The sequence below is a fragment of the Stenotrophomonas sp. 2619 genome (genome assembly GCF_040548725.1).
Taxonomy (GTDB): Bacteria; Pseudomonadota; Gammaproteobacteria; order Xanthomonadales; family Xanthomonadaceae; genus Stenotrophomonas; species Stenotrophomonas maltophilia_AP.
The window spans coordinates 1-55,812 of record NZ_JBEPSF010000014.1; the positions used below are offsets into that span (position 1 = coordinate 1).

General features: G+C 67.3%; 54 protein-coding genes (1 of these 54 only partly in view). 25 read left to right on the plus strand and 29 right to left on the minus strand.

All coding sequences use genetic code 11. The features are described from left to right. Window positions 1-390 precede the first annotated feature (390 nt). A complete protein-coding gene (locus tag ABIA71_RS14355) occupies window positions 391-876 on the minus strand; it encodes a glutathione peroxidase (protein WP_354286032.1) in 486 nt (161 codons plus the stop codon). A 402-nt stretch (window positions 877-1,278) separates the two neighbouring features. Here ABIA71_RS14355 and ABIA71_RS14360 point away from each other — a divergent pair, with 402 nt between their 5' ends. Continuing rightward, window positions 1,279-3,450: a M3 family metallopeptidase gene (locus tag ABIA71_RS14360; RefSeq protein WP_354286034.1), complete on the plus strand. Its 2,172-nt coding sequence runs from the start codon at window positions 1,279-1,281 to the stop codon at window positions 3,448-3,450. A 96-nt stretch (window positions 3,451-3,546) separates the two neighbouring features. On the opposite strand, the gene ABIA71_RS14365 is transcribed toward ABIA71_RS14360, so the two are convergent. The 5 genes from ABIA71_RS14365 to ABIA71_RS14385 form a co-directional block, all read right to left on the minus strand. Further along, window positions 3,547-3,942 carry a tetratricopeptide repeat protein gene (locus ABIA71_RS14365; protein WP_354286035.1) on the minus strand — a complete coding sequence of 132 codons (396 nt, stop codon included), beginning with the start codon at window positions 3,940-3,942 and terminating at the stop codon, window positions 3,547-3,549. Window positions 3,943-4,034: 92 nt separating this feature from the next. Further along, window positions 4,035-4,508, minus strand: coding sequence for a hypothetical protein (locus tag ABIA71_RS14370; protein WP_354286037.1), 474 nt, complete (start codon window positions 4,506-4,508; stop codon window positions 4,035-4,037). A gap of 326 nt (window positions 4,509-4,834) precedes the next feature. After that, window positions 4,835-5,953, minus strand: coding sequence for a cyclopropane fatty acyl phospholipid synthase (gene cfa, locus ABIA71_RS14375; protein ID WP_354286039.1), 1,119 nt, complete (start codon window positions 5,951-5,953; stop codon window positions 4,835-4,837). A 14-nt stretch (window positions 5,954-5,967) separates the two neighbouring features. Beyond that, complete coding sequence (locus ABIA71_RS14380; RefSeq protein WP_502961249.1) at window positions 5,968-6,858, minus strand: DUF3298 and DUF4163 domain-containing protein; 891 nt, start codon at window positions 6,856-6,858, stop codon at window positions 5,968-5,970. 36 nt (window positions 6,859-6,894) lie between these two features. Then, window positions 6,895-7,209, minus strand: a complete 315-nt coding sequence (locus tag ABIA71_RS14385; protein WP_128097880.1) for a GNAT family N-acetyltransferase — start codon at window positions 7,207-7,209, stop codon at window positions 6,895-6,897. Window positions 7,210-7,422: 213 nt separating this feature from the next. Here ABIA71_RS14385 and ABIA71_RS14390 point away from each other — a divergent pair, with 213 nt between their 5' ends. Further along, on the plus strand, window positions 7,423-7,599 hold the full coding sequence (locus ABIA71_RS14390) for a hypothetical protein (RefSeq protein WP_354286043.1): 177 nt from the start codon (window positions 7,423-7,425) through the stop codon (window positions 7,597-7,599). A gap of 160 nt (window positions 7,600-7,759) precedes the next feature. Here ABIA71_RS14390 and ABIA71_RS14395 read toward each other — a convergent pair whose 3' ends face one another. Both ABIA71_RS14395 and ABIA71_RS14400 read right to left on the minus strand, forming a co-directional pair. Beyond that, window positions 7,760-8,374, minus strand: coding sequence for a rhomboid family intramembrane serine protease (locus ABIA71_RS14395; protein ID WP_354286044.1), 615 nt, complete (start codon window positions 8,372-8,374; stop codon window positions 7,760-7,762). A gap of 8 nt (window positions 8,375-8,382) precedes the next feature. Next, window positions 8,383-9,945, minus strand: coding sequence for a POT-type proton-dependent oligopeptide transporter (locus ABIA71_RS14400; RefSeq protein WP_354286046.1), 1,563 nt, complete (start codon window positions 9,943-9,945; stop codon window positions 8,383-8,385). A gap of 173 nt (window positions 9,946-10,118) precedes the next feature. On the opposite strand from ABIA71_RS14400, the gene ABIA71_RS14405 reads away from it, so the two are divergent. Continuing rightward, complete coding sequence (locus tag ABIA71_RS14405) at window positions 10,119-10,970, plus strand: endonuclease/exonuclease/phosphatase family protein (protein ID WP_502961250.1); 852 nt, start codon at window positions 10,119-10,121, stop codon at window positions 10,968-10,970. Between the two features lie 78 nt (window positions 10,971-11,048). On the opposite strand, the gene ABIA71_RS14410 is transcribed toward ABIA71_RS14405, so the two are convergent. After that, a complete protein-coding gene (locus tag ABIA71_RS14410; protein WP_038692027.1) occupies window positions 11,049-11,660 on the minus strand; it encodes a superoxide dismutase in 612 nt (203 codons plus the stop codon). Window positions 11,661-11,907: 247 nt separating this feature from the next. Here ABIA71_RS14410 and ABIA71_RS14415 point away from each other — a divergent pair, with 247 nt between their 5' ends. Next, window positions 11,908-12,366 carry a guanyl-specific ribonuclease gene (locus ABIA71_RS14415; protein ID WP_354286048.1) on the plus strand — a complete coding sequence of 153 codons (459 nt, stop codon included), beginning with the start codon at window positions 11,908-11,910 and terminating at the stop codon, window positions 12,364-12,366. Continuing rightward, complete coding sequence (locus tag ABIA71_RS14420) at window positions 12,363-12,812, plus strand: barstar family protein (protein WP_354286050.1); 450 nt, start codon at window positions 12,363-12,365, stop codon at window positions 12,810-12,812. Before ABIA71_RS14415 ends, ABIA71_RS14420 begins: the two co-directional genes overlap by 4 nt. 147 nt (window positions 12,813-12,959) lie before the next feature. On the opposite strand, the gene ABIA71_RS14425 is transcribed toward ABIA71_RS14420, so the two are convergent. Together ABIA71_RS14425 and ABIA71_RS14430 are read right to left on the minus strand one after the other, a co-directional pair. Further along, entirely contained in the window at window positions 12,960-14,708 is a 1,749-nt protein-coding gene (locus ABIA71_RS14425; protein WP_354286052.1) for a hypothetical protein, read from the minus strand. Between the two features lie 9 nt (window positions 14,709-14,717). Beyond that, entirely contained in the window at window positions 14,718-15,317 is a 600-nt protein-coding gene (locus ABIA71_RS14430) for an NfuA family Fe-S biogenesis protein (RefSeq protein ID WP_038687513.1), read from the minus strand. Between the two features lie 102 nt (window positions 15,318-15,419). On the opposite strand from ABIA71_RS14430, the gene ABIA71_RS14435 reads away from it, so the two are divergent. The 3 genes from ABIA71_RS14435 (at window position 15,420) to zupT (ending at window position 17,092) form a co-directional block, all read left to right on the plus strand. Continuing rightward, window positions 15,420-15,761, plus strand: coding sequence for a 4a-hydroxytetrahydrobiopterin dehydratase (locus ABIA71_RS14435; protein WP_128097041.1), 342 nt, complete (start codon window positions 15,420-15,422; stop codon window positions 15,759-15,761). A gap of 4 nt (window positions 15,762-15,765) precedes the next feature. After that, window positions 15,766-16,182 carry an energy transducer TonB gene (locus ABIA71_RS14440; protein WP_354286054.1) on the plus strand — a complete coding sequence of 139 codons (417 nt, stop codon included), beginning with the start codon at window positions 15,766-15,768 and terminating at the stop codon, window positions 16,180-16,182. 100 nt (window positions 16,183-16,282) lie between these two features. Next, the gene (zupT, locus tag ABIA71_RS14445) at window positions 16,283-17,092 is read left to right on the plus strand and encodes a zinc transporter ZupT (RefSeq protein ID WP_354286056.1); all 810 of its coding nucleotides are present in this window, start codon (window positions 16,283-16,285) and stop codon (window positions 17,090-17,092) included. Between the two features lie 138 nt (window positions 17,093-17,230). On the opposite strand, the gene ABIA71_RS14450 is transcribed toward zupT, so the two are convergent. Then, complete coding sequence (locus tag ABIA71_RS14450) at window positions 17,231-18,208, minus strand: RluA family pseudouridine synthase (RefSeq protein ID WP_502961251.1); 978 nt, start codon at window positions 18,206-18,208, stop codon at window positions 17,231-17,233. A gap of 406 nt (window positions 18,209-18,614) precedes the next feature. On the opposite strand from ABIA71_RS14450, the gene ABIA71_RS14455 reads away from it, so the two are divergent. Both ABIA71_RS14455 and ABIA71_RS14460 read left to right on the plus strand, forming a co-directional pair. Next, a complete protein-coding gene (locus ABIA71_RS14455; RefSeq protein ID WP_354286059.1) occupies window positions 18,615-22,196 on the plus strand; it encodes an Rne/Rng family ribonuclease in 3,582 nt (1,193 codons plus the stop codon). A gap of 91 nt (window positions 22,197-22,287) precedes the next feature. Next, window positions 22,288-22,710, plus strand: a complete 423-nt coding sequence (locus ABIA71_RS14460) for a hypothetical protein (RefSeq protein ID WP_354286061.1) — start codon at window positions 22,288-22,290, stop codon at window positions 22,708-22,710. Between the two features lie 75 nt (window positions 22,711-22,785). Here ABIA71_RS14460 and ABIA71_RS14465 read toward each other — a convergent pair whose 3' ends face one another. The 10 genes from ABIA71_RS14465 to ABIA71_RS14510 all read right to left on the minus strand — a co-directional run bounded on the left by ABIA71_RS14465 (window position 22,786) and on the right by ABIA71_RS14510 (window position 36,729). Further along, window positions 22,786-23,667, minus strand: a complete 882-nt coding sequence (locus ABIA71_RS14465) for an endonuclease/exonuclease/phosphatase family protein (protein WP_502961252.1) — start codon at window positions 23,665-23,667, stop codon at window positions 22,786-22,788. A 38-nt stretch (window positions 23,668-23,705) separates the two neighbouring features. Continuing rightward, window positions 23,706-26,840: a discoidin domain-containing protein gene (locus ABIA71_RS14470; RefSeq protein WP_354286225.1), complete on the minus strand. Its 3,135-nt coding sequence runs from the start codon at window positions 26,838-26,840 to the stop codon at window positions 23,706-23,708. 47 nt (window positions 26,841-26,887) lie between these two features. After that, complete coding sequence (locus ABIA71_RS14475) at window positions 26,888-27,724, minus strand: carbohydrate ABC transporter permease (protein WP_038687499.1); 837 nt, start codon at window positions 27,722-27,724, stop codon at window positions 26,888-26,890. Then, window positions 27,721-28,602: a carbohydrate ABC transporter permease gene (locus tag ABIA71_RS14480; protein ID WP_038687498.1), complete on the minus strand. Its 882-nt coding sequence runs from the start codon at window positions 28,600-28,602 to the stop codon at window positions 27,721-27,723. Before ABIA71_RS14480 ends, ABIA71_RS14475 begins: the two co-directional genes overlap by 4 nt. Then, window positions 28,599-29,912, minus strand: coding sequence for a sugar ABC transporter substrate-binding protein (locus ABIA71_RS14485; protein ID WP_354286065.1), 1,314 nt, complete (start codon window positions 29,910-29,912; stop codon window positions 28,599-28,601). Before ABIA71_RS14485 ends, ABIA71_RS14480 begins: the two co-directional genes overlap by 4 nt. A 33-nt stretch (window positions 29,913-29,945) precedes the next feature. Continuing rightward, a complete protein-coding gene (locus ABIA71_RS14490; RefSeq protein ID WP_354286067.1) occupies window positions 29,946-31,559 on the minus strand; it encodes a glucoamylase family protein in 1,614 nt (537 codons plus the stop codon). 252 nt (window positions 31,560-31,811) lie between these two features. Continuing rightward, a complete protein-coding gene (locus ABIA71_RS14495) occupies window positions 31,812-34,871 on the minus strand; it encodes a TonB-dependent receptor (protein ID WP_354286069.1) in 3,060 nt (1,019 codons plus the stop codon). A 90-nt stretch (window positions 34,872-34,961) separates the two neighbouring features. Continuing rightward, window positions 34,962-36,014 (minus strand): LacI family DNA-binding transcriptional regulator, encoded by a 1,053-nt coding sequence (locus tag ABIA71_RS14500; RefSeq protein WP_128097743.1) that lies wholly within the window; start codon window positions 36,012-36,014, stop codon window positions 34,962-34,964. Window positions 36,015-36,163: 149 nt separating this feature from the next. Continuing rightward, window positions 36,164-36,433, minus strand: coding sequence for a BolA family protein (locus tag ABIA71_RS14505; protein ID WP_038687490.1), 270 nt, complete (start codon window positions 36,431-36,433; stop codon window positions 36,164-36,166). Then, the gene (locus tag ABIA71_RS14510) at window positions 36,430-36,729 is read right to left on the minus strand and encodes a YciI family protein (RefSeq protein WP_128097741.1); all 300 of its coding nucleotides are present in this window, start codon (window positions 36,727-36,729) and stop codon (window positions 36,430-36,432) included. The genes ABIA71_RS14505 and ABIA71_RS14510 overlap by 4 nt, the downstream gene beginning before the upstream one ends. Before the next feature lie 345 nt (window positions 36,730-37,074). Between ABIA71_RS14510 and ABIA71_RS14515 the strand changes: the two genes are divergently transcribed. Genes ABIA71_RS14515 through ABIA71_RS14525 form a run of 3 tightly spaced genes read left to right on the plus strand, consistent with a single transcriptional unit; the run spans window position 37,075 to window position 40,753 of the window. Continuing rightward, on the plus strand, window positions 37,075-37,980 hold the full coding sequence (locus ABIA71_RS14515) for a segregation and condensation protein A (protein WP_354286071.1): 906 nt from the start codon (window positions 37,075-37,077) through the stop codon (window positions 37,978-37,980). Window positions 37,981-37,995: 15 nt separating this feature from the next. Next, complete coding sequence (gene scpB, locus ABIA71_RS14520; RefSeq protein ID WP_354286073.1) at window positions 37,996-38,931, plus strand: SMC-Scp complex subunit ScpB; 936 nt, start codon at window positions 37,996-37,998, stop codon at window positions 38,929-38,931. After that, window positions 38,924-40,753: a pseudouridine synthase gene (locus ABIA71_RS14525; protein WP_354286075.1), complete on the plus strand. Its 1,830-nt coding sequence runs from the start codon at window positions 38,924-38,926 to the stop codon at window positions 40,751-40,753. Before scpB ends, ABIA71_RS14525 begins: the two co-directional genes overlap by 8 nt. A gap of 295 nt (window positions 40,754-41,048) precedes the next feature. On the opposite strand, the gene ABIA71_RS14530 is transcribed toward ABIA71_RS14525, so the two are convergent. From ABIA71_RS14530 to ABIA71_RS14540, 3 genes are all read right to left on the minus strand, one after another. Then, window positions 41,049-41,483 carry a hypothetical protein gene (locus tag ABIA71_RS14530; protein WP_320489107.1) on the minus strand — a complete coding sequence of 145 codons (435 nt, stop codon included), beginning with the start codon at window positions 41,481-41,483 and terminating at the stop codon, window positions 41,049-41,051. A gap of 92 nt (window positions 41,484-41,575) precedes the next feature. After that, the gene (locus ABIA71_RS14535; protein ID WP_354286077.1) at window positions 41,576-42,409 is read right to left on the minus strand and encodes an amidohydrolase; all 834 of its coding nucleotides are present in this window, start codon (window positions 42,407-42,409) and stop codon (window positions 41,576-41,578) included. Continuing rightward, on the minus strand, window positions 42,409-43,557 hold the full coding sequence (locus ABIA71_RS14540) for a pyridoxal phosphate-dependent aminotransferase (protein ID WP_354286079.1): 1,149 nt from the start codon (window positions 43,555-43,557) through the stop codon (window positions 42,409-42,411). The genes ABIA71_RS14535 and ABIA71_RS14540 overlap by 1 nt, the downstream gene beginning before the upstream one ends. An 86-nt stretch (window positions 43,558-43,643) precedes the next feature. Between ABIA71_RS14540 and ccmA the strand changes: the two genes are divergently transcribed. From ccmA to ABIA71_RS14595, 11 genes are all read left to right on the plus strand, one after another. After that, a complete protein-coding gene (gene ccmA / locus ABIA71_RS14545; protein ID WP_354286081.1) occupies window positions 43,644-44,324 on the plus strand; it encodes a heme ABC exporter ATP-binding protein CcmA in 681 nt (226 codons plus the stop codon). Next, complete coding sequence (ccmB, locus tag ABIA71_RS14550; protein ID WP_128097735.1) at window positions 44,321-45,016, plus strand: heme exporter protein CcmB; 696 nt, start codon at window positions 44,321-44,323, stop codon at window positions 45,014-45,016. The genes ccmA and ccmB overlap by 4 nt, the downstream gene beginning before the upstream one ends. A gap of 96 nt (window positions 45,017-45,112) precedes the next feature. Continuing rightward, entirely contained in the window at window positions 45,113-45,889 is a 777-nt protein-coding gene (gene ccmC / locus ABIA71_RS14555) for a heme ABC transporter permease CcmC (RefSeq protein WP_354286083.1), read from the plus strand. Beyond that, window positions 45,886-46,071 (plus strand): heme exporter protein CcmD, encoded by a 186-nt coding sequence (ccmD, locus tag ABIA71_RS14560; protein ID WP_354286085.1) that lies wholly within the window; start codon window positions 45,886-45,888, stop codon window positions 46,069-46,071. The genes ccmC and ccmD overlap by 4 nt, the downstream gene beginning before the upstream one ends. Beyond that, on the plus strand, window positions 46,068-46,529 hold the full coding sequence (ccmE, locus tag ABIA71_RS14565) for a cytochrome c maturation protein CcmE (RefSeq protein ID WP_354286086.1): 462 nt from the start codon (window positions 46,068-46,070) through the stop codon (window positions 46,527-46,529). The genes ccmD and ccmE overlap by 4 nt, the downstream gene beginning before the upstream one ends. Continuing rightward, window positions 46,530-48,443 (plus strand): heme lyase CcmF/NrfE family subunit, encoded by a 1,914-nt coding sequence (locus ABIA71_RS14570; RefSeq protein ID WP_354286088.1) that lies wholly within the window; start codon window positions 46,530-46,532, stop codon window positions 48,441-48,443. It abuts the gene before it with no gap. A 46-nt stretch (window positions 48,444-48,489) separates the two neighbouring features. Then, entirely contained in the window at window positions 48,490-49,071 is a 582-nt protein-coding gene (locus tag ABIA71_RS14575) for a DsbE family thiol:disulfide interchange protein (protein ID WP_463272621.1), read from the plus strand. Beyond that, entirely contained in the window at window positions 49,040-49,519 is a 480-nt protein-coding gene (locus ABIA71_RS14580; protein ID WP_502961258.1) for a cytochrome c-type biogenesis protein, read from the plus strand. Before ABIA71_RS14575 ends, ABIA71_RS14580 begins: the two co-directional genes overlap by 32 nt. 29 nt (window positions 49,520-49,548) lie before the next feature. Continuing rightward, on the plus strand, window positions 49,549-50,538 hold the full coding sequence (locus ABIA71_RS14585) for a tetratricopeptide repeat protein (RefSeq protein WP_502961253.1): 990 nt from the start codon (window positions 49,549-49,551) through the stop codon (window positions 50,536-50,538). 70 nt (window positions 50,539-50,608) lie between these two features. Then, window positions 50,609-51,721 (plus strand): homoserine O-acetyltransferase MetX, encoded by a 1,113-nt coding sequence (gene metX / locus ABIA71_RS14590; RefSeq protein ID WP_354286094.1) that lies wholly within the window; start codon window positions 50,609-50,611, stop codon window positions 51,719-51,721. A gap of 8 nt (window positions 51,722-51,729) precedes the next feature. Further along, complete coding sequence (locus ABIA71_RS14595; RefSeq protein ID WP_354286096.1) at window positions 51,730-52,332, plus strand: DUF1294 domain-containing protein; 603 nt, start codon at window positions 51,730-51,732, stop codon at window positions 52,330-52,332. 81 nt (window positions 52,333-52,413) lie between these two features. Here ABIA71_RS14595 and ABIA71_RS14600 read toward each other — a convergent pair whose 3' ends face one another. The 4 genes from ABIA71_RS14600 to ABIA71_RS14615 form a co-directional block, all read right to left on the minus strand. Then, window positions 52,414-52,638, minus strand: a complete 225-nt coding sequence (locus tag ABIA71_RS14600; RefSeq protein ID WP_354286098.1) for a hypothetical protein — start codon at window positions 52,636-52,638, stop codon at window positions 52,414-52,416. Further along, window positions 52,635-52,976 carry a SymE family type I addiction module toxin gene (locus ABIA71_RS14605; RefSeq protein ID WP_354286100.1) on the minus strand — a complete coding sequence of 114 codons (342 nt, stop codon included), beginning with the start codon at window positions 52,974-52,976 and terminating at the stop codon, window positions 52,635-52,637. Before ABIA71_RS14605 ends, ABIA71_RS14600 begins: the two co-directional genes overlap by 4 nt. 416 nt (window positions 52,977-53,392) lie before the next feature. Then, entirely contained in the window at window positions 53,393-54,385 is a 993-nt protein-coding gene (locus tag ABIA71_RS14610; RefSeq protein WP_354286102.1) for an aldo/keto reductase, read from the minus strand. A 10-nt stretch (window positions 54,386-54,395) separates the two neighbouring features. Next, entirely contained in the window at window positions 54,396-54,992 is a 597-nt protein-coding gene (locus tag ABIA71_RS14615; RefSeq protein ID WP_354286103.1) for a flavodoxin, read from the minus strand. 74 nt (window positions 54,993-55,066) lie between these two features. Here ABIA71_RS14615 and ABIA71_RS14620 point away from each other — a divergent pair, with 74 nt between their 5' ends. Further along, window positions 55,067-55,812 carry the 5' portion of a LysR family transcriptional regulator gene (locus ABIA71_RS14620; RefSeq protein ID WP_070426756.1) on the plus strand. Its footprint extends 148 nt past the window's final position, so only the first 746 of its 894 coding nucleotides appear in the window; the start codon lies at window positions 55,067-55,069; the stop codon falls past the right edge of the window.

Genomic DNA, 55,812 nt, shown 5'->3' on the forward strand with positions numbered 1-55,812 from the left:
CGGTAGAGCCACGCCATGCGTGGCTGGGACATGTGGCCATCGCGTAATGCGAGGAGCCGGCCAGCGGCCGGCACTACCGGGACGCATTGCCGGCCGGCATCAGCCGGCCAGTGCGGCTTCGATTCGGACGATCCGGGCACACAAGCCGGTAGAGCCACGCCATGCGTGGCTGGGACATGTGGCCATCGCGTAATGCGAGGAGCCGGCCAGCGGCCGGCACTACCGGGACGCATTGCCGGCCCGTATCAGCCGGCCAGTGCGGCTTCGATTCGGACGATCCGAGCACAGAAGCCGGTAGAGCCACGCCATGCGTGGCTGGGAAATGTGGCCATCCGATAATGCGAGGAGCCGGCCAGCGGCCGGCACTACCGGGACGCATTCCGGCCGGTATCAGCCAGCCAGTGCGGCTTCGATGTCGCCGCGCAGCGATTCGGGCTTGTCGGTCGGCGCATAGCGCTGCAGCACCTGGCCGTCTCGACCGACCAGAAACTTGCTGAAATTCCACTTGATCCCGCGCGTGCCCAGCACCCCGGACTTCTCCGCCTTCAACCACTGCCACAGCGGATGCGCACCCTCGCCGTTGACCTCGACCTTGTCCGACAGTGGGAAATCCACTTCGTAAGTCAACGAACAAAAACTGCGGATCTCCTCGGCGTTGCCCGGCTCCTGGTGCCCGAACTGGTCGCACGGGAACCCGATCACCACCAACCCACGCGCCGCGTAGTCCCGCCAGAGCGCCTCCAGCCCTTCGTACTGCGGGGTAAACCCGCACTTGCTGGCCACATTCACCAGCAGCAGCACCTTGCCCCGGAACTGCTCCAGCGCCTGCGGCTGCCCGGTGAGGTCCACGAACGAGAAATCGAATGCGGTGGTCATGGCGGCCGAGCTCCTGCGCAAAAAACCATCTTAGCGCCGTGCGGGGGATGAACGTGCAGCGGGCAGACGGCGTTGGGGTGGTGCTGGCGCGGTGGGGGTCCATGGGGAGCCGGCGAGCGGCCGGCACTACCCTGCCGCCGGTCGAGCGGCTTGTGCCTTCAGTGAGGCGCCGACCCGATGTCCAGCGGGAGGCGGGTGGGGGTTTGCGAGGCCGTTGGGCGGCATGGATGCCGACCACGAGCCCCCAGGGATGGGTTCACGGCGCGCCTCGCAAACCCCCATCCGCCTCTCGCCCCGCGAACAGCGCGCCGCCGCTCCGCGCCTTCAACATGCCTTTCGACACAAGCCCCACCCCGCCCCCCCGGGTTACCCTCGGGCACTTGTCTGACCGGAGAATTCCCCTTGACCACCCGCCTTGCCCTTGCCGTCGCCGTGACCCTCGGCCTTGCCCTGCCCGCCTATTCCGCCGTCGCCGCCGCCCCCGCCGCCGCGAACGCCCAGCAGGCCAACCCGTTCTTCGCCGACAGCCCGCTGCCGCTGCATTACCCGCAGTTCGACAAGATCAAGGACAGCGACTTCGCCCCCGCCTTCGACGCCGGCATGGCCCAGCAGCTCAAGGAAGTGGAGGCCATCGCCAACAACAAGGCCAAGCCCACCTTCGACAACACCCTCATCGCCCTGGAAAAGAGCGGTGACACCCTGGATCGCGCCACGACCGTCTTCTTCAGCCTGGTCGGCGCCGACACCAACGACACCCGCAAAAAACTCCAGGCCGACTACTCCGCCAAGTTTGCCGCCCACAGCGACGCCATCGCGCTCAACGGCAAGCTGTTCGCCCGCATCCAGACCCTGTACGACACCCGCGCCCAGCTCGGCCTCGACGCAGAAGGCGTCCGCCTGGTCGAAAAGTATTACGAAAGCTACGTCCGCGCCGGCGCCAAGCTCAACGATGCCGACAAGACCAAGCTCAAGGCCATGAACGCCGAACTGGCCAACCTCGGCACCACCTTCAGCCAGAACGTCCAGAACGAAGTGAACGCCTCGGCCGTCGTCGTCGACGACGTCGAGCAACTCGATGGCCTGTCGGCCGAGCAGATCGCCGCCGCTGCTGAAGCCGCCAAGGCCCGCAAGCTCGACGGCAAGTACGTCATCGCCCTGCTCAACACCACCGGCCAGCCGCCGCTGACCAACCTGCGCAACCGCGACCTGCGCCAGAAGATCTACGAAGCCTCGATCACCCGCGGCAGCCGCGGCGGCCAGTACGACAACACCGCCCTGGTCTCGCGCATCATGCAGCTGCGCGCCGACAAGGCCAAGCTGATGGGCTTTGCCAACTTCGCCGCCTACAACCTCACCAACCAGACCGCCAAGACCCCCGAAGCGGTCAACGCCATGCTCGGCCAGCTCGCCCCGGCCGCCGTCGCCAACGCCAAGCGCGAAGCGGCCGACCTGCAGGCCATGATCGACCAGGAACAGAAGGCTGCCGGCAAGCCCACCTTCAAGCTCGAAGCCTGGGACTGGGCGTTCTACAGCGAGAAGGTCCGCCAGGCCAAGTACAACTTCGACGAATCCCAGCTCAAGCCGTACTTCGAGCTGAAGAACGTGCTGGAAAACGGCGTGTTCTTCGCCGCCAACCAGGAATACGGCCTGACCTTCAAGCAGCGCACCGACCTGCCGGTCTACCACGACGACGTCACCGTCTATGACGTGTTCGACGCCGACGGCAGCCAGCTGGCGATCTTCATCTTCGACCCCTACGCACGCGCCTCCAAGCGCGGTGGCGCCTGGATGAACTCGTACGTGTCCCAGTCCGCGCTGACCGGCTTCAAGCCGGTGGTGGCCAACCACCTCAACATTCCCAAGCCGCCGGCCGGCCAGCAGACCCTGCTGACCTGGGATGAAGTGACCACCACCTTCCACGAGTTCGGCCACGCCCTGCACGGCATGTTCTCCAACGTGAAGTATCCCTACTTCTCCGGTACCGCCGTGCCGCGCGACTTCGTCGAGTTCCCCTCGCAGGTCAACGAAATGTGGTCGGACAACCCGGCCATCCTGAAGAACTACGCCAAGCACTACCAGAACGGCTCGGCCATGCCGCAGGCGCTGCTGGACAAGGTGATTGCCGCGGCCAAGTTCAACCAGGGCTTTGCCACCACCGAATACCTGGGCGCCGCCATGCTTGACCAGCGCTGGCACCAGATCGGCCCGGACCAGGTGCCGGCCGCCAAGGACGTGATGGCCTTCGAGCGCGCCGCGCTGGAGAAGGACGGCATCTACTACGCGCCGGTTCCGCCGCGCTACAAGACCCCGTACTTCAGCCACATCATGGGCGGCTACTCGGCCGGCTACTACGCCTACATCTGGTCCGAAGTGCTCGACGCCAACACCCAGAAGTGGTTCCGCGAAAACGGCGGCCTGAGCCGCAAGAATGGCGACCACTTCCGCAAGGCGCTGCTGTCCAAGGGCGGCAGCGTGGATGCGATGCAGCTGTTCCAGGATTTTGCCGGGCACGCCCCGCAGATCGAGCCGCTGCTGGAAAAGCGTGGCCTGACCTCGGGTAACAGCACGAAGTAAGCGTCCGCTCCATCGACGTGAACCAAAAAGAACGCCCGGTCATGCCGGGCGTTCTTTTTGGGGCGTCCTGTCTTCCTGTCCTGCCCGGCGCGGCTCTCAATGCGCCTGCGGGTCGAACCAGGCTTCCCACGTGGACGGTGAGGCGGTCATCGCACGGGCTTGTTCGAACGCCGCCTTCGCCTGCGCGGTGCGCCCAGTATTGAGCAACGCCACGCCCAGGCTGAACGCGGCATGCCGGTCGTCGCTGCCCAGCGCCAACGCCCGCTGCAACACCTCACGGGCGTTCGCGTACTGCGCGCGGTCGCAAGCCACGGCGCCGAGCGCGGTCAACAGCAGCGGATCTTCGCCGTGGGCCGCCAACGCGGCGTCCAGCGTGGCGGCAGCCGTGGCAAGCGCAGTGTCGGCATCGCGCGTGCCGGCGAACGCGGCCTGCACCTCGCTGCGGGCGCTCAGCAACGCGTGGACCACGGCGGAAGGAATCGCGTCATGCATGCGGAGCAATGCTAACGGGAAACATACCGGCCCGGCACGGCCGAGCGGGATCAACGCGGCCGCCAGCGCTGTGCCGGCGGTCGCAACCACGCTCAGTTGGAGGCGGTGGTGTAGGCGTAACCGAGCGGCGACCCTGCCTGGTCAACCTTGGCCTTCACCTTGAAGTGGAACGCCGGCAGGTTGGAACCGCTCATCCGGCAGTTCTCGGTCTCGGTCACCTTGCACGTGTACGCCTGCTCGGTAGGCGCAAAGCCCATGCCGATGTACATCTCCAGGTCCGGGTTGGTGCGCAGCATGGTGGTGGTGTAGCGGTTCGCCTTCGGCTTGATCACACCGGAGATGGTCTCACCTTCCATCAGCGTCACATTCAAGCCCGCCGTACGCGAGCCGCCCGGAGCAGTCTGCAGGTTCCAGGACAGGCACACCATGTCGGCCGGGTCGGTGCAGGCCACTTCTTCCACGTCGTAGGCCTTGCGCGCCGCATGGGCCTGGCTGGCGAGGGTGCACGCGAGGAGCACGGCCATGGTGGTGGTGATCGGCGTGCGCTTCCGGGTCATCATCTGCATCTCAACGTCTCGTGTGGGGGGACGCCGCGACTGGCGGCGGCAGACCTGCCGTCACGCCCCGCGACCGACGCAGTTGGCCACGCTGCGGACACCCGGGACCTGGTGCCATGTCACACAAAAAATTCCCGCTTTCAGCAGGCACCCACGCAGGCCCGCCGACGCCCTGTTCGCGTCACATCGTGATGCTTTCGGCCCATCGCGCCTGAACAAACGGCGACTGCGGTCAACGCATTGGACAGGATCTTCGCGACACGCGGACCGATGACGACAGCAGCCAGGCCAACGGCGTCATTGCCGGCCGTGTGCCGGGTGACCCGCCGTCGCCGTCAACGCGGCGCCAGATATCCGCCGGGCACGCCCTGCGGCGACAGCACCAGCTGCCACAACTGCGCATGCCGGCAGCGGAAGCTGGCCATGGATGCGGCCAAGTAGAAGCGCCACATGCGCTTGAAGCGTTCGTCGTAGCGCTGCGGGTCCAGCTGCGGCCACGCGTTCTCCACGTTCAACCGCCAGGCCTGCAGCGTGCGATCGTAGTCGGTGCCGAAATTGTGCCAGTCCTCCAGCACGAACAGCCCCTCGAACGCGGCGGTGACCTGGGCCGCCGAGGGCAGCATCGAGTTGGGGAAGATGTAGCGCGCAATCCAGGGATCGGTGCGGTGGCGCGACAGGTTGCCGCCGATGGTGTGCAACAGGAACAGCCCATGCGGATGCAGACAGCGCCGCGCCATCTCCATGTACCCGCGGTAGTTCTTGTCGCCCACGTGTTCGAACATGCCCACCGAAAAGATCGCGTCGAAGGTCTCCTCGACCTCGTGGTAGTCCTGCAGGCGGATCTCGATCGGCAGCCCGGCGCACAGCTGGCGTGCGTAGTCGGCCTGCTCCTGCGAAATGGTGATGCCCACGCCGGACACGCCGTAGCGCTCGGCGGCGAACTTCAGCGCCTCGCCCCAACCACAGCCGATATCCAGCACGTGCTGGCCGGGGCGCAGCCCGAGTTTGCGGCAGATCAGGTCGAGCTTGGCTTCCTGCGCCCCATCCAGATCCTGCGCGTCGCGCCAGTAGCCGCAGCTGTAAACCAGACGCTGGCCGAGCATGGCCTCATACAGGTCGTTGCCCAGGTCATAGTGGCGCTTGCCGACTTCGAAGCTGCCACTGCCCGCCTGCAGGTTGAACAGGCGCGCCTTGAGCGCATCGGCCACTTCGCGCCAGCCGTGCACGCGCTCGTCCAGGTGGGCCTGCATCAAGTGATACAGGAACCCGTCCAGCGAGGCGGCGTCCCACTGGCCGTCCATGTAACTCTCGCCCAGGCCGAGCGAGCCCTGGGCCATGACCCGCGTATAGAACTGCGGGTCATGCACGTGGATGTCGTGCGGCTGGTCACCGCCAACGGTGACCCCCGCCTCGTGCAGCAACAGCGTCACTCGTCGTTGCAGTCCCGCGTCCACGTCGCCTCCGTCGGTCAACCCCGGGCAAACAACCCCGCGTAGGCGGTGCCGACGTGCGGCGCCAGCACGCTGGCCGGAACATCCACGGTCTGCGTGCCATCCGAATACGGCCCCACCTGGTACGGCGGGAATACAAAGCGTACCGCGCTGATCTTGCCATCGGTACCGGTCAGCGGCTGGAACTGGCTGAAGTTCTCGGCGCTGGGTTCGGTGCCGTCGGCGATCATGCGACTGGCGCTGCGCAGCGACTCCTGCAGCTGGCCCGGGTCCATGTCTTCGCTGCTCAGCCGGGTGGCCACGCGCTCGCGCAGCTGGTCACCGATGTAGTCACTGACCGCCTTCCATCCCTTGGTATCGGCCACCAGCTTGTCGGCGGTGAGCATCTGCTGCTGCTCGGGCAACCACACAAAGCGCGCCACCAGCGGCTCGCCATGCGCACCCCCGGTGTAGCGGCTGCCATCGGCACTGACCACCACCAGCTGCGGGGTTTCCAGCACCTTCTCGAAACTCAGCGACAGCTCGTAGGGCATGGTCGGCTTGTCGTTGCCGAGGCCGTCCACGGCCTGCTGCAGCTCGCCGCGCGCCGCGCTGGCATAGTCGGACAATGCCTTGGCCAGGCCCGGGTACCGCGCGATGTCGGTCGGGTAACTGATGCCCACCACGGCCTGCGGCGTGTTTTCGATCACGTCGCGCAGTTCCACCGGCGCCGCCACATCCGTCGGTGTCTCGATGTTGGCCGGCTGCGCCGCCGTGCTGCCATCGGCCGGTGGCGCCGCGGTATCGGCGGCGTCACGCTTGCAGCCGGCCACCAGCACCAGGCCCACGGCCAGGGCCAACGCGCTGGCGCGCAGCGCGCGACGGTTTACTACGATGTTCATTGCAATCCCCTTGTTGAAACCCAGCATGATGATCGGTCGTCCCTGCGAACCCCCCTGCCGCCGTCAGCCGGCCAGCAGGTCGTCGTATTCCTCATGGCGTTGCATGAAGGCTTCGGCATAGGCACACGCCGGCACCACCTTGTATTTGTGTTCGCGTGCATAGCGGAGCGCCACCTTGGTCAACTCCCCTGCGATGCCGCGACCCTCGATGGGTTCGGGCACCTCGGTATGGGTGATGACCATGCGCTTCTGTCGTTTCAGCGACTTGATCTGGTAGTCCAGCAGCGCCAGATGCCCTTGCACCCGGGCCTGGAACCGGTGGTGGGCCAGATCGTGCTCCACCTCGTATGCCAATCCGGGCGGGGTGACCGAAGCCATGGGCGGTGTCTCCTGCGGCAACTGACGCGATAGTGCGCAGCGTAGCGCCATGATCGCGTGAAGTCTGAACAGGGGCAAGCAACGACGTGGAGCGTCACATACCGCCCTAAAGGTCCGTCGATTCAAGCCGATATCGGTAACGGACAGGGCGTGAAAGCTGGCACGAGTTTTGCGACACCTGCCTACCCGATCGTGCTCCACAAGGAGGTCCACATGGACAACGCACCTATCTCCCCCGCACCTGGCGATGCCGACAGCTCGCTGCTGGAAGGCCTGTTCCAGCTGGCCGTGAATGGCCAGACCCAGAGCTGGGAATTCGACCAGATCGACAACGAGGTGTATGCCCGCCTGCTCAGCGCCTACGGTGCGGAAGGCAAGAAGGCCGCGTAAGCGGCCTGTGTCACGACCAGCGGTCGTGACCTACCCCGGTGACGGCGCGCCGCCCGGGTCCTCGCGTTTCGATCCACGGCCGTGACCTGCCGCCGGCTGCCGGTGACCCCGGTCCCGGCAGGTACCGACCGTGGGTCGGTACCCCAGGCGTAGGCTCAGCCTAGCGGAAGCTGGGGTTGCTCAGCGCGTGCAGGAACTGCCCGAAGATCGCCGGGTGCATCGCCAGCAGGAAGATCACCCCGAACGCGGCACCGGCCAGGTGCGCGCTGTGGTTGATGCGGTCGCCCCCGCGCTTGTCCATCCAGATGCTGTAGCCCACGTAGAACACCGCGTAGACGATCGCCGGCGCCGGGATGAAGAACACGTAGATCACGCTCCACGGGCTGACCAGGACGAAGGCGAACAGCACCGCCGACACCGCGCCCGACGCGCCCAGGCTGAGGTAGTTCGGGTTCTTCTGGTTCTTCAGGTAGCTGGGCAGGATCGACACCACCAGCGCCCCCAGATAGAACGCCGGGTAGGTCAGGTAGCTGCCGGTCAGGGTGACCATCAACGACTCGATCTGGCCGCCGAAGAAGAACAGCGTGATCATGTTGAACGCCAGGTGCGCCAGATCCGCATGGATGAACCCGTAGGTCACCAGGCGGTCGTACTGGCGATGGCGGTCCACCGCGGGCGGCCACAGAATCAGGCGGTCGCCGAGTGCACGGTTGTTGAAGGCCATCCACGACACGATGACGGTGATGGCGATCAACAGCAGATTGACGGGGGTCATGTCAGGGCTCAGGTCGTACGGTAGTTGTCGACCATACGATAGCGCCTGGCATACCAACCAAAGGCCAACGCCGCCAGGAACGCGAAACCGGCGAAGAAGAACATCAGGAAGGCCGCTTCGCTCAAGCCGGTACTGGCGATCTGATGGGTGACCGTGTCATTGCGCACCGCCGCGTTGGACAGCAGCACCCACAGGTTGCCGATGGTGGTGGTGAGATTCCAGAAGCTCATCACCACGCCCTTCATCGCCTGCGGGGCCTGGCTGTAGGCAAATTCCAGGCCAGTGGCCGAGACCAGCACTTCGCCGAAGGTCAGCAGGGCATACGGCAGCATCTGCCAGAAGATGGACATGACGTTGCCGCCATCCATCATCACCTGGATGCCGCCCACCACGATCCAGGCCAGGCCGCTGAAGGCGATACCGGCGGTCATGCGGCGCAGCGCGGTTGGCTCGAAGCCGAAGTGGCGCAGCGTCGGGTACAGCACCAGGTTGTTGAACGGAATCAGGATCATCACCAGCAGCGGGTTCAGCGCCTGCATCTGCGAGGCGGTGAACCACGACGGCATGGCCATCTGCTGGCCCTGCAGCACCCAGGTGGACGCCTTCTGGTCGAACAGGGAGAAGAACGGCGTGGTCAAGGCAAAGATCACCAGCACGCGCAGTACCGAACGCACGCCCTCCACGGCCTCGGCCGGGTGCACCGCCCGGGCGCGGTCCAGCTGGATCCAGGTGCCACCGCCGATACCGGCCAGCAGCAGGACCAGCGCGATGCACAGGCAGATCACGATGCCCAGGCTGCCCACCAGCCCCATCGAGGCCACGGCCAGCACCGCGCCCAGGATGGCCAGGGTACGGCCCGGCCGCCCCTTGCCCGGCGCGTGCGCCGAGAGCGCCGTACGCACTACGTTGCCGAACGAATGCGGGTCCTTCGGCGGCAGCGGCACCAGCACATAGCGCTTGCGGCCGAGCCAGAACACGAAGGTGGCCACGAACATCAGGATGCCCGGAATGCCGAACGCCCACTGCGGGCCCAGGTTCTTGAGGGCCAGCGGAATCAGCAGCGAGGCGAACAGCGAGCCGAAGTTGATGATCCAGTAGAAGGCATCGAACACGATCTTGGCCAGGTGCTTGTTGCTCTGGTCGAACTGGTCGCCCATGAACGAGGCCACCAGCGGCTTGATCCCGCCAGCACCCAGCGCGATCAGCCCCAGGCCGACGAAGAAGCCCTGCCGGCTGTCTTCAAACACCGCCAGGCAGGCGTGGCCGGCGCAGTAGATCAGGCTGAACCAGAGGATGGTGTGGTACTTGCCGAAGAACTTGTCGGCCAGCCAGCCACCGAGCAGCGGGAAGAAATACACGCCGATCATGAAGCTGTGCATGATGTCCTTGGCCTCACCCGCGCGGCCTTCGGCGGTGATCTCCTGCAGCAGCAGCGAGGTGATCAGGAACTGCACCAGGATGTTGCGCATCCCGTAGAAACTGAACCGTTCGCAGGCCTCGTTGCCAATGATGTACGGAATCTGGCGCGGCATTCTTCCCTTGCCTGCGCTGGCGGCTGCGATCGTGCTCATCCTATGGGGCTGTCCTGCGAATACGAAAGGGCGCGAGCTTACCGGAACCCCTACCACCACGCACGCTGCGCCCCTACATGACAGCACGCCACGGACATGGCAGGCGAACGCGCCAAATCGCGGCGGAAGTCACGAAGCGTCGACGGACAAAGCGTAAACTTATCGTTATGCGCATGATCTCCACTGCTGTCGCGGGACGTTGGCCGGGCTGGTTGCTGCTCATGCTCTGGGCCGCCTCGGCAGCGCAGGTGCAGGCGCGCCAGGCCGACCCCGGCCCGCGCCTGCTCAAGGTGGCCACGCTGGAGCTGCCCACCCTGGACGAAGGGCAATGGGAACAACGCCGCGACCAGGTGCTGCAGATGCTGGAAACGCTGCAGCCGGACGTGATCGCGGTCCAGCGCGTCATGCAGGCGCAGGGCCGCAACCCGGCCTGCTGGCTGGCCACCCGGCTGCGCTACAGCTGCGACTTCGTCACCGCCGATCCGCCCAGCCAGGCCTTGCGCCATGGCAGCGCCATGCTGACCCGGCTGCCGGTCAGCGAAGACGGCGTCACCCTGCTGCACCCTCCAGGCCAGTTCAGCGCTGCCGGCATGTTGCGGGTGAAGCTGCAGGAAGAGCTGATCAACATCTATGTGGCACGCCTGCGCCCGGACCCGGACGAACCCGAGGTGCGCCGTCACCAGAGCAGTGACCTGATGACCTGGATCGGCGCCACCGCCGAAGGGCTGCCGTCGTTGATCGCGGGCGACTTCTCGGCCGACACCGCCGAACTGGTGCGCAGCGCCCCTGGTTTCCAACCTGCGCGGCGCAATCCCGGTGAGCGGGTCGATCCGCCCTCGGTGGCCGGCAGCGCGCGCGGTCATGGGCTGGACGTGCTGTTCCAGGTCAAGCATTTCGAGGGGATCGGGCAACAGGCCTTGAAGCTGCCGGCCGCCGACGGCGCCGTTCCCGACAAGGGCGCACTGCGGCTGGGGGTGATGGCCACGTTGCGGCTGCAGTCGCCGGTGCCCGCCAGCGCGCCCTGATTCGACAGACAGGGCGACCCAAACGAAAACGGCCAGGCATCGCTGCCTGGCCGTTTTGTCATGCTACCGGGACATCGCTCAGGCGATTGCGGCCTGGTAACGACGCTCGACTTCGTTCCAGTCGACCACGTTGAAGAACGCGCCGATGTATTCCGGGCGACGGTTCTGATACTTCAGGTAGTAGGCGTGTTCCCAGACGTCCAGCGCCAGGATCGGCGTGTTGCCGTCCATCAGCGGGCTGTCCTGGTTGGCGCTGCTTTCCACCACCACCTTCTTGTCGGGGGTGACGCTCAGCCACGCCCAGCCACTGCCGAAGCGGGTCAGCGCGGCCTTGGTGAAGGCTTCCTTGAACTTCTCGAAGCCGCCCAGTTGCGACTCGATGGCCTTGCCCACGTCGCCCACCGGTGCGCCGCCGCCGTTGGGCGACATCACGGTCCAGAACAGGCTGTGGTTGGCGTGGCCGCCACCGTTGTTGCGCACCGGACCCTGCAGGTTTTCCGGCAGCGACTTGGTCTTCTTGACCAGCTCTTCGATCGGCAGGTCGGCGAACTCGGTGCCTTCCAGGGCGGCGTTGACGTTGTTGATGTAGGTCTGGTGGTGCTTGGTGTGATGGATTTCCATCGTGGCCGCGTCGATGTTCGGCTCAAGTGCGTCGTAGGCGTAGGACAGCTTGGGGAGGGTATAGGCCATGTGGTTCTCCTGGTAGCTCACTCACCCGGCGAAGACCGGGCGTTGCGCTGACGATGATGGGGATGGCCGACAAGCTTACCAAGGTCCATGTAAAGGAAACTTGGTCCTGCGCATGCCGCTTCTACACACGGTGTTACGCACCGGTGACGGGAGCGCGCGGTGCGGCGGCGCTGTTCGGCTGCGCCTCATCGCCGGATGCGCGCTTGGCGGTACAGTAGCGGCTCTCTTCCCTGGCCCGCCCTGCCCCATGCGCAAGCCCCTTCTGTTGCTGGTTGCCGTCGTGCTGCTGATCGGCGGCCTGGCTGCGGTCAAACTGATGCAGCGCCCGCCGCCGCCGCAGTTTGCCCCCTCGTTGTCGCAACCGATCGAGGCCGCGCCGGCGGCTGCGGCGGCGCGCACGCCTGCGGGCGACCCGCTGCCCCCGTTCCTGCCGGCCGAGGCACGCGCCACCATCGCGCTGATCCAGCGCGGCGGCCCGTTCCCGCACCGCCAGGACGGCAGCGTGTTCGGCAACCGCGAGCAGCGCCTGCCGCAACGCCCACGTGGCTACTACCACGAGTACACCGTCGACACCCCCGGTGCCGGCAATCGCGGTGCGCGTCGCATCGTCACCGGCGGCACCCCGCCCACCGGCTGGTTCTACACCGACGACCACTACGAAACATTCCGCAGTTTTGATGTACCACCGGCCGGGAGCTGGCAATGAACCACGACGCATTCGAATTGGGCCTGCACGACATCAACAACGCCGGCGTGTACGCCATCGGCAACGGCGATCTGGGCCCGCTGTCGGCGGCGATGCGCGATGCCGGCCTGCGCGTGGTCCAGATCGACCTGGACGGCTGCCAGGACAAGCGCACGCTGCTGATGCGGCTGGCCGCGCGCCTGGATTTCCCGACCGGCTTCGGCGGCAACTGGGATGCGCTGACCGACAACCTGCGCGACCTGGCCTGGCTGCCGGCCAACGGCTATGCGCTGTTCTTCAATGACGCCGACGCCTTGCGCGCGCAGGCCGGCGCCGACTTCGACACGCTGCTGGAGGTGCTGGACGAAGCCAGCCGTTTCTGGAGCGAAAGCAACGTACCGTTCTGGGCCTTCGTGGCGCTGCAGGATGCAGACGTGGAGATGGACCAGGACGCCGCGACGCCGTAACCCCGCATCCGGGGTAGAGCCACGCCATGCGTGGCTGTGACGCGCCGTCACGCCGGACCCGGCGGCAGCCACCCATGGGGTGGCTCTACCCGCCGATGAAAGGGGTAGCCACCCATGGGGTGGCTCTACCGCCGATGAGGCGCAGCCTCATCGGCTGCCGTTGTTGTCCTGCAGCTCTTTCTTGAACGGAATATCCGGCGGCGGTCGCGCCACGGCCGGCTGGTCCTGCATGTTCGGATCGCTCAGGCCACAGCCGCCGCCGAACTGCAGAATGGACACCACGCACGAGATCGACGAACTGGTGCCCGGGATCGGGATCTCCACCGACTTGATGCCCTTGCGCACCCACTCGGCCAGCAACGATTCGTTGGGCGCCCAGTATTTCTCGAACGAGGTCGGCGTGTAGTCGTACGGCGGCCGCTTGAGCCACGTGCCGGACTGGGCGATGCGCTCCTTGGTCCAGCCGTCCTTGTCGCCCCCGGGCGCGCCCCGCTCGGCCGCGCCCTTTCCGTCCTGGCCGGCCACGCGCACGCCGCCGTCGGCATTGAACAGGCTGCCGCCACTGACACCGGTCGCGCTTACCGCGCGGCCGTTGAGATCGCGGTCCTGCGGGTGGTTGGCGGCCGCCCAGTCATCGCCGCGCCGCGACGCGGACCAGTCGCCCGGATCCGCAGCCGGCTTGGCCGGCGACGGGCTCGGCGCGGCCGGTGCCGTGCGCGCGGCGCTGTTGTCGCTGGGCGCGGTGCTGGAATTCGGCGCGGTCGCCGTGGATGCGCTGGCCGGGGCGGTCGTGGGGGTCGGCGGCGCCGGGCGCGGAGTGGCGTTGGGCACCGCCCGTTCGCGCACCGCCACCTGGGCCGGCGACGGTGCCGGGACACTCAGCTCGCGCTGCGGCACACGCGCCACCGCCACCGGCGGGGTCAGCAACGGCTGCACCTGGCGCTCGCGCACCTGCACCTCACGCTGCGGCAGCGGCACCTCCACGCGCGGGCCCGGCACCACCATGGTCGGGGCCGGCGCCTGGACCACGCTGACCTCGCGCTCGCGCACCGTCAGCTCGGGAGTGCGCACCTGCGGTTCGGTGGGGCGCGGCATCGCCACGCTCGCACGTGGCGAGGGGGCCTCCACCGTGGCCACCGTGCGCTCGCGCACCGTGATGTCCTGCGGATCGCGCGGCACCACGCGCACCTCGGTGCGCACCGCGCTGGGCGGCGGCACCACGAAATCGGTGGTAGCCTGCGCCACTTCGGTGGCCTGCAGCGGCTGTTCCGGGGTGGGCGTGGCGGGGCGGGGCGGCGCCGGCTGCGGCTCGCTGGCCGGGGGCGGGTCGGCACGCGGCTGCGGCGCGGATGCCGTGGCCGCCGCCGTGGGTTCGACCTGCGTCGGAGGGGGCGGCGGCGCGGTGTCCGGCGTCGCCTCGACCGGTGTCGGTGCGGCGGCCTGGCCACCGTCATCCTGCTGTGGCGTGCCACGGCCCACCAGCGACACCTGCACGCGGCCACTTTCGCCGCCCTGCTCCGGCACTACCGGCGGTCGAATCAGGGCCACCCACAGCAGCAGCGCGGCAAACAGCATATGCAGCAGCAGGCTGATCGTGGCCGAGCTCCAGCGCATCCAGCGCTGGTCGCGCGGGGCCGGCTCCCAGCCCTGCCACAGCAGGCGCCGCAGCGATTGCGCGAACCCCAACTGCGGCAGCCGCCCGGCGGACACCGGCAACGGGCGCCCGATCAGGGCGGCGATGACCTCGCTGGAACGAAAGGGGCGCGGCAACGGCGTCAGCGCGCGCAGCCACAGGCCCCACCCGTAGGGAAGGCCCGTGGTTTTCTCAAGGATGCGGTTGTCCGGCTGGCGTGCCAGCAGCCAATCGAGGATCTCGTCAGCCCGGCGCAGTGGCACGCAGCGCGATCAGGCGGCCGTGCCGCGCGGGATGTACGGCGCGTCGCCACTGTCGTGGTCGGTCGCGTCGCGTACCGCGGTGATCCCGGGCACCCGGCCCATCAGGGTTTTTTCGATGCCCTGCTTGAGGGTCACATCGGCCATGCCGCAGCCCTGGCAGCCACCACCGAAGCGCAGCAGCACCACGCCGTCGGCCGACACTTCCTGCACGGCCACCTTGCCGCCGTGGGAGGCCAGCTGCGGATTCACTTCGTTCTCCACCACCCAGCGCACGCGTTCGACCAGCGAGTTCGCCTCGCCCGGGGCTTCGCCCTTGATCTTGGGGGCCTTGATGGTCAGCTGCTGGCTGCCGGTGGCATTGCTGACGATGTCGATCTCGGCACCGTCGAGCCAGCCCACGCTGGGCGCATCCACGAACAGGGTGAAGCCATCGCAGTCCACCGCCCATTCGTCGCCGAGCAGTTGGGCAGGCTCGGCAAACTCGAGCCGGGCATCGGCGCGGGGGGTGCCCGCATCGACGGCGCTCAGGCGCACGCCCATGCCGGGCACGGCCTCACGCTCGATCAGCTTGCGGAAATAGGTTTGGGCGGTGTCGGATATCTGGATCATCAGGCTATTCTAGCGGCTTACATGTTATGCGCTCATTCGGTTTATACATTGGCCGGCGCATCGTTCAGTCATCTTGCTAGAACACTGGGAGTGGAGGATTTCATGGCCGACCTGATTCCGCTGGCGCGGGCGCACTGCGTGCCGCGCAAGGGCAGCGACCACAAGCTGGGCGAGGCCCGGGTGGCCGAACTGCTGGCCCAGGTGCCCGGCTGGGAGCTGGCCGAACACGGCCAGGCGCTCACCCGCACCTTCCGCTTCGACGACTACCACCGGACCATGGCGTTCGTGAACGCCCTGGCCTGGGTGGCCCACCGCGAAGACCACCATCCCGACCTGGGCGTGCATTACGACCGGGCGGTGGTGCGCTTTTCCACCCACGACGTGGGCGGCCTGAGCGAAAACGACTTCATCTGCGCAGCGAAGGCTTCGGCCCTGACGGAGTGACCCCATGAAACTGCAGTCCCTCGTATTGTCCAGCGTCGCCCTTGCCGCCCTCGCCGGCTGCAACAAGCCGGCCGAGCCCGCCACCCCGGTGGCCGCGCCGACTGAAGTGGCCGCCGTGAAGACCCCGCCGCCGCAGTACCCGATCGAACTGGCCTGCCAGGGCATCGGCGGCACCAGCACCTTCAAGGTGGTGATTGCCGCCAACGGCAAGCCCAGCCAGGTGGCGCAGGTGACCAGCAGCGGCAACGCCCAGCTCGACGCGCAGGCGAAGACGGCGGTGGAAGGCTGGGAGTTCAAGGCGGCCACCCGCGCCGGCCAGACGGTGTCCACCACCATCCAGGTACCGGTGAGCTTCAACCCGCCGCAGCCCAAGCCGGATGAGTGCTTCGCGGTGGAAGAGCGGCTTCGCCGGGGCGGTTGAGTCCGTTCTGATCCGAGGTCAGCCAGCGCCAGCCTCCCCTTACCGCGCCCCGGTGGACCCTGCCGGGGCGCGTTGCACGTTTCCAAGGACGCTGTAGCGCATGCTCGAAATTTCTGCTGAAAATGTCTGGGTCGCGCTTGGCGTGACCCTGGCCGCCGGCCTGGCAACGGGCCTGGGCAGCCTGATGGTGCTGTTCTCGCGCCGCCCCAACCCGCGGCTGCTGGCCTTCGGGCTGGCCTTTGCCGGCGGGGCGATGGTGTTCGTGTCGCTCACCGAGATCCTGAACAAGGCGATCGATTCGTTCACCCAGGCCTACGATGCCCGGCTGGGCTTCGCCTACGGCACGGCAGCGTTCCTGGCCGGGGTACTGCTGATCGTGGTGATCGACCACCTGATCCCCAACCCGCACGAAAGCCTGGACAAGCAGGACCCGCTGTTCCGCGACAACAACAAGGCCTACATCAAGCGGGTGGGCCTGCTGACCGCGATCGCGATCACCGCGCACAACTTTCCCGAAGGCCTGGCCACGTTCTTTGCCACGCTGGAAAGCCCGTCAGTGGGCATGCCGCTGGCGTTCGCCATTGCCATCCACAACATTCCCGAAGGCATCGCCATTGCGGTACCGGTGTATTTCGCCACCCAGAACAAGTGGTACGCCTTCGGCGCGAGCCTGCTGTCGGGCCTGGCCGAACCGGTTGGCGCGGCCATCGGCTACTTCGCGCTGTCGGGCATGCTCAACCACGCCACGTTCGGCTGGGTGTTCGGCCTGATTTCCGGGGTGATGGTGTTCCTGGCCCTGGACGAACTGCTGCCGGCGGCCAAGCGCTACGCCAAGGGCCACGAAACCGTGTACGGCCTGGTGGCCGGCATGGGCAGCCTGGCGGTCAGCCTGGTGTTGTTCAAGTGGTGAGGCCGGCGGCCATACCCCGATAACGCGGCCCGGTAGTGCCGGCCGCTGGCCGGCTCTTCCACATGTCGATCAAGACGGTGCAGAGCCGGCCAGCGGCCGGCACTACCCTCCGTTCGGCACGGCTTTATCCGCCAGCCCTCACTTCAATCGGTTCAGCACCTCGGTCAGCTCGTCGGCCAGCGGCGCGTTGAGCAGGTACGGGGTCTTGCCGGCGTCCAGTGCGAACTCCAGCGAGGCGGCGTGCAGGAACAGGCGTTTCAGCCCGATCTGCTCACGAAGCCGCTTGTTGACGTCCGGATCGCCGTACTTGTCGTCACCGGCGACCGGATGCCCCAGGTGCTGGGCATGCACGCGGATCTGGTGGGTGCGCCCCGTTTCGATGCGGACCTCGCAGTACGAATGCCCGCCCTTGCGCTCCAGCACCTTGAAATGACTGATCGACTCCTTGCCGATCGGGTTGACCTGCACATGCCGCTCCCCGCCCTGGCGCAGCCCCACATGCAGCGGCGCATCCACGCTCATGGTGCCGTCGGGCATGCGCCCAACCAGCAGCGTCAGGTAATGCTTGCGGATGCCCGAGCCGTGGTCTTCGCGCAGCAACGCCTGCAGCTCGCTCAGCGCCGAACGCTTCTTGGCCACGATCAGCAGGCCCGACGTGTCGCGGTCCAGCCGGTGCACCAGTTCCAGGGTCTTGCCCGGGCGCAGCGCCCGCAGCGTTTCGATCGCGCCGAAGCTGATCCCGCTGCCGCCATGGCTGGCCACGCCCGACGGCTTGTTCAGCGCCAGCAGCCGATCGTCTTCGAACACGATGGCATCTTCCAGCCGTTTCATGAACGCGGCGGGCGGGCCTGCCTTGTCGCCTTCCTCGGTGAGACGGACCGGCGGCACCCGGACCTCGTCGCCCGGCTCCAGCTTGCGCTCGGCCTTGGCGCGGCCGCCGTTGACCCGCACCTGGCCACTGCGCACCAGCTTGTAGATCAGGCTGCGCGGCGCCCCCTTGAGCTGGCCGAGCAGGAAGTTGTCCAGGCGCTGCCCGGCGCGGTCGGCCGGGACGGTGATGATACGTACGCTGGTCATGGCTTCAGCGGCTTTGGGGGTGGGCTCGGTAACGGTCATTGGCCTTTTATTCTGTTACACTCGGCATGCGAGATAAGGGATTGATTTCGTTGGAAGTTGCTCTGGGCCAGAAGCCCGACTTCCCGCGATTCCGGCACAGTGCGCAGCCACCGCCCCCGGGGCGGCCATGTTAGCGGCTCACCGGCGGTCCCGGCCATCGCCGGATGCCTGACAAGCGTCTGTGCTGAAAAACATGTCCCTGTGGCGCTCCAGCCTGGCTGACAGCTGCCTCCGGCCCCGTAACACCCAAACCAAAACAAATGAAGCGCTCCCGCGGGCTGCCGTGGTGTTGTAGCGCTGGAAACCCAAGCCGCCCTCCCCGCGCCTGCGCGATGGGCGTCGAAGCGTGACCAGAAGCGAAACCCCATGGTGTTCCGCGCGGTAGCAGCGCGCGAGGAACCCAACAATGAAGCGAATGCTGATCAATGCCACGCAGGCTGAAGAGCTGCGGGTAGCCATCGTGGATGGCCAGACGCTGTACGACATCGACATCGAACAGCCGTCCAAGGAACAGAAGAAGTCGAACATCTACAAGGGCCGCATCACGCGCCTTGAACCGTCGCTGGAAGCGGCCTTCGTCGAATACGGCGGCGAGCGCCACGGCTTCCTGCCGCTGAAGGAAATCTCGCGCGATTACTTCGCCGCGGGCGTGGACCACAACAAGGCCGGCATCCGCGAACTGCTGCGTGAAGGCCAGGAAGTGGTTGTCCAGGTCGACAAGGAAGAGCGTGGCAACAAGGGCGCCGCCCTGACCACGTTCATCTCGCTGGCCGGCCGCTACATGGTGCTGATGCCGAACTCGCCCACCGCTGGCGGCGTCTCGCGTCGCATCGAGGGTGAAGACCGCGCCGCGCTGAAGGAAGCGCTGGACAAGCTGAACATCCCCGACGACATGGGCGTGATCATCCGCACCGCCGGCGTCGGCCGCGATGCCGAAGAGCTGCAGTGGGATCTGGATTACCTGCTGCAGGTGTGGAAGTCGATCGCCGAAGCGGCGCTGACCAAGCCGGCCTCCTTCCTGATCTACCAGGAGTCGCGCCTGATCGTGCGCGCCCTGCGTGACTACCTGCGCGCCGACGTCGGCGAGATCCTGGTGGACACCCAGGAACTGTACGAGACCGCCCGCGAGTTCATGCAGCAGGTGATGCCGCAGACCCTGCGCAAGCTCAAGCACTACACCGACGACATCCCGCTGTTCAACCGCTTCCAGATCGAATCGCAGATCGAAGGCGCGTATGAGCGCAACGTGCGCCTGCCATCCGGCGGCTCGATCGTGGTCGACCAGACCGAAGCGCTGACCGCCATCGACGTCAACTCCTCGCGCGCCACCAAGGGCAGCGACATCGAGGACACCGCGTTCCAGACCAACCTGGAAGCGGCCGAAGAAGTGGCCCGCCAGCTGCGCCTGCGCGACCTGGGCGGCCTGGTGGTCATCGATTTCATCGACATGGCCTCCAACAAGCACCAGCGTGAAGTTGAAAACCGCCTGCAGAACGCGCTCAAGTACGACCGTGCGCGCGTGCAGTTGGGCCGCATCTCGCGCTTTGGCCTGATGGAAATGAGCCGCCAGCGCCTGCGCCCGAGCCTGGGCGAATCCAGCCAGATCGTGTGCCCGCGTTGCGACGGCCATGGCCGCATGCGCAGCGTCGAGTCGCTGTCGCTGTCGATCATCCGCGTGGCTGAAGAGCATGCGATGAAGGAGAACACCGGGCAGGTGCTGGTCCAGGCCCCGGTCGAGATCGCCAACTACCTGCTCAATGAAAAGCGCAGCGCCCTGCGCGAGATCGAGCAGCGCCATGACGCGCCGATCGTGATCGTCGCCGACGAACAGCTGCACACCCCGCATTACGAAGTGACCCGCCTGCGTGACAACGAGCTGGGCGAAGAAAGCGGCAAGCCGAGCTACCAGCGCGGTACCCCGCGCAAGCTGCCGGTGCACGCGCTGACCAAGGCCCAGCTGAACATCCCGGTGGCCCCGGTGGTGACCCAGGTCAAGCACAGCCAGCCGGCGCCGATCCGCGAAGCCCCGGAACCGGAAGCCGCGCCCGCACCGGTCGCTGCCCCGGCCCCGGTGGCCGCACCGGCCGCTACCGGCGTGGTGGGCTGGCTCAAGCGCATCTTCGGTGGCGAACCGGCCCCGGCCGCCGCCCCGCCGGCGAACGCACGCCCGGCCCAGGACGGCAACCGCACCAACCGCAACAAGGATCGCAACAAGGACCGCAATGGCGGCCGCCGCGATGAACGCGGTGGCGAGCGCAACGGCAATGGCGGCGCGCAGGCGCAGGGCCAGGGCCGTGGCAAGGACCGCGGTGAACGTGGCGAGCGTGGCGAACGCGGTGGCAAGAACGAGCGTCGTGATGAGCGCCGCCAGGACGTCGCCGCACCGGTGGCCGGCAATGCCGCACAGGTGCAGGCGCCGGGCCAGGCCAAGCCGCGCAACGAACAGCAGCCCAAGCAGCCGCGCAATGAGCAGCAGCCCAAGCTGAAGCAGAAGCAGAACCCGCAGCAGCCCAAGCCGCAGCAGGGCGATGCCGACAAGGCCGTGGCCAGCGACAAGCCGGCACGCCAGCCGCAGGCCGATGCGCCGAAGCCGGGCAACACGACTGCACCGGTCGCCGATGCCGCACTGGTGACCGCCGCTGCCGTGGGCGTGGCCGACGCCGCCGCTCCGTACGCCGCCGCGCAGGACAGCGCGCAGACCGCGGCCGCCGTGGACGAAGCGCAGGTTGCCACCGGCGAGAACGGTGAACAGACCGATGCCCCGGGCACCGGCGATGACGCCAATGGCGAAGGCGGCTCGCGCCGTCGTCGCGGCCGTCGCGGTGGCCGTCGTCGTCGTCGTGGCAATGGCGAGCAGGCTGCCGGCAGCGATGGCCTGAACGATGACGCCGGTCTGGATGATGACGGCGACAGCGATGACCAGGATGGCGACCAGGACGGTGGCGACACCGCCCAGGCCCCGCGTCCGGCGGCCGGCAATGGCCAGCCGCAGCCGGAGTTCGAGTTCGACGACGAAACCGCTGCTGCGCCCGCCGCGGCACTGGTCCAGGCGCCGCGCCCGGCACCCGCTGCTGCGCCGGTAGCCGCTGTGGCCGCCGCCGCACCGGTGGCCGTGGTCAGCAGCCCGGTCGTGACCGCCGGTCACAGCGAGGCTGCCCCGGTGGCCCCGCAGGTGCCGGCAGAGAAGCCCGCCCCGTCCTACACCGACCGGGTGCCGTTCGTGGAATCGCCGATGCCGGCACCGCCGGTGGTTGACGTTGCCAAGCCGGCGCAGGCTGCGCCGGTGGTTGAAGCGCCGAAGGCTGTTGAGGCCGCTCCGGTTGCCGCAGCACCGAAGGCTGTTGAAGCCGCTCCGGTTGTTGAAACGCCGAAGGCTGTCGAGGCCGCCCCGGTAGCCGCAGCACCGAAGGCTGTTGAAGCCGCTCCGGTTGTCGAAGCGCCGAAGGCGGTTGAAGCTGCCCCGGTTGTCGAAGCACCGAAGGCTGCTGAAGCCGCTCCGGTTGCCGCCGCACCGAAGGCGGTTGAAGCTGCCCCGGTGGTCGAAGCACCGAAGGCGGTTGAAGCCGCTCCGGCTGCCGCAGCACCGAAGGCGGTTGAAGCTGCCCCGGTTGTCGAAGTACCGAAGGCTGCTGAAGCCGCTCCGGTTGTCGCAGCACCGAAGGCGGTTGAAGCCGCACCGGTTGCCGTGACCACCGAGGCGGGCCAGGCCGGTCGCCCCGTGCAGTCGAGCATGCTGGATGCGGTCGACCCGACCCAGCCGGCACCGGAGAAGGCCGCACCGGCCCCGGTCGCCCGCGTCGAGGCCGCCCCGGCTGCCCCGGTCGTGCATAACGGCCAGCTGTTCGGTAATGCGGGCAGCGACACCCCCGCCAGCACCGACGCCGCCGCACAGGCGGCCCAGGCCGAAGCCCGCGAGGACATCCCCACCGATGTCGCGCAGGCCGACGAAGCCGGCACGCCGGATCAGGATAAGCACGACAAGGCCTGATCCCGCGCCAGTGGGACCGTAGTAAACAGACAGCGGCCTTCGGGCCGCTGTCTGCGTTTGGGCCCTCGGTGCGCTGTGGCATGCTCGGCGCATGAATCGGCGCCCTCGCCTCACCCCCTGGGCTGCGCTGCTGGTGCTGCTGTCGGCCTGCCAGCCCGCCCCGCCTGCTCCGCTGAGCGAAGCCGCCATCGCGGTGCGCGATGCCGCGCCGGAGGACCTGTTCGTGGGCCGCCTGCAGGGCGTGGACATCGAACTGCTGGTGCAGGACTGCAAGGTCTTCCAGGTCACGCGTGGGCCCGAACAGGCCGTCGCCCTCACCGAAGTGCTGGCACCGCCGCCCTACCCGTTCTTCACCGACTGCCAGCGGCAATCACTGCGCCACGAAGAGGACGCGGTGGTTGCGGTGCTGGGGCGCATGGCGTTGGGTGCCGGCGGATGCTGCGCCACCGGCGGCACCTGGCGCACGCGCGACGGCCAGACGTGGGAGAAGATCAGCGAGCAGGCCATCCCGTAGCGGTAGATACCCACCGTTGGTGGGCAGGCATCACGGCGGACGCACAGCCACGCATGGCGTGGCTCTACCTCCCGCTCAGGGCGTGGTGGCGGCCGGGCTGCCCGGGCTGGGCGCGAACTGCAGGCGCGTCCATACACCGTAGTGGTCCGAGGCCCAGCGCCCTTCGGCGTACGGCTGGTCGAACAGGATCCGCGCTTCGCGCGCGAGCAGGCGGTCCTGCTGGAAGAAGATGTGGTCGATGCGCAGCGGCGCGTCGAAGTAGTGCCGGTTGAGGGTGCTCACCTGCGCCAGTTCGTTGTTGACGTGCACGCTGCCGAAGCTGTCACCGTAATGGTTGCGCAGCGCACTGAGGTCACCCGCATCCACCAGCGCGTTGAAGTCGCCGGCGATCACCACCGGGGCGTCGCCGCCGGTGTCGGCGATGAACTTCAGCAGGTCGGCCACCTGCTCGCCACGGATGCGGCTGCCACTCTCGTCCGAGCGCTCGTTCAGATGCGTGGCATAGACGTTCACCGGCTGGCCGTCCACATCGATGCGCAGGTGCGCGACCGTGCGGTAGTCGCCCAACGGCGCCAGCAGGTGGTCGTTGCGCGCCAGCACCGGACGGCGGGTCAACAGCGCATTGCCATAGCGTTTGAAGCGGCCGGGCGGGTCGGTGGAGACGAACTGGTAGTCGTAGCCGAGCTTGCGCGCCAGCCACGCGGCCTGGTTGCGCACGTGCGGCTTCTGGATCACTTCCTGCAGGGCAATCGCGTCGGGGCGCAGCGCCTGCAGTTCGCGCAGGATCACCTTGCGCCGCGCCGGCCAGTCTTCGCGGTCGTGGTGCAGGTTGAAGGTGACCATGCTCATGCCCGGCGCGGCGCTGGCCGACGGCACGAGTGTCGGGGCGACGGCAACGGGTTCGACGGCTAGGGCGACGCCGGCCAGCAACGCCGCCGATGCCAGCAATCCGGCCATGCCACGGCGAAGCCACGCACGATGACGATGCATGCCCATCACTGTGCCTTGCGCTCGGCGCGGCGCACCGACGACGGCACGTCGATCTCGACCCGCGCCGGTACCTGGGTGATGCGCAGCTCGCCGTTCAGCCACTGCGCCGGTTCGCCGTTGACGGTGGTGTTACCCGGTTCGCCACTGTAGGGCCACGGCAGGACCACCCCGCCATGCGGCGGCACCAGCCCGGCCGACAGGTCCAGCACCAGCTGCTTGTCGCTGCGGCTGAGCGCGTAGCTCAGCTGGCCGTTCGGGGTGCGCAGGCCCTTGATCGCCACGCCCTTGCCTTCCAGCCAGCGCGTCGGCACGCCGGCCGCCAGCACCAGGCTGTCGTCGACGTCGCGGCTGTAGGCAAACATGTCCAGCGCCGAGCGCACGAAGTCCGAAGCCACCCACGCATGCGGCAGGTCACCGACGAAGAACGGCTTGCGCGGCGTGTGCGAGACCACTTCGGCCCATTGGTTCCAGGCCTGCGGGGCACGGTCCTTGAAGAAGAACTCGGTGGCCTGCCAGGCGCGGTCGCGCCAGCCCAGGCGCACGAACGCGGCCACGTTGCGCCACTCGTACGGGGTGTAGTCCTTCCACTCACGCTTGCCGTCGCGGCGTTCCTCGAACTGCTTCCAGTAGCGCTCGAAGGTGTTGTCCAGGTACGGCTGCGGCAGGCGGCCCTGCTCGCCGCCCGGGGCCAGCGCGATGGTGGTGGAGGTGGCGTCGAAGTCGCCCAGCTCGGCCGCGCCGGGCAGGTAGTCGATCTTGTGCAGGGCCACCGCGGCCAGCAGCGACGCCTGCAGGTCGTCACGGAACTGGTCGCGCGACTCGCTGATCTGCAGGGCGTCCATTTTGCCCAGCGTGGTGGCGATGGTGGCCGCGTCCTTGTAGCCGCGCAGCGCCCAGAAGTTGTCCCAGTACGAATGCATGGGCTTGGCCGAATAGCCTTCATGGCTGATCGACACCGGCATCATCCCGTAGAAGGCCGGGTTGCGCGCGCGGTTCTCCTCGGTGCGCTCGCTCAGGCGCAGCTGCTCCATGTAGGTATAGGCGCCCTGCACGTGCGGCCACATCACTTCCAGGAAGGTGCTGTCGCCGGTATAGCGCCAGTACTCGGCAATATTGAAGATCAACTCACCGTGGCTGTCGTTTTCCGGCACCGGGTCGCTGCCGCGCGGATCGACGCAGCACGGCACCTTGCCGTTGTCGAACTGGTGCGGGGCATACCAGGTGACGTACTCGCGCACCGCGTCGCTGCGGCCCATGCGCAGCAGGCCTTCGGAAATCATCGCGCCGTCGCGGATCCAGCTGCGCGAGTACGAGCGCGTGCCGGGCTGGATGCTCGGCCCGATCCGCGAGATCAGCATGTGCGCCAGCGCGGTGCGCAGGGTATCGGCCAGCGGCTTGCCGGCGGCGGGCACCTGCAGGGTCACCTGGTCCAGCTTGGTCCGCCACATCGACGCCACGGCCTGTTGGGCCTTGGCTGCGTCGAAGTCCTTGGGCATCGTCCAGCTGCCGGTCTGCGGCAGCACGATGGCCACCTCGCGGCTCTGGCCCGGCTCCAGCCGCCAGCGGTACAGCAGCGCACCGCTGGCCAGCCCGGTCGGGTCGCGCACTTCGGTGGTGCCCGGCAGCTTGCCGCTGGCCAGGTGGACCACGTCCAGCTTGCCGTCGAAGGTGGTGGCAAACGTGCTGTCGGGTGCCTGGGCCGGGTACAGGCGCGGGCTGCCGTTGACCTCCACCTCGGTGGCCTCCACCGACAGGTTGTCGATCCGGCTGACGCCGCCGACGGTATTGAGGAACTGGGTGGGCGGGTTCACCTGCCACGGACGCACGGCCAGCGCCAGGGTGTAGTCGTGGGCCACCTTGTCGGGGTTGTGCAACGTGTAGCGCCCCACCAGCTGCGCCTTGTCCGGGGTGCCCTGCACGAAACCGGTGACTTTCAGCGCGGCCGTGTCGTGGCGCCAGTCGACGCTGGCGATGGGCAGGTAGTCGTCCTGCAGCGACTGGGTGCTGGCCACGTCGGCCCAGCTCAGCAGCTTCTTGCCGTCCACCTGCACGAACGGCTCCACGCTGAAGCTGGCCTTGGCCACTTCCAGCGCGCCATCTTCGCCGATCAACGCCTGCTCGCGGCCGCCGTCCAGACCCAGCAGGGTCCAGTACGGCTGCTCGCCACTGAATCCGCGTGGCACCGAACCGCGCGGCAGATCGGCGCCTACCGAACGGACGAAATCGTTGGGGGTCGCCGCAAAATCCAGCGGCTTCAAACTGATGTCACGGATACCGTAGCGCCAGCTCGGCCCCCCCTTGAGATCGAAGCGCAGGTAGCGCGCCTCGGTGTCGGGCAGCGCCAGCCAGTCGCGGTCGCCGCCGCCGCCCACCACTTCGCGCACTTCCTTCCAGCTGCGTCCGTCCTGCGAGGTGCGCACCACGTAGCGGGTGGCCTCCAGGCCGGGCAGCCACTGGATGACCGCACCGCCGAACTCGCGCACCTTGTGCAGGTCCAGGCTGATGGTCTGGTCGGCAACGCCGCCGCTGATCCACACCGTATCCGGCTTGCCATCGGCAATGCGGCTCTGCAGGGCGGTGGCGGTATCGGCGATCACCGACGGAGTCAGCGCCGAGGTATCCATCGGCGGCAGGCCCTGCAGGGTGAGGCGGTCGAAACAGACCGTGCCCTTGCCGCCGACCTTGCTGTAGATGGTGAACTCGACCGCGGCGCTGCGGGTGAGCGTCGGGTCCTTGCCCGGGCCCCAGGCCTTGTCGATCTGGCGGGCGCGGTACTGCACCGTGCTCCACGCCTTGGGAAAGGTGTAGCCGGGCCGGTTGACCCACCACACGTTGTCGCCGCTGGCGTCGATCAGCTTGAACTGCAGGTCGTTGGCCGGCGAGTCGCCGCGCAGCTGTACGCCGAACTGGTAGTTGGCCGGGTACTCGATGCCCAGCTCGCGGCGGATGCCGACGTAACCGGACACATCGTGGAAGTCGTAGTCCACGCACAGCGCACGCCCGCCGCCACTGCCGACCACGCTGCGCAGCGAGCCGCTGACCTGGTCGGACACGACCAGCTTCCAGGGCGCCATGTCGTCGAAGCTGTCCAGCACCTTCGGTGCCGGCAACGGGGCCGGCGCGGCGGCCGGGGCCGCCAGCGACCACAACAGCCCAAGACCCAGACCCACCGCGACGACGGCATGTTTCACCCTTTGACACTCCCCAGCAGCAGACCTTGGATGTAGTAACGCTGCAATGCCAGGAACAGCAGCAGCACCGGAACCACCGTGACCACCGCGCCGGCCATCATCATTTCCACGTCCATGATGTGTTCGCGCGACAGGGTGGCCAGGGCAACCGGCAAAGTGTAGTGCTCCTGGTCGGTCAACACGATCAACGGCCACATGAAATCGTTCCATGCGCCCATGAAGGTGAAGATCGACAGGGTCACCAGCACTGGCTTGAGCATCGGCAGCACGATCTGGAAGAAGATCCGCATCTCCCCTGCCCCGTCGATACGCGCCGCTTCCAGCAGTTCATCGGGAATCGAGCGCGCGTACTGGCGCACCAGGAAGATGCCGAACACGCTGGCCAGCGCCGGCACGATCACCCCGCCGAAGCTGTTGACCAGGCCCAGCTGCTTCATCAGCAGGAACAGCGGCAGCATGGCCACCTGCGCCGGGATCACCAACGCGGCCAGCAGCACCTGGAAGATGCGTTCGCGGCCGGCGAAGCGCAGCTTGGCGAACGCATAGCCGGCCATGGTGTTGAGCAGCAGCGAGCCCAGCGTGATGGCCAGCGACACGCCCAGGCTGTTGACGAAGTTGTTGCCCATGCCGGTGCGCGCGAACAACTCGTGGTAGTTCGCGGTGGTCACCGAGGACGGCAGCAGCGGCGGCGGGAAATGCGCCGCCTCGCCGGTGGGCATGAACGACACCGACAGCATCCACAGCAGCGGCGCCAGGCTGACCAGCGCCAGTACCGTCAAGCCACCGTTGACCCACCATGCATGCCAGCGCGACTGGCCGATTTCACGACTCATACCAACTGCCTCTTGCGGCCGAAACGCAGCATGACGCTGGTTACCGCCAGGATGATCAGGAACAGCAGGAACGCCACCGCGGAGGCGCGGCCCAGGTTCCACCACTTGAAGCCTTCCTCGAACATGAAGTACAGCACGCTGACGGTGCTCTGCAGTGGGTCGCCGCGGGTCATCACGTAGGGTTCGGCGAACAGCTGGAAGTAGCCGGACACGGTAATCACGCCCACCACCAGCAGCACCGGGCCGAGCATCGGCAGGGTGATGTGCAGGAACTGCTTCCAGCGCGAGGCGCCGTCGATGCGCGCGGCCTCGTACAGGTCATGCGGGATCGCCTGCAGGCCGGCCAGGAAGATCACCATGTTGTAGCCGAAGTTCTTCCACACCGCGAACAGCATGATGGTCGGCATGGCCCAGTTGGGGTCGCCCAGCCAGTCGATCGGGTTGATGCCGATGTGGCCCAGCCCGTAGTTCACCAGGCCGTAGCTGGTGTGGAACAGGTAGCGCCAGATCACCGCCACCGCCACCAGGGTGGTCACCACCGGGGCGAACAACGCGGTGCGGAACAGCGCCTTGAAGCGCGCCGCCGGGGCGTTGAGCAGGATCGCCGCACCCAGCGATACGCCGATCGACATCGGCACGCCGACGATCACGAAGTAGGTGGTGTTCCACAGCGACTTCCAGAACATCGGGGTCTGCAGCAGGTCGATGTAGTTGCCCAGCCCGACAAAGCGCAGGTTGCCGCCGTCGGCCAGGGCGTACAGGTCGAAGTCGGTGATGCTCAGGGCCAGCGCCGAGAACACCGGCAGGCCGAAGAACACGCCGATCACCAGGATGGCCGGGCCGGCGAACAGCCAGCCGGCAAGCGAACGCTGCTTCATTGCGCCGCTCCCGTGGCCACCGCGCTGGAATGCACGCCCGAACCGGCGGCCTTCTCCTGTGCATCGCGCTCATGCATCCAACGGCGCTTGGCGAGGACCTTGTCCACGCGCTTGTCCAGTTCCTTCACTGCCACATCCTGATCAAGGCCACCACGCACCACCTGTTCGGTGATGATCCGCATTTCCTGCACGATACGTTCCCACTCCAGCACCTTGGGCGTGGGCTTGACGCGTTCCAGCTGGTCGCGGAACGGCTGCGCCAGCGGGTCGTTGGCCAGCGAGGGATACTCCCAGGTGCTGCGCCGCGGCGGCAGGTCGCCGATGATGGAATGGAAGCGTTCCTGGATCGCCGGGCGCGACAGGAACTCGATCAGCTTCCACGACGCTTCCTTCTGCTGCGAGGAGCGGAAGATCACCAGGCTGGTGCCGCCGGCGATACCGGCGCCCGGGCCGTCCGGGCCCGGCAGTGCGGCGGTGCCCCACTTGCCTTCCAGTTCCTTGGGCTGCAGCTTCTTGAACTCGCGGATATTCCACGGGCCGGACAGGTAGAACACGTTGAAGCCGCGGAAGAACTCGTCCCAGACGTTGGAGATCTGGGTCTCGGACATGCGCGGCGCCCAGCCCTGGGCGAACATGTTTTCGTAGAAGCCCAGGGTCTTGCGGAAGCCGGGGCTGCTGAAATTGCCGCGGGTATCGGCATCGCGCAGCAGCGGGTCGGGCTGCTGCAAGGCGAAGGACAACTGCTGCTCGAATTCGTTGATCGGCATCAGCACCGCGTAGCGCTTGGGCCCCTGCATCTTCTTGATGGCGGCCATCATCTCGTTCCACTCCGCCCAGGTGCGCGGGGGGTGGTCGTAGCCGGCCTGGGCCAGCAGGTCCTTGCGGTAGTACAGCAGGCGCGTGTCCACGTACCACGGCACGCCGACCAGCTCGTCATGCACCACGTTGGTGTCCCAGATGCCCTGGAAGTAGTCGTCCGGATCCACCACCTTGGACTGCGCCACGTAGGGCTGCAGCGGCACCAGGGTGTTGAGCTCGGCGAACTCGGGGATCCAGGTGTTGCCCAGCTGGCACACATCGGGCAGGCCGTCGGCGGCGAACGCGGTGAGCAGCTTCTCGTGCGCCGCCGTCCACGGGATGTTCTGCACATCGACGTGGATGCCCGGGTTTTCCGCCTCGAACTCCTTGATCAGGCCGGTGACCACTTCGGCCTCGCGGCCCATCGCCCAGAAACGCACGGTGACACCTTCCGGCTCCTTGCGGCAGCCAGCCAACAACACGCTGCCGACCAGCAGCAGCAACAGACTCAAACCCAGCTTGGGGCGCGACGACAATGGCACTGCTTACTTCCCCTGCTGCTGGTTGCGGTTCGTATTGGAATTGTTCTTCTGTTCCTGGGCCGCTGCCGCGCGCGATTCGGCGATGCCGACCGAGCGCGCCGAAGCGGCCTTTTCATCTTTCTGCAGTTCCATCGGCTGGTCCTGGCCTTCGGGCGTCAACCAGCCACCGCTGAAACCGGCCCGTTCCAGGCCCTTGCGGATGTGCGCGTTTTTCTTCATCACGTCCCAGACGAAATCGTTCCGGTAGTTGGCGATCATGGTCAGGATCGGGCCCTGGTCGATGCCGATGTAGTCACTGGCCACCCAGCCGCGGTCGGGCACCAGCCGACCGGTCTTGATCGGGATGTCGTAGTTGAAGCTCGGGTTGAACGAATCCAGGAAGCCGTAGCTGGAATAGATGTAGTCGCCGTAGCGCTTGTGCATCTCTTCGGTGGCCGGGATCACTTCTTCCGGGGCGAACACCACCGAGGCGATCGCCGCGGTCGGGGCGATGGTGCCGTCGTCGAAGTTCTCGCGCAGGCCGGCGCCGCGCGAGGAGTAATGGCGGAACTGGCGCTGCTCGCCGCGGTATTCCTGGGTGGTGTTCTGCGGGCCATCGCTGGCGGTCAGGCCCCACACGTTCTCGCCGTAGTCCTTCCAGTTCATCGGGTTGGCGATGGCGTATTCGCGCTGCGCCAAGGCAGCCGAACGGCTGTTGAGGAAGTAGGTGCTGCCCCGCTCGCGCATGTAGGCGTCCTGGATGTCGCGGAAGTCCACCCACACGTGCGTGTACTGGTGCCCGAACAACGGGCCGAAGGACAGGTATTCCTGGCCCTGGTACACGCCCCAGTCGTTGTCGTAGGTACGCGTCCAGACCGTCCATGCGTCCGGGCTGACCGGGTGGGTCGGCGAGCCGAGCGCGAGGATGTAGACCATCATCGCCTCGTTGTAGCCCATCCAGTCGTGGTCGATGAAGCCGCTTTCGGGGAACCAGCCCATCGAGATCAGCGGCGCACGCTGCTGCAGCCACGGCCAGTCCACGCGCTTGTAGAGCGTGTCGGCGATCTCGCGGATCTCTTTTTCGCGGGCATCGTCACCGCTGTAGTACGACTGGGCGAACAGCACGCCCATCATCAGCAGCGCGGTATCCACGCTGGACAGTTCCACCCAGCTGTCGTAACGACGGCCCTGCTGCATGTCCAGGAAGTGGTAGTAGAAGCCCTTGTAGCCGCCCTTGCCGGTGCGCTGCGGGCCCATCGGCAGGTCACGGAAGAACTTCAGCGTGAGCAGGGTGCGGTCCACGGCCTGGGTGCGGCTGACCCATCCGTTCTCCACGCCGATCGGATAGGCGGTGAGCGCGTAGCCGACCGAGGCGATGCTGGCAAACGGGCGCGACGGGTAGCGGTCGGGGCTGAGGCCGTTGACCTCGTTGGTGGTATCCCAGAAGAACTGGAAGGTGCGGCGTTCGATATCGTCAAACAGCGGCGGCAGCTCCGGCTTCATCGGGCGCGGCGGCACGTCGGCCTCGACCAGGATCACCGGCGGCTTCGGCTTTGCCGGTTTGTCCGGCGCCTGCTGCTGGCAACCGGCGATGGCCACGGACAGCAACGCCAGCGACACCACCCGAGATGCATTCATCGACCACCACCTTTTGCGCATGTTCGTGCTGGAGAGCATAGCCTCAACCAAGCTGAAATCGTTTACAGATCACGATCCAAAAAAATCCGCCGGGGCGGACCGTCTGCGTACCGACCAACGGTCGGTACCTACCGCACACGCGCTTGCCCATCCTTGGACGGCAAGCGCCTGTACAGTCCCGCCGGCGGACCCAAGCCGACCGGCGGTGCTGCCCCGACACCGCCCAGAAGGCGGTGCCGGGTAACGCTGGCATCAGAAGCGGAAGCCGACTTCCGCCTTGACCTGGCGCGGCGTACCGACGATATCGCCGGTCTCGTTGTAGCTGGCCAGCAACTTGCCGTTGGACTTGGTGTAGTTGTAGTTGGAGAAGTTGTCGAAGTTGAAGACGTTGATGATGTCGATACGCGCATACAGCTCGGTATCGCCCGGCATCTTGAACGTCTTGGTGGCCTGCAGGTCGACCGAACGGTAGCCGAAGATCTTGCCACCGACCAGGAACTTGCCGTTGCCGTTGGGCACGGCCGCACCCGGGGTCGGCAGGTCGAAACCGGTCGACTGGGTGACCGGGTACCAGTCATTCACCGCGGTCGGGGTGGCCAGGGTGATCTTGCCGCCGAAGGTGATGTCCCAGAAGCCCGCATAGGAGCCGGTCAGCACCAGGCGGTGACGCGGGGCACCGTTGGAGCGGATGGTCGGGTAGTCCTCGATCAGGCCGCGGTCAAAGGCGTACTTCTCGTTGATGTCGCGGTTGTGGCGCGCGGTGGTCCAGGTATAGGCGATCGAGGTGCCCCAGCCGCTCTCCTTGGTGAACGGCTTCTGCGCCGACAGCAGCACCTGCGTGGCACGGGTCTTGATGCCCTGCTGGCCGATGATCAGGCTGCCGAAGCCCGGCACGTTGCAGCTCCAGGCCTGGCTCAGGCCCGGGTCGGTGCCACCGCACAGACGCGGGTCATCGAAGAACTGGCCGGTCGGGTAACGGTTGCCCAGGGTGAAGGCGAAGCCGTCGTAGCTCAGGGTGCGGGCGATGGTGGCATCGGTCAGCCAGTCACCGACCTGGTTGCTCATGCCCAGGCTGAACTGATCCGAGTACGGCGCCTTCAGGTTGTTGTTCAACAGGTCCACTTCCAGACCGGCATTGCTGGTCGAGCCGACCAGCGCCTGCAGGTTGCCGATGCCGTTGAGCAGGTTCGGATCCCAGTTGTAACAGGCGGCCTGGCCGTTGATGCAGGTGCTGGTGGCCGGGTTGCGGAAGTAGATGGTCGGCTGCGGCAGGGCCAGCTTGGTGGTTTCCAGCTGCAGGTTGTCGAACAGGTCGCGGTCATACGAACGGCCGGCACCACCGTGGATCACGTGCTGCTCGTCGGCGTTGATGTCATACGAGAAGCCCAGGCGCGGCTGCCAGGCATCCTTGAATGCCTTGCGGTTGTGGCCGTTGCTGATGTAGTTGCTGATGTCCAGCCCGCCCAGCGCCAGCGTATCGGCGAAGGTCTGGCCAGCGGCAGCGCGCGGGTCCTGCGAGTAGATCGCATCGACCACGGCCTGCGGGGTCACGAAGTCCAGGTAGGCCGGGGTCTTTTCGTAGTCCCAGCGCAGGCCGATGTTCAGCTGCAGGTGGTCGTTGACCTGCCAGTCGTCCTGGATGTACAGGCCGATCTGCTTGGACTTCGAACGCACTTCGCCGGACACGCCCGACACACCGTTCACCGGCTTGACGAACTGCGCCTTGTACGGGATGTCCGACGGGAAGTCCGCGTCACCCAGGGTGTAGGTGAAGGTCGGGTTGATCTGCGCCGCATCGGAGGCGTACAGATCGATTTCCTTGTACTTGGCACCCATCTTGATGGTGTGGTCGCCCATCCACTGGATGCCGTCCAGGGTCAGGTTGTCTTCGATCGCCCAGCCCTTCTGGCCCTTCACCTGCGAATCCAGTGCCGAGGCGCCACCGATCTTCACCAAGGTGCGGTCTTCGGTGCCGTCCGGTGCGGTGTAGGTGATGCCGTTGGCCAGGGTCAGCGGGGTCGGGTTGTTGAACGAATCTTCATGGGTGACCATCAATTCGTTGTAATAACGCTCGCCGCTGTGGTTCCAGCGCAGCGCGTAACGACGGTCGGTGTTGACCACTTCGCGACCGGCTTCCGGCGCGGTCTGGCCACTGAACTGCTGCTGGGTCTCGTCGCGGTCCTGGAAGGTCAGCTCGATGCGATCGTTGTCGGTCGGTTCGAAGTCGATCTTGGCGAAGATCAGGTCCTGCTCGAACGGCTGGCTGGCCGGGCCGAGGCCGGCGGCGGCGTCGCCCGGCAGCAGGCCGACGCGGTTGGTGACCGAGCCTTCCGGCGCGATGGTGACCGGCAGGTCGAAGCGCTTGGCTTCGTAGGTCACGAAGAAGTGGGCCTTGTCCTGGATGATCGGGCCACCCAACGCGAAGCCGTATTCCTTCTCGGCCGAGGCTTCCTTGGTCTGGCCGTACTGACGCTCGGCCGGGGTCTTGGCGCGCATGTCTTCGTTGGTGTAACGGTAGAAGGTTTCACCCTTGAACTCGTTGGTACCGGACTTGGTGGCCGCGGTCACGGCCGCGCTCGACACCTGGCCATACTCGGCCTTGTAGTTGCCGCTGATGACCTTGTATTCGCCAATGGCCAGCTGCGGGAACGGGTTGCCGGCGCTGCCGGACTGGCCGGCCACGCCGCCGCCCTTGACGTAGCTCTTCTGGCCCACGCCGTCGATGTAGACGTTGGTGCCGTCGGCATTGGTGGCACCGCCGCGCAGCGAGGTGTTGCCCTTGGCATCGCGGGTGAAGATCATGCCCGGCACCGCGTCGGCGAACTCCAGGAAGTTGCGCGACACCTGCGGGGTGGTCTGGATCTGCTGCAGGCTGACCGTCTTGCCCACTTCGGACGTACGCACTTCCTGCAGCAGGGTCGGGGCCACCACGTTGACGGTGTCAAGGTTGGTGGCGTTGGCGGTGCCGCCGTTGGCCGGCGCGCCGCTGAAGTTCAGCGTCGCGGTCGAGGCCACGGTCACCGTTACCTTCTGGGTCTGGCCGTTGGCCACCACGTCATAGGTGCCCGGGTCCAGGCCCATCAGCGAGTAGCTGCCGTCGGCGCGGGTGGTGGCACGGCGCACGGTGCCGCTGGCCAGGTTGGTGGCGGTCACTTCGGTGCCGGCCTCGGCCTGGGCCACCTGGCCGCGCAGCGAGGAGGTGGCCGACTGCGCCATCAGGGACGGTGCAGCGCCCAGCATCAGGCAGGTAACCAGTGCACTGGTCAGCAGGCTGCGCGCCGGTGCACGGTTGCGGTGATTGGAATACGTCATGTAAATCTCCGGGTGGTGGTGGCCGTCTTTGCGGCCCCTGTCGTTTTTTTTACAGCGTGGTTTGAATGCATCACGACCAACGGTCGTGATTTACAGCAAAGGCGTCACGACCATCGGTCGTGACCTACACGAATCACGCACGATCAGGCGCGGCACAAGCGTCTGCTTGTCACCGGCCACTTCCGTGTTGTTGCCGTCCATCAACTGCAACAGACGCGTCATCGCCTTATCGCCGAGGTCGGCGATACTCACCTGCATCGTCGTCAAGGACGGGTGAACGAAACGCGCCAGCGGAATGTCATCGAAGCCCGCCAGGGCAACATCGGCCGGCACCCGCACGCCTGCCTGCGCGAACGCATACAGGCAGCCCAGCGCCATCATGTCGTTGGCGGCGAACACCGCATCGGGCAGCGCGCCGGCTGCCAGCAACTCCTGTCCAGCGCGATGGCCGGAGGCTTCGTCAAAGTCACCGGGCAACTCGATGCCCACCGCATCGGTACCGGACGCGGCCAGCGCATCGCGGAAACCGCGCAGGCGCTCACGCGCGTCGAAGTTGAGGTCCGGACCGGAAATGAAGGCAATGCGGCGGTGGCCGACATCGAGCAGATGGCGGGTCATGGCCATCGCGCCGGCATGGTCATCGATGCTGAGCACCGGATGATCCTGCTCGGGCAGGTAGGTATTGATCAGGACCGTGGGCAGCGCCTGCGGCAGGTTGTCGGTGAGGAAGCCGGGGCTTTCCGCATACGGCGACAACACCAGCAGCCCGTCCACGCGACCGCGCATGGCACGCAGGGCCGCGCCCTGCTGCTCCTGGTCGCCGTGGTAGCTGGACACCAGCAGATGCTGGCGGCGCTCGCGGGCGACCCCGTCGATGCCACGCATCAGCTCGGAAAAGAATTCGCCGTACAGGTCCGGCAGCACCACACCGATGGTGTTGGTGCGCCGGCTGCTCAGGCTCCGTGCGGCCGCATGCGGGGTGTAGCGCAGGCGCGCAGCGACCTCCAGCACCAGCTTGCGGACCGGTTCGGCGACATTTTCATGTCCATTGAGCGCACGCGATACCGTGGCCACGGAGACCCGGGCTTCGCGGGCTACATCTTTGATTGTGATGGCTGCCTTGTTCACTTCGCCGCCCTCCACGGCTTAGAGATCTGGGGCTTGGCGCGGAATGTAAGCGTTTTCAATCCTGAATGTAAACACTACGTTAGGCCAATGACGTCTGCCGGTAACATGAAAGTGTCTTCAGGGGCCCTGTCCTGGACTGGCCAGGACAAGGCAGGACAAGGCTTTCAGCCGTTTTTGGCCGGTGCCTCGGCGCGGATGGACAGCGCGTGGATATCGGTGTCCATCAGGGTGCCCAGGGCGGCATAGACCGCCCGGTGGCGCGCAAGTGGCAGCTTGCCTTCGAAGGCGGCGCTGACAATGTGCACATTGAAATGGCCGCGCCCATCGCGCGCGCCTTCGTGGCCGGCGTGGCGGTGGCTGTCGTCCTCCACCTCCAGCAGCTGCGGGTCCAGGGCCTGCTGCAGGGCCGCGCGGATCTGCTCGACCCGGGTCACGGCAGGACCTTGCGGAACGGGCGCACCTGCACGCGGGTATAGACCCCGGCGTCCACGTAGGGGTCGGCGTCGGCCCAGGCCTGGGCCTGCGCCAGCGAATCGAACTGGGCGATCACCACGCTGCCGCTGAACCCGGCCGGGCCCGGATCTTCGCTGTCGATCGCCGGGCACGGCCCGGCCAGCAGCAGCCGGCCCTCGTCGCGCAGGGCGGTCAAACGGGCCAGATGCGCGCCGCGCACCGCCATCCGGGCCGCCAGTACGTCGGCACCGTCATAGCCTTCAATCACATACCACACAGGCAACTCCCAAGGCTCAGCTAAACGAACCGGACGATTCTAGCCCGGCTCGCTGGACACTGCCGGGCTGAACCCGTACTCTTGACTCCATTGCACGTGGCTGGACGCAGCAGCCCCGCCGGTAGACGGCTTCACCGCCGCCCGACGATCGACCCGCTGCCCCACACCAGTACACGTAGACGACCTCCCCGTAGTTCTGTCGCTGCCCGTCGCGGCGCGCCTTGCTGTTTGAAGTGTGGAACCGCGCCGACCCAGGCGTGTCATGGCTTGCCATCCTGCCGCCGGGCGTTCCGGAACGGCTGAGGGTGCGGCGACCGGTCCGTTGCAATACTGACATCACTCTTGATGACCTCCGAACTCGCGCTCGACGCGAACCCGCAAACCCGGCCGACCGCCCCACAGCAGCAGGAAATGCCGCTGGCCGTGGTGCATGGTCAACCGGTCCTGCAGATTCCGCAGGACCTGTACATTCCGCCGGACGCGCTGGAAGTCATCCTGGATGCCTTCGAAGGTCCGCTGGACCTGCTGCTGTACCTGATCCGCCGGCAGAACCTGGACATCCTGGACATCCCGGTGGCCGAGATCACCCGCCAGTACGTCGAGTACATCAACGTCATGCAGGAGCTGCGCTTCGAACTGGCGGCCGAGTACCTGGTGATGGCGGCCATCCTGGCCGAAGTGAAGTCGCGGATGCTGCTGCCGCGGCCACCCAGCATCGAGGGCGAGGAAGCCGACCCGCGCGCCGAGCTGGTGCGCCGGCTGCAGGAGTACGAACGTTTCAAGCAGGCTGCCGAAGATATCGACGCCCTGCCCCGGCAGGACCGCGACACCACCCCGGTACATGCCTTCGTGCCCGACCGCGCCGCAGTGAAGCTGCCGCCACCGGTGGACCTGAAGGAAATGCTGATGGCGCTGCACGACGTGCTCAAGCGCGCCGAGCTGTTCACCGGCCACGCGATCAAGCGCGAGGCCCTGAGCGTGCGCCAGCGCATGGGCGACGTGCTGGGGCGGCTGGAAGATGGCCAGTTCTACCGGTTTGAATCGCTGTTCACCGCCGAAGAAGGCAAGCTGGGCGTCCTGGTGACCTTCCTGGCCCTGCTGGAACTGGCCAAGGAGCAGCTGCTGGACATCGTCCAGGAAGCACCGCTGGCGCCGATCTACGTCAAATCCCTGGCTGCCGGCAACACCAACGAACCGCTGCAGTTCAACAGCGAATTCGACGACGCCGACGCCGCCAACGCATCCGACTGAGCACCCGACCCACGCATGGATCAATCGCTGATCAACCGTATTGTCGAAGGGGCGCTGCTGGCCTCCAGCCAGCCGCTGACCCTGGCGCAGCTGCAGGGCCTGTTCCCGGAAGAGGAACCGGCGCCGCCGGGCAGCATCGAGCGCGCACTGGAACTGCTGCGCGATGGCTGCGCCGAGCGCGGCGTGGAACTGGTGGAGGTGGCCTCCGGCTTCCGCTTCCAGGTCACCAACGAAGTGCACGGCTACATCACCCGGCTGTGGACCGAACGCAAGACCCGCTACACCCGCGCCACCCTGGAAACCCTGGCGTTGATCGCCTACCGCCAGCCGATCACCCGCGGCGAAATTGAACAGGTGCGCGGCGTGGCGGTCAGCAGCAACATCATCCAGGCGCTGGAAGAGCGCGAGTGGATCCGCGTGATCGGCCACCGCGACGTGCCCGGCAAGCCGGCCCTGTTCGGCACCACCAAGGGCTTCCTGGACTACTTCGGGCTCAAGCGCCTGGACGAACTGCCGCCGCTGTCCGAGCTGCGCGACCTGGGCGAACTGGAACCGCAACTGCCGCTGGACCGCGATGGCCAGCCGGCCGGTCGCCTGGCCGCCGGCGCCGCCACCCCGGACGGCGAGCTGGACGGGGACGCGGCAAACGACGACACCCCGCCACTGGCAGGTGAAGACGAATCGCAGGACAATTCACCCGATGGCGGGCCCGCGCCCACCACCGATACCGATGCAGACACCGAATCCAAAGCGCCGTTGCCGCCCCGCGATGACGACGCTGGAATGACCGCCCCTGATGGCGAACCCGATACCGCGCCGGGCGAGCGCGCGGCGCCCCAGAACGAAACCGAAAACAACGCCGTCGCGAAGACGACCGTGGCTGTTGACGAAGCCGATCCCGAACCAGAGGCCGACGCATCCGTTGCCGGCCGGAGCCAAGTAAATGAGTGACACCCCCCGCAAGCCGTCTTTGAACAAGCTTTCGCTCAAGCGCGAAACCGCCACCGACCAGCCCAAGCTGGAAGAACGCCTGCACAAGGTGCTGGCCCAGGCCGGGCTCGGTTCGCGCCGCGCGCTGGAACAGCGCATCGCCGATGGCCTGGTCAAGGTCAACGGTGAAGTCGCGCAGACCGGCCAGTCGATCAAGAGCGGCGACAAGGTCGAGCTGGACGGCCGCGGCTTCGTGGCCACGGCGCTGACCGAAACCTCGCGCGTGCTGGCCTACAACAAGCCGGAAGGCGAAGTAACCACCCGCGAAGACCCCGAAGGTCGCCCGACCGTGTTCGAAGCGCTGCCTGCCCTCAAGGGCGCGCGCTGGATCGCGATCGGCCGCCTGGACATCAACACCACCGGCCTGCTGCTGGCAACCACCGACGGTGAGCTGGCCAACGCGATGATGCACCCCTCCTACGAGGTCGAGCGCGAGTACGTGGTGCGCGTGCGCGCCCCGGAAGGCGAAGAGAAGGTACCCGACAACATCGTCGACCGCCTCGCCCGTGGCGTGGCGCTGGAAGACGGCCCGGCCAAGTTCGACGAGATCGAACGCATCGGCGGCACCGATTCGCACGACTGGTTCCGCGTGGTCGTCAAGGAAGGCCGCAACCGCGAAGTGCGCCGCCTGTGGGAATCGCAGGGCTGCCAGGTCAGCCGCCTGAAGCGCACCCGCTACGGCAAGGTCAGCCTGCCGCGCGAACTGCTGCGCGGACAGTCGGTGGAACTGCCGGCCAAGCAGGTTGAAGCGCTGCGCGCCGAACTGAAGCTGGAAGAAGGCGCGCCGTCGGCGCTGACCCTGCAGCCGGTGATCGGCCAGCGTCGCGCCGCCAAGACCACCGTGCGCGTGTCGCGCGAAGGTGGCCGCGGCAATGCCTACGTCAACGGCCATAACTCGGCCGACGAAGGCCGCGAACTGCGTCGTTTCGACAACGTCCGCGAAGAGCGCGGCCGGGGTCGCGGTGGCAAGGGCGGCGGCTTCAAGGGTGGACTGACGGTCAGCGGTGAAGCGGCGGCCAAGCAGTCGCAGCGTCCGTTCAAGGCGCGCCCGGACAAGGGCAACCGTGCCCTGCCGGAAGGCAACCCGGCCGCGTTCCGCAGCTGGTACGTGCCGGACGGTGTGAGCACCGGCCCGAGCAACCATCGCAATGCCGGCCCGGGCGCAGCCCGTGGCCCGGGTGCGCGGGGTCCGGGTGCCGGCGCAGGCGCCGGTGGCCAGGGCCGTCCGTACGGCAAGCCGAAGGGTCCGGGCGGCGCAGGCGGCCCGGGGCGCGGCAGCTACGGCGGCGGCGCTGAAGGCCGTGGCGGTTACGGCGGCGGTGGCGGTGGTTACGGCGGCGACAACCGCGGTGGCGAAAGCCGCGGCGGCTACGGCGGCCAGGGCCGTCCGGCCGGCGCCGGTGCCGGTGGCAACCGCGGTGGCCAGAGCGGCCAAGGTCCGTCGCGTCACCCGTACGGCCATCCGGGCAATGCCCCGAGCTTCCCGTCCGACCACGCCAATCCGGGCAGCAGCCCGTACGGCAGCGCGCGTCCGGCGGGTAACCGTGGTCCGGGCGGTCCGGGTGGCAATCGCGGCCCGGGTGGCCCCGGTGCCCGTGGTCCCGGCGCCAATGCGCGCGGCCCCGGCGGTCCGGGCGGCAATCGCGGTCCGGGCGGTCCGGGTGGCAACCGTGGCCCGGGCGGTCCCGGTGGTCGTGGTCCCGGCGGCCCGGGCGGTCGGCCCGGCGGCAGCCGCGGTCCGGGCGGCGGCGGTCACCGTGGCGGCGGCCCGCGCGGCGGCTGATCCCTGATAGGCTGAGATCAAAAAACCCCGGTTTAGGCCGGGGTTTTTTATTGGGGCTGGTTGCGCGTTGTATCGGCTGGGGCAGCCACCCATGGGGTGGCTCTACCCTGCTCTACGTGTGCACCCCTGCGCCATCAAGATCCGGCCAAATCCGGTAGAGCCACCCCATGGGTGGCTGCATGTAACGCCGGCCAAATCCGGCAGAGCCACCCCCTGGGTGGCTGCACGTAACGCCAGCCAAATCCGGTAGAGCCACCCCATGGGTGGCTGCAGGTAACGCCGGCCAGATGACGCCTCAGCGGCGCTCGATGGTGAACTTGCCCAGGCCCACGCCCAGGTCCCAGCCCTTGCCGGTACCGGCCAGCGCCAGCGACACATCGCCCTTGGTCATGACCTGCGCATTGCTGGATTTGTCGGCACCGGCATGGGCTTCCACCGAGGCGTAGGAGCCGATCAGGTCGTTCACCGAATAGGCACCGGAGAACTTGCCCTTGCCGTCCACGATCTTGGATTTGCCCACGGTCAGCCCGCCGCCCTTGACGGTGATCTTCACCGGGATGCGCGCGCCGTTGTCGCAGCTGATGGTGCCGGTGCCCGATGCGGTCTTGTACAGCACCGACCAGCCGGCCAGGTTGTAGTGCAGCTCGCAGTCGATGTTGCCAGCCGCCTGCGCGGCCGAGGCCGTCGAGAGGCCGGCCAGCGCGATCAAAACCAGAGAAAACGTCTTCATGCGATCCGCTCGTACTCAGTGGGTGACGAGGCGAATCTAGCAGTGGCGGCGTGTGACCCGGATGAGGCCACACGCCGCCATCAGGCCATCGTTCAGCCAGCGTCGACCGGACCGTCCAGGGTGAACGCATCGGCATCGAGCATCGCCGGGAAACGCGCGCGATGCGCAGCCAGTGCCGCCGCCGAAATCGTGGTGGTCACCACCTGCTCCACCTCGCGCACTTCCACCTGCGGCTGGCCGAGGAAGTCGATCACCGCGCTGTCGCCGGCATAGTGCAGGTCGTTGCCATCCACGCCCACCCGGTTGACCGCGGCCACGAAGCACAGGTTCTCGATCGCACGCGCACGCAGCAGCGTGCGCCACGGGTAGGCACGTGCCGACGGCCAGTTGGCCACGAAGATCTGCAGGTCGAAGTCCAGATCGCCCGGGCGCTCCACATCGAAGCGGTTGCGGCAGAACACCGGGAAACGCAGGTCGTAGCAGACCTGCGGATTGATCCGCCAGCCCTTCCATTCCACGCTCAGACGCTCGTTGCCGGCCGCATAGCGCAGGTGCTCGTTGCCATAACGGAACAGGTGGCGCTTGTCGTAATGCTGCAGCTCGCCGTCGGGCGTGGCCCACAGCAGGCGGTTGTACACGCCCTGCCCCACCCGCAGCTGCACGCTGCCGGTGACCGCCGCGCCCAGCAGTACCGCCTGCTCGCGGATCCAGGCCACGGTCGGGCCGTCCATGCCTTCGGCCTTGTCGATGGCCTCGTTGGAGAAGCCACTGGTGAAGGTTTCCGGCAGGATCACCAGGTCGGTCTTTCCCGCCAGCGGGGCCAGCAGCGCGCCGTAGTACGCGCGGTTGCCAGCCGGGTCGTGCCAGCGGGTATCGCCCTGGACCAGGGACACACGCAGATCACCACGTTCGACGGGGGCGCCCATCACAGCACCTGCAGGCGTTCGATCGCCGCATCCAGCGTGGCGTCGTTCTTGGCAAAGCACAGCCGCACCAGGCGCTGGCCTGCCGGCGCGGTCTCGTAGAACGGCGACAGCGGAATCGCGGCCACGCCCTTTTCGATGGTCAGCCACTTCACGAATTCGTGGTCCGGCAGATCGCTGATGGCCGAGTAGTCCACCAGCTGGAAATAGCCGCCCGGCACCGGCAGCGGGGTCAGGCGGGTGGTCAGCAGCTGCTCGCGGAAGCGGTCGCGCTTGGCCTGGTAGAACGCCCCCAAATCGAGGTGGTGCCCGGGCTCGTCACGGATCATCGCGGCAAAGCCATACTGGGCCGGGCCGAAGCTGGTGAAGGTGTTGTACTGGTGGACCTTGCGGAACTCGGCGCTCATCGCCGGCGGCGCGATCGCATAGCCGATCTTCCAGCCGGTGCAGTGGTAGGTCTTGCCGAAGCTGGAGATCACGAACGCGCGTTCGCGCAGTTCCGGGTAGCGCAGCGCCGATTCGTGGCGGCGGCCGTCGTAGATGATGTGCTCGTACACCTCATCGGAAATCAGGTAGATGCTGGTGCCGCGCAGTACGTCGGCCAGCGCCTGCATGTCCGCGGCGCTGAGCATCGCGCCGGACGGATTGTGCGGGGTGTTGACCATCAGCAGGCGGGTGCGCGGGGTAATCGCCGCGCGCACGCGGTCCCAGTCCACCGCGAAGGTCTGCGGGTCCAGCGGCACGTGCACCGCGCGCGCGCCGGCCAGGTCGATGGCCGGCTCGTAGCAGTCGTAGGCCGGATCGAGCACGATCACTTCCTCGCCCGGGCGCACCACGGCGTGGATGGCGTTGAAGATCGCCTCGGTGGCGCCGCTGGTCACGGTGATTTCCGTGTCCGGGTCCACCTGTGCGCCATACAGATCCAGCGACTTCTGCGCGATGGCCTGGCGCAGCGGCGCCACCCCGGTCATCGGCGGGTACTGGTTCAAGCCGCCCTGCATGGCCTTGATGGTTTCATCCACCAGGCGCTGCGGCGCGGAGAAATCCGGAAACCCCTGCCCCAGGTTCACGGCGCCATGCTCGGCAGCCAGCTGGGACATCACGGTGAAAATGGTGGTGCCCACCTTGGGCAGCTTGGTTTGCGGTTGCATCGGCCGGAAAGAAGAAAAGGGGGAAAGGCCAGTGTACGCAAAACCCCCGATACAATGACCGCCCTTTCCGCCGCAAAGACCGCCCCTTGAACGCTCCTCCGTTGCTGGCCGCCCAAGGCCTTGCCTTCAGTCGCAACGATGAACCGGTGTTCGGCCCGCTCGATTTCCACATCGACGCCGGTGAAGCGCTGCTGGTGCAGGGCGACAACGGGTCCGGCAAGACCACGCTGCTGCGGGTGCTGGCCGGCCTGCTGCGCGCCGATGCCGGGCAGGTGCAGATCGACGGCCGGGCCGCCGGGCACAAGGAACGCGCGCGGTTCGTGGCCTACCTGAGCCACCTGCCGGCGCTGAAGGCCGACCTGGACACGCTGGAAAACCTGCATTTCCTGTGCGGCCTGCACGGCCGGCGCACGCGCCAGATGCCGGGCAACGCGCTGGCCATCGTCGGCCTGGCCGGCTATGAGGACACCCTGGTGCGCCAACTCTCGGCCGGGCAGAAGCGGCGCCTGGCGCTGGCCCGGATCTGGCTGTCGCCGGCCCCGCTGTGGCTGCTCGACGAACCCTACGCCAACCTCGACCTGGACGGCATCAACCTGGTGAACCGGATGATTTCCGCGCACCTGCGCAGCGGCGGCGCCGCCCTGGTAACCACCCACGGTGCCTACGCCGCACCGCCGGTACAGACGCGGCTGCTGCGGTTGTCGCCCGCCGGGTCGATGTCAGCGTCTGCCGGGCAGAGCCCGGCACCACAAGGGGGTGCCGCATGATCGCGCCGGGTACCGAGCCGGGCCTGTGGCAGACCGCGCGGGCGCTGGCCCGTCGCGACCTGCGCCTGCTGTGGCGGCGCCGCGGCGATGCCCTGCAGCCGCTGATGTTCGCGGTGCTGGTGGTGGTGCTGTTTGCCTTGGCCCAGGGCCGCGAGCCCCAGCTGATGGCGCAGGTGGCCGCGGCGGTGCTGTGGCTGGCGGTGCTGCTGGCCGGTCAGCTTGCGCTGGATTCGCTGTTCCGCAGCGATGCCGAGGACGGCACGCTCGAACAGTGGCTGCTGGCCCCGGTGCCGCTGGCCTGGCTGGTGCTGGTGCGGGTGCTGCTGCACTGGGCCACCACCGCCCTGCCACTGATCCTGGTAACCCCGTTGCTGGCGGAAATGCTGCATCTGCCACATGACCAACTGCCGATCCTGCTGGCATCGTTGCTGCTGGGAACACCGGTCCTGAGCCTGATCGGCGGCGTGGTTGCCGCGCTGACCGTGAGCATCCGGCGCTCTGGTATTCTCGTGGCGTTGCTGGCGTTGCCGCTGTACGTACCGGTGCTGGTATTCGGTGCAGGCAGCGTGGCGGCGGCCTCGCGCGGACAGGATCCGGTGGCGGCCCTGCTGCTGCTGGGTGCCGGGCTGGTGGTGGCGCTGGTGCTTGCACCGTTGGCCACCGCCGCCGCGATCCGGATCTCGCTGAGTTGAGCCATCGTTTTCTGCACCACCGTTTCGAGCGTCATCGTTCAACAAGCCGCTCCACGTCCGTTGAATCGTCGCCCTAGGTTGGATAGCTACCGCTGCATGCACACTATCGTCCGCTGGTTCCACCAACTCGCCTCGCCGCCCACCTTCGATCGCTTCGCCGCGCGCTGGTCGCGCGTGTTCTACGTGGCCGCGCTGCCGGTGCTGCTGGTCGGGATCTGGCAGGGGCTGTGGGTGGTCCCGGCCGAGCAGAGCCAGAACGATGCCTTCCGCATCATCTACATCCACGTGCCCAGCGCGTGGATGAGCCTGTTCGTGTTCGCGTTGATGGCCTTTTACTCGGTCATCGCCCTGGTATGGCGGATCAAGATCTGCGAGATCCTGGCGATGGCCTGCGCCCCGATGGGCGCCGGCTTCACCCTGATCACCCTGCTCACCGGCAGCATCTGGGGCAAAGGCACCTGGGGCGGCTGGTGGGATTGGGATCCGCGCCTGACCAGCGAACTGATCCTGCTGTTCCTCTACCTGGGCGTGATCGGCCTGTACCATGCCATCGAAGACCGTCGCAGCGCCGCGCGCGCGGCCGGCCTGCTGGCCATCGTCGGGGTGGGCCTGCTGCCGGTGATCCGCTATTCGGTGGACTGGTTTGGCGGCCTGCACCAGCGCCAGTCGGTCAACGTGTTCGGCACCAATGCCGTGCGCCCGGAACTGATCGCCCCGCTATGGTGGATGGTGGTAGCCACCAAACTGTGGTTCGTCGGTTCGTTGCTAGCCAAGGCACGCGCCGACAACCTCACCCGTGAAGCCGGCAAGGCCTGGGTTGGCGAGCGCTTCGGCGGCGTCGACGCGCCTGCCACCGAGGAGCTGCCGCGATGACCCACGTGCCCTTTCTCATTGCCGCCTACGCGGTGTTCGTGCTGGTGCTGGGCAGCGATGCGCTGGGTTCGTGGCTGCGGATGCGTCGCGCCCGCCAGCAGGCCCTGCGCCGCCAGCAACGCCTGCAGGCGCGCGCCACGCCCACGCCCACCAGCGCGCTGGGCCCGGAGCTGAGCCGATGACGCCGGGGCAGCGTCGCCGCCTGGTCTGGGTGCTGGTGCTGCTGCTGGCCTCGGGCCTGGCCACCACGCTGGTGGCCTTCGCCCTGCAGCGCAATATCGCCTACCTGTACACGCCGGCCGAAGTGCTGCGCGGCGATGTGGATCCGCACGCGCGGTTCCGCCTGGGCGGAATGGTGGTCAAGGGGTCATTCCAGCGCGCGGAAGGCTCGCTGGAAGCACACTTCGTGGTCACCGATGGCGATGCCACGCTGCCGGTGAGCACCTCGCGGATCCTGCCGGACATGTTCCGCGAAGGCACTGCGGTGGTGGCCAGCGGCCGCCTGCAGGACGGCCGCTTCATTGCCGATGAAGTGCTGGCCAAGCACGACGAAAACTACATTCCCAAGGAAGTGGCCGACAAGATGGGCCAGGCGCATACCAAGCACGATGTACCGGTGACCGCACCGGCGGTGCGCTGAGTGCTGCCCGAACTGGGGCAGATCCTGCTGGTAACGGCGCTGGTGGTGGCGGTGCTGCAGGCGGTGCTGCCGCTGTGGGGCGCCCAGCGTGGCTACGCGGCGTGGATGGCGGTGGCCCGCCCGGCCGCGTACGCGCAGCTGGCGCTGCTGCTGGGCGCGTTCGGCGTGCTCACCGCGGCGTTCGTCACCCAGGATTTCTCGGTGCGCTACGTCGCCGAAAACTCCAATTCGCTGCTGCCACTGGCCTACCGTTACTCCGCCGTGTGGGGCGCCCATGAGGGCTCGCTGCTGCTGTGGGCGCTGGTGCTGGCGCTGTGGAATGGCGCCGTTGCGCGGTGGTCGCGGCAATTGCCGGTGCAGGTGCTGGCGCGCGTCCTGGGCGTGCTGGGCATCATCAGTGTCGGCTTCCTGGCCTTCCTGATCTTCACCTCCAACCCGTTCGCGCGGCTGCTGCCGGCGCCCCTGGAAGGCCACGACCTCAACCCGCTGCTGCAGGACCCGGGCCTGATCATCCACCCGCCGATGCTGTACCTGGGCTACGTGGGCTTTGCAGTGCCGTTCGCCTTCGCCATCGCCGCGCTGCTGGAAGGACGCGTGGATGCGCGCTGGCTGCGCTGGACCCGGCCGTGGACCAACGTGGCGTGGGGCTTCCTCACCCTGGGCATCGCGCTGGGCAGCTGGTGGGCGTACTACGAACTGGGCTGGGGCGGCTGGTGGTTCTGGGACCCGGTGGAAAACGCCAGCTTCCTGCCGTGGCTGGCCGGCGCGGCCTTGATCCACTCGCAGGCAGTCACGGAAAAGCGCGGCAGCTTCGCCAGCTGGACGCTGCTGTTGGCCATTGCCGCGTTCGCGCTGTCCCTGCTGGGCACCTTCCTGGTCCGCTCGGGCGTGCTCACCAGCGTGCATTCGTTTGCCGCCGATCCCACGCGCGGCACCTTCATCCTGATTTTCCTGGCCCTGGTGATCGGCGGCGCACTGCTGCTGTACGCGCTGCGCGCCGGTGCGCTGGGCAACGACGACCCGCGCCGCGGCTTCATGCCCACCTCGCGCGAAACCCTGCTGTTGGCCAACAACCTGCTGCTGGCCGCGGCGTGCGCGATGGTGCTGTTGGGCACGCTGTACCCGCTGCTGGCCGATGCGCTGGGGCTGGGCAAGGTGTCGGTCGGCCCGCCCTACTTCGGCACCCTGTTCCTGCTGCTGATGGCGCCGCTGGTGGCGCTGCTGCCATTCGGCCCACTGGTGAACTGGCAACGCGACCAGGCTTCGCGCGCGCTGGCGATGCTGGCGCCGTGGGCAGTGCTGGCGCTGCTGCTGGGGGCCATCGCCTACTTCATGGCACCGCAGGGCGCACTGAAGACCGCGGCCGGTGTGACCGCCGCCGCCTGGGTTGGCCTCGGTACCGCGCGCTTCGTGTGGAGCCGGCTGCGTGGCAATGGCCGCTTCACCGCCGAAATGGTCGGCATGCTGCTGGCCCATGGCGGCGTGGCGGTGTTCCTGGCCGGGGCCTTGCTGGTGGAAGCGCTGAACGTGCAGCGCGAGGTGGCGCTGTCGCCGGGCCAATCGCTGCAGGTGTCCGGCTACGAAGTGCGCTTCGAGGGCGTGGACCACCAGCAGGGACCCAACTACACCGCCGACCGCGGCCACATGCGCATCCTGCGCAACGACCGCGACGTAGCCCTGCTGCAACCGGAAAAGCGCGCCTACGCCAGTGGCGGCCAGATGATGACCGAAGCCGGCATCCATGCGCGCCTCACGGGCGATGTGTACGTGGCGCTGGGCGAGCCGCTGGGCAACAATGCCTGGGCGGTGCGCGTGCACATCAAACCGTTCGTCCGCTGGATCTGGCTGGGCGCACTGCTGATGGCCCTGGGCGGTTTCGTCACCGCCGCCGACCGCCGTTTCCGCCGTCCCTGAGTCCTGGAGTTGCCCCGTGTCTGATCCGCGCCCCGTTTCCCGCCCCCTGCCGCCCGTGGCCATCGTCATCGGCGTGCTGTTCTTCTTCGGGCTGTTGGGGCTGATGGTGTACGGGGTGATGAAGTCCGGCGCGCCCGACCGCGACGTGCTGCCCTCGGCCTTGATCGGCAAGCCCGCACCGGCCTTCACCCTGCCGGTGCTGCACGACCCCACCATCAAGGTCAGCAGCAATGAACTACGCGGCGCGCCGTACGTATTGAACGTGTGGGGCAGCTGGTGCGCGGCCTGCCGCGAAGAACACCCGGTGCTGACCCGCTTCGCCGAAACCAAGCGCGTGCGCGTGATCGGCTACAACTGGAAGGACGAACCGGCCGACGCCCTGCGCTGGCTGGAACAGCTGGGCAACCCGTTCGTGCTGGTGCTGGCCGACATCGAAGGCCGCACCGCGATCGACTGGGGCGTCACCGCCGCGCCGGAAACCTTCCTGGTGGACGCCAGTGGCGTGGTGCGCTGGAAGTACAGCGGCGCACTCACCCAGCGGGTGGTGGACACCCAGCTGATTCCCGAACTGGACAAGGTGGAGCGCAGCCATGCCAATGCCCAGACCACGCTGCCTGCCGCGCCGTAAGCTGCCCGCGCTGCTGCTCGGCGGCCTGCTGGCCGCTGCGGCACTGCTGCCGGCCACGGCCAGCGCGCAGGCGGTGTCCGACCCGACGCCGCTGCACTACCGCGACCCCGCCGAAGAGGCGCGCTTCCATGCATTGGCGGCCGAACTGCGCTGCGTGCAGTGCCAGAACCAGTCGCTGGCCGATTCCAACGCGCAGATCGCGCACGACCTGCGCCGTGAAGTGCTCACCCTGATGCAGCAGGGCCACGACGACGCGCAGATCAAACAGTTCCTGGTGGACCGCTACGGCCCGTTCGTGCTGTACCGCCCACCGATGGACGCCCGCAACAGCCTGTTGTGGTTCGGCCCGGCCGTGCTGCTGCTGGGCGGCGCGGGCGTACTGGTGTGGGTGGTGCGCCGACGCAGCCGCCAGCTGCAGCCGATGGACAACAGCGAGGAGCGCTGGTGAGCGGATCGTGGTTACCGACAATCGCCGCCATGCTCGCCACGGCCGTCGGCCTGGTGGTGCTGTGGCCGCTGCGCGCCGCAGGCCGGCGCGCGCCCTTCATGGTGATGGTGGTGGCCGTGGGCGTGGCCGGTTCGGCGCTGTATTACCTGGTCGGTACGCCAGAGGCCGCCGCGCCGACCGCGCGCACGGGCGAACCGGCCAGCCTGCGCGAGGGGGTGGTGGAACTGCAACGCGCGCTGGAGCGCGACCCGCAGCGCGCCGACGGCTGGGCCCTGCTGGGCCGCTCGCAACAGGCCCTGGGTAACCTGGCCGAGGCCAACCGCGCCTTTGCCCGCGCCGTGCAGCTGGCCCCGGATGAGCCCGAGCTGCTGGTGGAGGCTGCACAGACCCGCGCGCAGGCCGACCCGGCCAAGCAGTTCGACGACACCGCGCTGCAGTGGCTGCGCCATGCGCAGCGCTTGGCGCCGGGCAGCGAGCGCGCCGGCTGGCTGATCGGCATTGCGCAGCGCCAGCGCGGCCAGGATGCCGAGGCAGCGGCCACCTGGGAAGCACTGCTCCCGCGGCTGGACCCGGGCGCGGCCACCGCGCTGCGCGAACAGATCGCCATTGCCCGCGAGAAGGCTGGGCTGCCCGCCGCAGCGGCGCCGTCTGCGGCGGCCACCGCCGCACCCGCGCCCGCACTCACCGTCACGGTCGCGCTGGATCCCGCGTTCGCCGCCCGCGCACGCCTGCGTGACGACGCCAGCATCTTCGTGATCGCCCGCATTCCCGGCGGCCCGCCGATGCCGGTGGCCGTGGAAAAACACCGGCTGGCCGACCTGCCGCTGCGGGTCACGCTGGACGACGCCGACAGCCCGATGCCGACCCAACCGTTGTCGGCGCTCAACGAGGTGGAGGTGTTCGCGCGGTTGTCTGCCTCCGGCCAGGCCAACCGGCAGGAGGGCGACATCGATTCGCCCCCGGTACGCGTATCCCTGCCGCATGCCGAACCGGTGCCCCTGCTGATCGGCGGACCATGAGCCGGGCTGGCACGATGCAGCGTGCCGCCACTGGCACGGCACGTTGACCGGACCCGGCTAAAATGCGCGCATGACTGAATTCATCCCGCCCGGTACGCGGTACCACGCCCTGCCCTCGCCCTTCCCGTTCAAGCGCGGTGGCCAGCTACTGGACGCGCATGTGGCCTATGAAACCTGGGGCACGCTGGACGCGCAGGCCAGCAACGCGGTGCTCATCGTCACCGGCCTGTCGCCGGATGCGCACGCCGCCGCCAACGCCGACAACCCGGCCGCCGGTTGGTGGGAAGGCATGCTCGGCCCGGGCAAGGCAATCGACACCGACCGCTGGTTCGTGATCTGCGTGAACTCACTGGGCAGCTGCAAGGGCTCCACCGGCCCGGCCACGATCAACCCGGCCACCGGCGAACTGTACCGGCTGCAGTTCCCGGAGCTGTCCATCGAAGACGGCGCGCGCGCCGCCGTCGAGGTGGTGCGCGCGCTTGGCGTGGCGCAGCTGGCCTGCGTGATCGGCAACTCGATGGGCGGCATGACCGCGCTGGCGCTGCTGTTGCTGCACCCGGGCATCGCGCGCAGCCACATCAACATTTCCGGCAGCGCGCAGGCGTTGCCGTTCTCGATCGCGATCCGCTCGCTGCAGCGCGAAGCGATCCGGCTGGACCCCAAGTGGGACGCCGGCCGGTACAGCGAAGACAGCTATCCCGAATCGGGCATGCGCATGGCGCGCAAGCTGGGTGTGATCACCTACCGCTCGGCGCTGGAATGGGACGGCCGGTTCGGCCGCGTGCGGCTGGATTCGGACCAGGCCGACGACGATCCGTTCGGCCTGGAGTTCCAGGTGGAAAGTTACCTGGAAGGCCACGCGCGCCGCTTCGTGCGCTTCTTCGACCCCAACTGCTACCTGTACCTGAGCCGCTCGATGGACTGGTTCGACCTGGCCGAATACGCCGACGGCGACGTGCTGGCCGGGCTGGCCAAGATCCAGGTGGACAAGGCGCTGGCGATCGGCGCCAACACCGACATCCTGTTCCCGGTGCAGCAGCAACAGCAGATCGCAGACGGCCTGCGGGCCGGTGGCGCCGACGCGTGCTTCATCGGGCTGGATTCGCCGCAGGGGCATGATGCGTTCCTGGTGGATTTCGCACGGTTCGGGCCGGCCGTGGGCGAGTTCCTCTCCGCGCTCTAAGGACAGACATGCGACTGCAGGGAAAGCTCAGCGAATGGGACGACGCGCGCGGCTTCGGCTTCGTGCAGCCCAATGGTGGGGGCGACCGTTGCTTCGTGCATATCCGTGCGTTTGCGGCGCGCGACCGGCGGCCGGTGCTTGGCGACGTCATTACCTATGCGGTTGAACGCGATGCGCAGGGACGCCGGAATGCTGTGCAGGTGCGCTTTGCGCTGCAGCGGGGCGGCGCGCGCAACACGCCTGCGGCCGAGCGGAAGGGCCGCGACATCTTCCCCCGCAAGGCCGTCGCAGTGCTGTTCCTCGCCGGACTCGCCGGGCTGACCGCGCAGATGCACTGGCCGATGTGGCTGCCTGCGGCGTATCTGGGCGCGAGCGCCGTGACCTTCCTGTTCTACTGGTACGACAAGAGCGCTGCGCAGAACGACCAGCAACGCACGCCCGAAAAAACCCTGCAACTGCTTGCGTTGTTCGGCGGTTGGCCCGGTGCCTTGTTCGCGCAATCGGTGCTGCGCCACAAGAATCGCAAAGCCGCGTTCCAGCAGGTGTTCTGGGTAGTGGTCGTGATCAACCTGGGCGCCTTGGCCTGGTTGCTGCACCAGATCCCCCGGTAGAGCCACGCCATGCGTGGCTGAAGCAGCAATCGGGCGCCCAATAAGCAAGGCGCCCGACCAGACCCACCGCAAGCGCGACCTTCAATCCCCGCCAAACGGACTGCACCGCCATCCGTGCTGGTGCTGCGCCCACTCCTCCAGGTTCCTGTCGTCGACCGCCACCGGACCGCACTCGCCCACCACGTACTCCCGCATCAGCCGGCCCAGCACCTGGTCAGCGGCACGATGCTCGCGCGCCGCCGCCTCCTGAAAACGGGCGCGCAACCCGGCGTCCACCTCGACCTGCATCAACACGCACCGGTTCATGCCTTCCCTCCATCACTGGACGCCGACGCACGCGCCGCTTCCCGCGCAAGCCGCTGTAGCTTCCTGGGAATCTTCACCGGCACCGGCACCGGCCGCTCGATCACCGTGAGCGTGATACGGCCATGCTCCGCGTCGATCTTGAGACGTGAGCCTACGTCGAAACCCAGCTTGTCCAGCCAGCGGCCGCGCAGACGTACGTATGGAATCACCTCTACGCTGCCGCGCTCCTCGCGGATGGGGTACAGCTGTGCACCCACTTTGCAGCTTGGGGCTGGGCGGGCGTAGGGTTTGCGCTTGGGCGGCTCGAAGAAGGGTGTGTCAGCCCATGGTGTTCGCATGATGCACCTCCTGATAGGAATCGCCCTCGCCGGGATGGCGAGGGTGTCGGGAGGTTAGAAACCGCAGAGAGGCCGGCGGGCGTATTCCCCGTGAGGGTGTTGTATTAGCCACCCTCCCGACGCAGGAGTACCAACGTTATCTCTCTGGGAGTTTCTACGCTCCGGTGAACACCATGCGCGCTCATGAAGAACATGGGAAATCGCTTGTTTCTGTTGATCTGCGGCGGTTGGTTCACTGCGTCTAACCAACTGTCGCAACGGACTCATCGGCCATCTGCGGGGCGACGCAGGACTACCGCACAGCGCCTGACTGAATTCGCACGCAGACAGGGGCTGGATACCTGAGCGCCCCAAAATGGACTGCTTCCGGCCAGAAGCGGACCGCCGCCGATCCTGCCAACCCGACCAGCCCTCACTCACTTGCCGGTCATCTTCAAGGCAGCTTCCGGCAGGCGCGCACCGCTGATACTGATCCGGGCCACATCCGCATCGATACGCGCCAGGTCGGCCGCATCCAGTACCAGATCCACCGCACCCAGATTCTCATCCAGCCGATGAAGCTTGGTTGTGCCGGGGATGGGCGAAATCCACGACCGCTGGGCCAGCAGCCAGGCCAGGGCCACCTGGGCAGGCGTGGCACCCTTCTCTGCCGCCATCGCCTTCACCACTTCAACCAAGGCCATGTTCGCCCGGCGTGCTTCAGCGGAGAAGCGCGGCACCGCATTACGAAAATCCGTTGCATCGAACTGCGTGTTCCCGTCGATTTTCCCAGCCAGGAACCCTGCGCCCAGCGGGCTGAAGGGTACGAAGCCAATGTTCAGTTCTTCAAGCAACGGAAGAAGCGCCGTCTCCGGCTCACGCCAGAACAGCGAGTACTCGCTCTGCACAGCCGTGAGCGGCTGCACCGCATGTGCCTTGCGGATTGTCTGCACACCCGCTTCGGACAGTCCGAAATGCGCGACCTTGCCCTCTGCAATGAGGGCCCTCACCGTGTCGGCAACCTCCTCGATGGGCACCGCCGGGTCAACGCGATGCTGGTACAGAAGGTCGATACGCTCGGTGCGAAGCCGCTTCAGGCTGGCCTCGACGGCGGCCCGGATGTGGGCGGGCTGGCTGTTGGTACCTGTGCCGCGGGCACCGGTTACGGGGTCGATATCAAACCCGAACTTGGTGGCGATCACCACCCGGTCGCGAACAGGCGCCAGTGCCTCGCCCACGAGTTCTTCGTTGGCAAAAGGGCCGTAGGCTTCAGCGGTGTCGAAGTGGGTGATGCCGCGCTCCACCGCCGCGCGGATCAGCGCAATCATGTCCTGCTTGTCTGCGGCCGGGCCATACGCCGCGCTCATGCCCATGCAGCCCAAGCCGAGCGCGGAAACTTCAAGGCCTTGTCCAAGGGTACGGGTCTTCATGGTCGAATCCTCATCGGGCAGTGTGCGGAGTGGCCAACCAGGCGTTGACGCTCTCCATGGTTTTGCGTTCCTGGTCGGCCTGCATCACGAACGCATCCAGGATGCGTGCGTTGGGAGCGTGGCTGGCGACGACGCGCAGACTGCTGCCCACGCCGAAGCCACCGTGGGTGATGAACGGCACGATCGTCTTGCCCCTCATGTCGTGCTGCGACAACAGCGATCGAATGATCGGCGGCGCGGTCTCGCCCCAGATGGGGAAACCCAGGTAGACGGTGTCATAGCGATCAATGCCGGCAATGCGGTTGCGCAGCGCAGGTTCTACCCCGTCGTCGCGCTCCTGCCGCGCCTTTGCCACCGTGTCCAGGTAGTCCGCCGGGTAGTCCACGGCAGGCTGTATCTCGAACAGGTCGCTGGGCATGCTGCGATGAATGAGGCCGGCAACGACCCGGGTGTTGCCCGAGCGCGAGAACCAGGCAACCAGTGTCCGTGCGTTTGATCGACCCGCGGCCGCGCCCTCCTGCGGCTCCGCGGCGGAGCATCCCAGCGGCAGCGAGGCCAAGGCGGCAACGACTGCCCGGCGACCGTGATTGGCGGTTGGCTTTGTCATGGCGCCAATCTACGCCCCCCAAACACATTCTTGCAGAGGCATAATCGGATATCGCTTATATCCGGTGCGCATCAATGAGCGTAGAGAATTACGACCAGCTGGCCATGTTCGTCCTGGTGGCGCGGGAGCGCAGTTTTACCCGTGCTGCCGCCCAGCTGGGCATGTCCCAGCCTGCCCTGAGCCGATCGATGCGTCAGCTGGAAGAGCGCCTGGGTGTGCGCCTGCTTGCCCGAACCACGCGCAGCGTTTCGCCCACCGAGGCCGGAGAGCAGCTGCTGCGGGTGATTTCACCGCGCTTCGAGGAAATCGACACGGAGTTGGCCCAGCTCAACGCTTACCGCGACAAGCCCGCCGGTCGCCTCCGCATCACCGCGGGTGAGCATGCCGCGCTCACCGTGATGCAGCCGGTACTGGGCAAGCTGCTGCCCGCCAACCCCGACCTGAACATCGAGGTGATCGTCGACTACGGACTGACCGACATCGTGGCCGAGGGCTTCGACGCCGGTATCCGCATGGGTGAGCAGGTGGCCAAGGATATGATCGCCGTGCGCGTTGGACCGGACCTGCGCATGGCAGTGGTCGGGTCGCCTGCCTATTTCCAGCGCCACCCGAAACCCAAATCGCCGCACGACCTCACCCGGCACAACTGCATCACCATCCGCCTGCCTACCCACGGTGGCATTTTCGCGTGGGAGTTCGAAAAAAAGGACCAGGAGCTGAAGGTGCGGGTGGAAGGCCAGCTGGTGTTCAACAACATCGCCCTGCGCCTGGGCGCCGCGCTGGAGGGACTGGGGCTTGCCTACATGCCCGAGGATCTGGT

What these genes read in the sequence shown, in the direction of transcription:
- ABIA71_RS14355 (WP_354286032.1), bottom strand. Translation starts at nt 876, where the DNA reads ATGACCACCGCATTCGATTTCTCGTTCGTGGACCTCACCGGGCAGCCG.
- ABIA71_RS14365 (WP_354286035.1), bottom strand. Translation starts at nt 3,942, where the DNA reads ATGCATGACGCGATTCCTTCCGCCGTGGTCCACGCGTTGCTGAGCGCC.
- ABIA71_RS14370 (WP_354286037.1), bottom strand. Translation starts at nt 4,508, where the DNA reads ATGCAGATGATGACCCGGAAGCGCACGCCGATCACCACCACCATGGCC.
- ABIA71_RS14380 (WP_502961249.1), bottom strand. Translation starts at nt 6,858, where the DNA reads ATGCTGGGTTTCAACAAGGGGATTGCAATGAACATCGTAGTAAACCGT.
- ABIA71_RS14385 (WP_128097880.1), bottom strand. Translation starts at nt 7,209, where the DNA reads ATGGCTTCGGTCACCCCGCCCGGATTGGCATACGAGGTGGAGCACGAT.
- ABIA71_RS14390 (WP_354286043.1), top strand. Translation starts at nt 7,423, where the DNA reads ATGGACAACGCACCTATCTCCCCCGCACCTGGCGATGCCGACAGCTCG.
- ABIA71_RS14395 (WP_354286044.1), bottom strand. Translation starts at nt 8,374, where the DNA reads ATGACCCCCGTCAATCTGCTGTTGATCGCCATCACCGTCATCGTGTCG.
- ABIA71_RS14400 (WP_354286046.1), bottom strand. Translation starts at nt 9,945, where the DNA reads ATGAGCACGATCGCAGCCGCCAGCGCAGGCAAGGGAAGAATGCCGCGC.
- ABIA71_RS14405 (WP_502961250.1), top strand. Translation starts at nt 10,119, where the DNA reads ATGATCTCCACTGCTGTCGCGGGACGTTGGCCGGGCTGGTTGCTGCTC.
- ABIA71_RS14410 (WP_038692027.1), bottom strand. Translation starts at nt 11,660, where the DNA reads ATGGCCTATACCCTCCCCAAGCTGTCCTACGCCTACGACGCACTTGAG.
- ABIA71_RS14415 (WP_354286048.1), top strand. Translation starts at nt 11,908, where the DNA reads ATGCGCAAGCCCCTTCTGTTGCTGGTTGCCGTCGTGCTGCTGATCGGC.
- ABIA71_RS14420 (WP_354286050.1), top strand. Translation starts at nt 12,363, where the DNA reads ATGAACCACGACGCATTCGAATTGGGCCTGCACGACATCAACAACGCC.
- ABIA71_RS14430 (WP_038687513.1), bottom strand. Translation starts at nt 15,317, where the DNA reads ATGATCCAGATATCCGACACCGCCCAAACCTATTTCCGCAAGCTGATC.
- ABIA71_RS14435 (WP_128097041.1), top strand. Translation starts at nt 15,420, where the DNA reads ATGGCCGACCTGATTCCGCTGGCGCGGGCGCACTGCGTGCCGCGCAAG.
- ABIA71_RS14440 (WP_354286054.1), top strand. Translation starts at nt 15,766, where the DNA reads ATGAAACTGCAGTCCCTCGTATTGTCCAGCGTCGCCCTTGCCGCCCTC.
- zupT (WP_354286056.1), top strand. Translation starts at nt 16,283, where the DNA reads ATGCTCGAAATTTCTGCTGAAAATGTCTGGGTCGCGCTTGGCGTGACC.
- ABIA71_RS14450 (WP_502961251.1), bottom strand. Translation starts at nt 18,208, where the DNA reads ATGACCGTTACCGAGCCCACCCCCAAAGCCGCTGAAGCCATGACCAGC.
- ABIA71_RS14455 (WP_354286059.1), top strand. Translation starts at nt 18,615, where the DNA reads ATGAAGCGAATGCTGATCAATGCCACGCAGGCTGAAGAGCTGCGGGTA.
- ABIA71_RS14460 (WP_354286061.1), top strand. Translation starts at nt 22,288, where the DNA reads ATGAATCGGCGCCCTCGCCTCACCCCCTGGGCTGCGCTGCTGGTGCTG.
- ABIA71_RS14465 (WP_502961252.1), bottom strand. Translation starts at nt 23,667, where the DNA reads ATGGCCGGATTGCTGGCATCGGCGGCGTTGCTGGCCGGCGTCGCCCTA.
- ABIA71_RS14475 (WP_038687499.1), bottom strand. Translation starts at nt 27,724, where the DNA reads ATGAGTCGTGAAATCGGCCAGTCGCGCTGGCATGCATGGTGGGTCAAC.
- ABIA71_RS14480 (WP_038687498.1), bottom strand. Translation starts at nt 28,602, where the DNA reads ATGAAGCAGCGTTCGCTTGCCGGCTGGCTGTTCGCCGGCCCGGCCATC.
- ABIA71_RS14490 (WP_354286067.1), bottom strand. Translation starts at nt 31,559, where the DNA reads ATGAATGCATCTCGGGTGGTGTCGCTGGCGTTGCTGTCCGTGGCCATC.
- ABIA71_RS14495 (WP_354286069.1), bottom strand. Translation starts at nt 34,871, where the DNA reads ATGACGTATTCCAATCACCGCAACCGTGCACCGGCGCGCAGCCTGCTG.
- ABIA71_RS14515 (WP_354286071.1), top strand. Translation starts at nt 37,075, where the DNA reads ATGACCTCCGAACTCGCGCTCGACGCGAACCCGCAAACCCGGCCGACC.
- scpB (WP_354286073.1), top strand. Translation starts at nt 37,996, where the DNA reads ATGGATCAATCGCTGATCAACCGTATTGTCGAAGGGGCGCTGCTGGCC.
- ABIA71_RS14525 (WP_354286075.1), top strand. Translation starts at nt 38,924, where the DNA reads ATGAGTGACACCCCCCGCAAGCCGTCTTTGAACAAGCTTTCGCTCAAG.
- ABIA71_RS14530 (WP_320489107.1), bottom strand. Translation starts at nt 41,483, where the DNA reads ATGAAGACGTTTTCTCTGGTTTTGATCGCGCTGGCCGGCCTCTCGACG.
- ABIA71_RS14535 (WP_354286077.1), bottom strand. Translation starts at nt 42,409, where the DNA reads ATGGGCGCCCCCGTCGAACGTGGTGATCTGCGTGTGTCCCTGGTCCAG.
- ABIA71_RS14540 (WP_354286079.1), bottom strand. Translation starts at nt 43,557, where the DNA reads ATGCAACCGCAAACCAAGCTGCCCAAGGTGGGCACCACCATTTTCACC.
- ccmB (WP_128097735.1), top strand. Translation starts at nt 44,321, where the DNA reads ATGATCGCGCCGGGTACCGAGCCGGGCCTGTGGCAGACCGCGCGGGCG.
- ccmC (WP_354286083.1), top strand. Translation starts at nt 45,113, where the DNA reads ATGCACACTATCGTCCGCTGGTTCCACCAACTCGCCTCGCCGCCCACC.
- ccmD (WP_354286085.1), top strand. Translation starts at nt 45,886, where the DNA reads ATGACCCACGTGCCCTTTCTCATTGCCGCCTACGCGGTGTTCGTGCTG.
- ccmE (WP_354286086.1), top strand. Translation starts at nt 46,068, where the DNA reads ATGACGCCGGGGCAGCGTCGCCGCCTGGTCTGGGTGCTGGTGCTGCTG.
- ABIA71_RS14580 (WP_502961258.1), top strand. Translation starts at nt 49,040, where the DNA reads ATGCCCAGACCACGCTGCCTGCCGCGCCGTAAGCTGCCCGCGCTGCTG.
- ABIA71_RS14585 (WP_502961253.1), top strand. Translation starts at nt 49,549, where the DNA reads ATGCTCGCCACGGCCGTCGGCCTGGTGGTGCTGTGGCCGCTGCGCGCC.
- metX (WP_354286094.1), top strand. Translation starts at nt 50,609, where the DNA reads ATGACTGAATTCATCCCGCCCGGTACGCGGTACCACGCCCTGCCCTCG.
- ABIA71_RS14595 (WP_354286096.1), top strand. Translation starts at nt 51,730, where the DNA reads ATGCGACTGCAGGGAAAGCTCAGCGAATGGGACGACGCGCGCGGCTTC.
- ABIA71_RS14600 (WP_354286098.1), bottom strand. Translation starts at nt 52,638, where the DNA reads ATGAACCGGTGCGTGTTGATGCAGGTCGAGGTGGACGCCGGGTTGCGC.
- ABIA71_RS14605 (WP_354286100.1), bottom strand. Translation starts at nt 52,976, where the DNA reads ATGCGAACACCATGGGCTGACACACCCTTCTTCGAGCCGCCCAAGCGC.
- ABIA71_RS14610 (WP_354286102.1), bottom strand. Translation starts at nt 54,385, where the DNA reads ATGAAGACCCGTACCCTTGGACAAGGCCTTGAAGTTTCCGCGCTCGGC.
- ABIA71_RS14615 (WP_354286103.1), bottom strand. Translation starts at nt 54,992, where the DNA reads ATGACAAAGCCAACCGCCAATCACGGTCGCCGGGCAGTCGTTGCCGCC.